This is a genomic window from Haloarcula sp. MBLA0138 (genome assembly GCF_055632455.1).
The window spans coordinates 165,063-220,202 of the sequence record NZ_JBVMVU010000002.1 but is presented as its reverse complement, the minus strand read 5'-3'; the positions used below and the strand labels follow the sequence as shown (position 1 = coordinate 220,202).

Here is a 55,140-nt window from a genome sequence, read left to right as displayed (position 1 = left end):
CACGTGATGACGCGCTCCGAAGCCGTGAAAGCCGAGGAGGAGAGTGTCAGCAACGACGAAGGGATTCCGGTCAGCGAACTGCGCGAGCGGGCGGCGAAGCCGGCCGCGGAGCTGGTGGACGCACAGTCGGTGACCGGCGAGGTCGAGGTCGTCGGCCAGATCGGCGACCCGGCGGCGGAAATCGTCGAGTACGCCGACGAACACGACGCGCGCTACGTCGTCGTCAGCCCGAAAAAGCGGTCACAGACGGGGAAGATGCTGTTCGGTAGCGTCGCGCAGTCGGTGCTTCTGAACGCGGACTGTCCCGTCGTCTCGTTCACCGAGCGCTCGTGAGCCGGTGACGAACCGCCTTGGCCAGCCCCGGGCTCGGCGCGGGAATGGGAACGCAGTCCCGTAGACGACTGCGCGACACGGTTCGGAACGCGTGTTCGACTGTGGATGGCGAGTGGAGAGAGCGGCATATCGGCTTCTGTTTTCGTTATAGAGTGGAGTTTCCGGATTTTCCACCAGAAATTTCCATTTTCGGACCCATATACTCTATTTTGTATCCATATTTTCTATTCCTGTCTGTAAGAGTCGTGCGTTCGGTCTCGCCCGAGAGGGGCGCGTTCGGACGTGACTCGCCCCGGTCGGCCCGGAATCGAGTCGTTCGACGCGTGCCCCGTCAACGGGGACCGACCGGACGTGTCGAGAGAGAAACCGGAACTCTTTCACGCCGATTGGCGCTCGACTACGATATGCGACGCCGCCAGTTCCTCGCGAGCGGAACAGCCCTCCTCTCCGCCGCCCTCGCCGGCTGCGCCCACCCCGCTGTCGTGCTGGACATGCGCGAGGCGACGGCCGAAGTCATCGCCGACGACGCCGCGATGGCCCCCGACCCCGACGAGGCGGAGTACACGGTCGTCACGTCGGCCCGCGAGAACGGGTCGGCGACGCGTTCTACGAGGTGTCGGAGACGCCCACCGGCAGCAGCGAGCGGACGGTCTACGACGTCCGGGTCGATTTCGACCCCGAGGACGCGACGGCGACGGTCGGCGAGATAGCCTACGAGGACCTCCCGGCGGTCGACCGCGAGCGTCTCGAACCGGTGTTCGCCGAGGCTGACCAGACCGGCGAGGGGTCGGACGTCGGCGTCGGGTACGGAACCGCCGAGGCGGTCGATGGGTCCGTGTTCGTCCCCGAGCGACAGTACGACATCGTCGTGCGTGACGGGAACCGGTACCGCGTCACCGTCGAGTCCCGGACGGTGTCCGAAACCGAGTACCGGTACGAGGTCACCGAAGTCGCCACCTCCGCCGCCGCGTTCGCCGAGCGAATCCGGGAGCGGTATCTGTTCGACCTGACAGGCCTCTCCGAGTCCGAGCGGGCGGTCGTCGAGGAGGCTATCGACAGCGGGGGCTACTTCGAGGACACCGAGGCCTTCCAGTCGGTCGTCGACCGCATCCGGGAACACGAGGGACTGCGCGTCGACGACTTCTACGGGACGTGGCTGCTGGAGTACGACGGCACCGCGTATCTCACCTACGTCGAGTGGTGAGCGGGCCAAGCGCCGGCGGGGTCGGCGATGCGAACCGGCGGGCCCACAAACCACATATGGCTGGCGGCGGACGTGCCGGTGTATGCTCGAAGCCGAGTTCGAGGTGTGTACCGACTGTGGCAACCTGCACATGGAAGGCAGTCCCGCCCCGGAGCACTTGGGCGACTGTGCGGTCTGTGGGGGCGCGCTGACCGACGTGGAGTTGGACGACCTCGTCGGACTGTAGCCGGAACCGCGCCCGGCGCAGGAGCGGGGTCGCGGGACCGTGCCGGGCCGCCGCCGGCCGCCCAGTCGTCAGTGCGTCCGCTCGGCCGCCCCGCCGGTGATTCGCTCGACCAAGGCGTCGAGGCTCCCGACCTCGAAGGTCGGCTCGACCGAGAGGTCGGCGTCGGCCACGTGGTCGCGCCGGAGATACGCCGCGTCGACGCCGGCCCGCCGGGCCGCCACCACGTCTTTCTCCGAATCGCCGACGTACAGCGCCGTCTCCGCCCCGAGGTCGGCGAGCGTCGCCGCGATGTAGTGAGGGTCGGGCTTGCGCTTTGCCGCGCCGTCGAGCGTCGGCCGCCGGCCGCGCGCGACCGCGAAGCAGTCGAGGTCGTGGTGGGCGAGGACGTACTCGACGGTGGCGTGTTGGTTGTTACTGACCAGCGCCAGCGGCGCGTCCAGCGCGTCGAGGGCGGCCACGTCGTCGTACAGCGGCTTCCCGCCGTCGCGCATGTGGGCCTGCTGACGCTGGCTGGCCGCGAGTTCGCGGTAGTGCCAGAACGCCTCCGGGTCGGCCCCGTGCTCGCGGACGGTCTCGGTCGGCACCGCGTCCGCGGCGACGATGCGTTCGGCGGCCGCGCGGTCGAGCGGGAGGTCGAACGCCTCGACGGCGTCGAGGACCGCCTCGACGAGGACGGACCTGTCGGTCGGTTCGACGATGACGCCGTCGTTGTCGAACACGACCGCGTCGTACGTCGTCTCAGGCATCGGTGGTGAGTGCTGGCTCTATCGGCGTCGGCTCCGTGCCGACACAGCGGGCCACGTCGCCGACGGACTTGGTCTCGAAGACGAAGTACTCCGCGGGGACGCGGTCGAGGACCGGCTGGTGGTCGGTGAGCGGGTCGTGCTGGTCGGCGCTGCCGTCGTTGTCGTGGAGGTGACAGACCCGGATTCGGTCGCCGAAGCGGGCGGCGAGGTCGCGCCAGTCGTGACCGTTGACCTTCGCGTGGCCCACGTCCAGCGTCACCCCGAAGTACGCCGGTTCCACGTCGACCGCGGCCAGCACGGCCGCGAGGTCGTCGGGCGTCGTGGTGTAGCGCCGCTTGCCGTCGTCGACCGGCTGGTTCTCCAGACAGAGCGGGACGCCCATCAGTTGGGCGTACTCGGCACACTCCGCGAGCGACCGTATCGCGTGCTCGCGGGCCGTCGACGTGACCCACTCGGGGTAGCGCCGCGGGACCGACCCGCCGTGGACGACGACCGCGCCCGCGCCGGCGGTGGCGGCGTCTTCGATGGTCGCTTTCACCTGCTCGACGGCCGCCTCGCGGGAGGCCTCGTTGAAGCTCCCGAGGTTCCAGTCGCGGAAGGGCGCGTGGTACGTGACGGTGACGCCGTAGCGCTCGGCCAGCGCCCGAATCTCCTCGTGGGTCGGCGCGTCGGGATGTGCGTGGAGGTACTCGCGCTTGAGTTCGACGTGGTCCAGCCCGAGGTCGGTGACGTAGTCGAGGAACTCCGGAACGCTCGCGGCGAACCGGATGTCCATCGCGGCACCGAGCCGGTGGTCGCTCATCGGTCGTCCTCCCCGGCAACGGCGGCCTCCGGGGCGGCGTTGCCGGTCGCGGGAGCCGTCGCGGCGTCGGCCCGGTACACCGGGTCGCCGGCGACGACCGCCTGCGTCACCGTCGGCGTCGGGTTGCGGTCCACGACCACGAGGTCCGCGCGGGCACCGGGTTCGAGCCGCCCCCGGTCGTCCAGTCCCGCGGCGTCGGCGGGGGCGGCCGTCACCCGGCCGACGCGCTCGTGGAGGGGTTCGCCGGTGTCGACGAACGCGGCGGCCAGCAGCGACTGGGGGTGGTAGTCGGCGACCAAGGCGTCGACGACGCCGGCCTCGATGGCCGCGGCCGTCGAGAGGTTCCCCCACTGGCTCTCCCCGCGGACAAGGTTCGGCGCGCCCATCGCGGTCGTCATCCCCGCCGCGGTGGCGCGCTCAGCGGTTTCGAGCGTTATCGGGTACTCCGAGATGTCGACGCCGGTCTCGGCCAGTCGGGCGACCTCCGCGGGGTCCTCGTCGTCGTGGGAGGCGGTGACCGCTCCCGCGGCCGTGGCGCGGGCGACGACGCGCTCGACGCGCTCGCGGACGACGGCCATCGACACGTCGCCCCGTTCCTCGATGATGCGGGTCGCCTCCTCGGCGGTGTGGTTGGCCGACTCCTCGTAGTACTCGCGGAACGCCGCCACGTCCCGGAACTGGCCCTTGCCGGGGATGTGGCTCATCACCGAGACGAGGTCGGCGTCGCCGTTCTCGACGACGTCGAGGACCGCCTCGACACACTCGGGCTGGGTGACCTCACAACGGGCGTGGAGCCGGTGGTCCGCGAGCAGGCCGTCGGCGGCGGTCACGGCGTCGGTCAGCTCCGCGGCCAGTTCCGGCGAGCGGTTCTGTGACTCGTCGAGTTCGAAGGAGATGGCGTGGAACTTCGTCGTGACGCCGGCGGCGATATTGGCCCGGTCGGCCGTCGACAGCGCCATCCCCGTCTCCATCCGGGTCCCCGAGCGGGGGTAGAGGTGGCCCTCGATGTCGTCGCCGTGGAGGTCCACCAGCCCCGGGAGGACATAGCGGCCGTCGGCGTCGATGACAGTCCCGGCCTGAGCCACGTCGCCGACCGCGACAACCCGGTCGCCCTCGACGCCGACGCCGCCGTCGACGACGCCCTCGGGCGTGACGACCCGGCCGTTCACGACCGCGAGAGAGTCGGGCTCGGGAGCCCCGCGCCCCGCGGTCATCCGACCATCCCCCCGTCGAAGTCGGCCGCGTCGAGCGTCTGCCGGACGCGGCCGTCGTCGAGTACCACCACGCGGTCGGCGACCGCGTCGATGACCGCGGTGTTGTGGAACACGCCGACGATGGTCGTCTCGCCGTCGACGTACTCCCGGAGCAGGTCGACCGCGGCCCCTCTGGTCTCGGGGTCCAGCGCGCTGGTGGGTTCGTCCAACAGGAGGAGGTCCGGTTCGGGTGCGAGCGCTTGCGCGAGATTGACGCGCTGGCGCTCCCCGCCGGAGAACGTCGCCGGGTACGCGCGCCACAGCGCCTCGGGAAGCCGGAGCCGGTCGAGCAGGGCTCGGGCCCGCTCGCGGGCGCGCTCGGCCCCGACGCCCCGCTCCCGGAGCGGCCGGGCAACCACGTCCTCGGCGGGGACCCGGGGAATCTCGTCGAGGAACTGCGAGGTGTAGCCCAGCGACGCACCGCGCAGGTCCATCAGGGTCCGGTCGTCACACGCCGCGAGGTCGACCGCGCCGTCGGCGGCGTCGTAGACGACCCGGCCCGCGGTAGGGTCGTAGGTCCGGTAGAGACACTTCAGCAGCGACGACTTGCCGCTGCCGGATTCACCGACGACCGCGAGGAATTCCCCCTCGCGAACGTCGAACGATACGTCGTCCAGCCCGACGACCCGCTGGCCGTCGAGCACGTGCATCTCGAAGGTCTTCGACAGCCCTTCGACGGAGAGTGTTGTCATATGACTGAATTGATGAGTGTCTGCGTGTACTCGTGGTGTGGGTCCTCCATCACGCGGTCCGTGAGCCCGGACTCGACGACCCGGCCGTGGCGCATCACCAGCGTCCGGTCGGCGAGCAGGCGGACGACGCCGAGGTCGTGGGAGACGACGACGGTGGCGACGCCGGCCTCGCGCTGGACGCGGCGGAACATGTCCAGCACGCGCGCTTGGACGCTCACGTCCAGCCCGGTCGTTGGCTCGTCGAGCACGACCAGCGCCGGGTCGTTGGCGAGCGCCCGCGCTATCTGGACGCGCCGTTGCATCCCGCCGGAGTAGGTCGCCGTGGGGTCGTCCATCCGGTCGAGCGGGATTTCGGTCGCCGAAAACAGCTCCCGGACCCGGTCGCGCACGTCCTCGAAGGAGCGCCGACCGGCCGAGAGGAGCTTCTCGGCGACGTTGCCGCCGCCAGTAAACTCCACGTTCAGCCCGTCGCGGATGTGCTGGTGGACCATCGCTATCTCGCCGGTCCGCAGGTCGTGGCGCGTCTCGTAGTCGACTTCCAGCAGGTTCCCGTCGTGACCGGCGTACCGAACGTCGCCGGCGGTCCGGGCGTCGGGGTCGCGCTCCAGCGCGAGGCGCTCGGCGAGGCTGGACTTGCCCGACCCGGACTCGCCGACGATGCCAAGCACCTCCCCCTCGTGGACCGAGAGGTCGACCTCGGCGCAGGCGACGACGCTCCCGCAGTGGGGACACCGGTTCGTCCCGGCGGCGTCGCCGGTCGCGTCCAGACAGCGGGGGCAGCCCTCGCCGTAGACGGTCTGTATCCCCTCGGCCGCAAGCAGGGTCACGCGTCCCCACCTCCCGGCGGGTCGGCGGCGTCGGAAGTCGCGTCCGCGTCGGCGGCGGTCGCGTCCGCGGCATCGACGGCCGCTGTCGCCTCCCTGTCGGGCGTCTCGGGCCCCCAGTCGACCCCCTCGCGGTCGAGGTGGTGGTCCTTCGGCAGGGTCGGGTCGGCGCGGCGCTTCTCGCAGAAGCTCGCGTCGTTGCAGGCGTAGCGGGTCTCGAAGCCGTCGCCGTCGCGCTGGGTGGCCTCGTCGCCGTCGGCCCGGTCGGCCGCCCGCTCGCGTTCCTCCGAGACCTCCACGAGGTAGGTGTCGGTCGAGCCGCAGGCGTGACAGGCCGCGTCGGGGAACCGCTCGACGGTGAACTCGCGGTCCGCGAAGGCCAGCGGCTCGACCGCGGTGTGGGGCGGGACCGCGTAGATGCGGGCCTCGCGGCCGGCCGCGAAGACGAAGAGGTTGTCGGCGGCGTCGAGTTTCGGCACGTCCCAGCGCGGGATGGGCGAGGGGTCCATGAGGTAACGCCCGGCGACCATCGTCGGGTACCGCGAGGCGATGTTTATCTCGCCCCACTCGACGACGTTCTCGTAGAGGTGGACCCACATCTTCCCGTAGTTGCGGTGGGCGTGCCGGCGGCGGTTGGCCGCGTCCGACGCGTCGACCTTCCGGAGCGGGTCGGTGACCGGCACCTGTAGGACGAGAATCTGGTCGTCGGTCAGCACTTCCTCGGGTATCCGGTGGCGGGTCTGTATCACGTCGGCCTCGGTGGCGTCGGTCGTCGTCTCGACCTCGGCGGTGTCCTCGGCGAGACGGCGGATGTTGGCGGCGTTGACGCTCTCGTCGGCCCCTTGGTCGATGACCTTGAACGTATCCGTGGGACCCAACAGCGACAGCGACGCCTGAATACCGCCGGTTCCCCATCCGCGGGCCAGCGGCATCGGCCGGGAGGCGTAGGGCACCTGATGGCCGGGGACCGCGACGGCTTTCAGCATCGACCGCCGGACCTCCCGCTTCGTGTGCTCGTCGAGGTAGGCGTAGTTGTACCCCGACAGCCCCGCCGAGTCGACCGCCTTCAGCGCGGCCCCGACGGAGTCGGCGGCCACCTCGGTCCCGCCGTCGGCCGCCGCGTCGTCGCCGCGCTCGTCAGTCATCGTCGGTCACCTCCGGGGTCGGCGCGCCGTCCGGGTCGTCGGCGGGGTCGGCGGTTCCGTCGGGGTCGCCGTCTCCGCTGCCGCCGGCCCCGCTGTCGGCGTCGACCCGGCCCTCGTCGGTCAGGCCGCGCCGCTCCCGGATGGCGCGGATGCGGTCGAGGATGGACTGGAACGTGACGTAGTGGGGGAGCTTCAGGTGCTCGATGAAGCCAAACGAGTCCATCCCGTCGACCACGTCGAGGACGAACTCCGGGTCCTCAGCCGGTTCGTCCGCGCCGTCGAGTTGGATGGAGGCGTCGAGGACGGTCATCGCGATGGCCTTGCGCTCGTTCCGGCCGAAGGTCAGCCCGTAGCCGAAGGCGAACTGCGGGTCGTCGCGCTTCGCATACACCGGGACCGCGGCCTCGCTCTCGGTCACCGACACCTCGGTGACGGTGGCCTCCTCGCCGGTGTAGGGGTGTTCGACGGTCACCGGGAGCCGACCCACGCGGACCTCCGCGAGCGTCGGGTGAACCTGGCCGTAGCCTCGCAGCGCCGAGTAGCCCAAGCCCGTGACCGCGCCCGTCTCGCCGCGGGCCAGTTCCTGTAACACGGCGTCGCGGTCGGCCGGATGCGTGACCGGCTCTCGGGTCGTGTCGGTCGGCGGGCCGGCGTCGGCCTCGCCGGGGTCGTGGACGAGCCCCTCGGCCCGCAACACGTCCATCACGTTCGCCAGCCGCTCGGGCTCCTCGGGGTCGAGCTCCCACTCCTCGGTCGGGTCCGTCGGCGCGTCCGCGCGGTCGTCCTCCGCGGCGAGGTCGAAGTCGAGGAGCCGCTGGGTGTAGTCCTTCGTGGCCCCGAGAATCTGTCCGCCGGGAACGTCCTTGAACGCCGGGGAGACGCGCCGCGTGGCGAACATCTCCGCCGGGTCGGCCGTCACGGTCTCGTCCCAGCGTTCGAGCGTCGAGCGGTAGGCCCGCAGGAGGAAGGCCGCCTCGACGGCGTCGCCTTGGGCCTGCTTGACCGCCAGCGCCGCCAGTCGGGGGGCGTACAGCCCGCTCTCGCTCATCGCTTGGGCGGTCAGCCGCCCCAGTTGCTCGTCGAGTTGGGCGACGCTCACGGGGTCGGTGTCGCCGTCGAGGCGCTGCTTCTCGAAGAGGTCGGCCGCCCGCTCGATGAGTTCCTCGCCGGCGGTGACCGCGACGTAGCCCACGGTCAGACCACCTCCGTCGTGACCGAGCGCGGCAGCGCGACGACCCGGTCGCCGGCGGTAAACACCGCGTCGACGCCCCGCGGGTACGTGGACTGGGCCTCGGCGACGGCGTCGAGTTCGTCGCGCGGGAGGCCGATGCCGACGGTCCGCTGGCCGGGGACGCCCGGCCCGCTGACCCGGACGGTCGTCGCGCCGTCGTCGGGGTCCGTCGACAGCGACGCGACGCGGTAGATGACCGTCGCCCCGTCGCTCGGCTCGACGAGCGTCCCCCTAGAAAGGTCCCGAACGTCCCACGCGGGCGCGCCGTCGGCGTGGACGATGTCGGCGGTCGCCGGGTCAGCCGGCTCGTACCGGCCCGCCGATTCCAGCGCGTCCCGGAGGTCGCCGTCGGCGGTGTGCAGCGTCACCTCGTGGTCAACCAGCGCCGCCGCGACGGCGTGGTCGGCCGGCTCCGTCGGGGTGTGCTGGACCGTCGCCGGGCGGCTCATCGCGTCCAGAAGCGCGCGGAAGGCCGCCCGGGTGTCGTCGACCGGGTCGATGCCCAGCGCCCTCACTGTCGCCCCTCCATCGTCTCGAACTCGACGGCCGTGTGGCGGCTCTCGCTCCACTCGCGGCGGCGCGTCTCCGCCCGGTCCGCGGCGGCGGCGGCGAGTTCGGCCCGGATGCGCTCGCTGTGGTCGTGGCCGCCCGCGACGGCGGCGTCGACGATGGCACCCGACAGCGCCGCGCGCTCGGCCTTGCCCGGGCACATGGCGAAGCCGCGTGCGCCCCCGAGTCGGACCTCGGCCGGCGTCACGACCACCTCGCCGAGGTTGAACGGGCGGCGTTCGACCGGCTCGCGGACGCGCTGCATGAGCAGTTTCGGCTTCGGTTCCTGAAGGACGGTGAGGGCTGCGTCGCCGTCGAGCACGCCGTTTGCCAGTTCGGCGAGGGTGTCCCCGGCCGTGGCGGCGATGCGCTCGAAGCGCTCGGTCCTGTCTGTCGGGTCGTCCATACAGGTCGGTGGTCAGACAAGGCCGGCATAAGCCTGCGCTAGGTACTCTCCGGTGTGTCAGCGGCGGGGCGGGCGCGTACCCGTCCCGCGGTTTCGCGTCCGGACGAGTCCGGACCCGTGGGGACCCACGACGCGCGGTCGGGGACACAGTTTCGGGGTTCGTTCCGGGAGCGGACGGTCCGAACTCTACGGAGCCAATCGTTATTCCACCCTCCCCACAGCACTCGGACGATGACAGAAGCCACCAGCGGTGCCGGTTCGAACGCGGAGGAACAGCCCGACAGTCCGAACGCGATACGGACCTCGCGTCGCTCGGTCATCGCCGGGGGCGCAGGGGCGGTACTGGCCGGGCTCGCGGGCTGTTCGGGAGTGCTCGGTTCCAGCGGGGGGAGCGCCGAGACCATCACGATGTTGCTGACGCCGGGGACGCCGGCCGACGCGCGGCGACGCTATCAGCCGGTCCACAACCTCATCGAGGGAGAGGTCGACGGCGTCGAGGTGGAGATGCAGGTCCCGCAGAACTACGCGGCCATCCGCCCCGCGCTGGAGAGCGAACAGGCCGAAATCGGGATGGACGACGTGACGCTCATCTCCAACCCCGACCTGATGGACGTCTACGGGACGACCGTGACGGGCGGGTCGGCCTTCTACTTCTCGCTGATGCTCACCGACCCCGACTCGGACATCACCGAGCGGGCCGACATCGAGGGCCGGGAGATGGCCTTCGCGGACCGCCTCTCGACCAGCGGCTCCATCTTCGCGCTGTACGCGCTGCTGCAGGCCGACCTCGACATCGGCGAGGCCCCGGAGGGCGACCCCGTCGACTTCTCGGGGACGTGGACCGACCACAATCAGGCGCTCATCCGACTGGGCGACGGCGAGGCCGACGCGGCGGTCACGTGGGGCGGGAACGGCATCCCGCACCTCCCCAGCGGGACCGAGGTGCCCGAGCGGGTCCAAGAGCGCAGTTCCTTCCTCGACACCATGGGGACCGAGCAGCCCCAGTTCCGGCCGTTCTGGTGGTCGTTCCCCATCCCGAAACAGCCGATGTACGCCCGGACGAGCTGGGAGTCCGACCTGAAGTCCGAAATCGGCGAGGTACTCCGGAACTCGACCCAAGAGCAGATACAGAGCTACTACCCCGACGACTACAACGAGGAGGAACTCCCGTTCACGACGCTCCGGGACACGTCGATGGAGGCGTACCAACCGGTCATCGAGCGGCTGAACACCGTCGGCATCGACCTCGCGGAGTGAGCCCAGATGAGTACGCTCACCGTCGAGAACCTGACCAAGGAGTACGGGAACGTCACCGCGTTGCGCGACGTGTCCTTCGAAATCGAGGACGAGTTCGCCGTCCTGCTGGGCGAGTCCGGCGCGGGCAAGTCGACGATGCTGCGGTGTGTGAACGGACTGACCGAGCCCACGCGCGGCACGATACGGCTGGAGGGCGACCTCGTCGGCGGCTCCCAACCGGAGGTGGGGATGATATTCCAACAGCACAACTTGGTCGAGGGCGTCTCGGCGTACCTCAACGCTCTCAACGGGGGCCTCGAACGGTGTTCGACCGTCGAGAGCCTCTTCCAGTGGCAGAGCCGCGACGACAAGCGACAGGCCCTCGACGCCTTGGAGACGGTCGGCCTGCTCGACGAGGCACACCAGCGCGTCGCCCAGATGAGCGGCGGCCAGCAACAGCGGGTCGGCATCGCCCGCGCGCTCGTCCAGAACCCGGCGCTGTTGCTGGCGGACGAACCGGTCGCCAGCCTCGACCCCTCCAGCGCCGAGACCGTCATGGACTACCTCAAGAAGGCCGCGGTAGAACACGACGTGACCGCGCTCGTGAGCCTCCATCAGGTCAACATCGCGGCCCACTTCGGCGAGCGGTTCATCGGGCTGCGCGACGGGGAACTCCTCTTCGACGTGCCGGCCGAAGAGCTCACCGACGACCTCGTCGACGACCTGTACGGCAGCGTCGAGACCGTCGGGCTCGCCGAGGCCGCCGGTGATGGGCCAGAGCCCGCACCGGTCGAGCGACGCGAGGAGCGGGTCGAGGTATGAGTTCGGAGTCGCCGGACGGACGCGGCTTCCGGGAGTACTTCGGGCTCGACGAGGTCGGTAACTCGCCGGTCGACCGGAAGCTCACGGACCTCAAACGCCGGAAGACGAAGCGGCGGGCCCTGACAGTCGCGGGCGTGGTCGGTGCCGGACTCCTCTTTTATGCCAGTCTGCTCGTCGTGAACTTCTCGGTCCTCGAACTCTACGTCCAGTTCCCGCAGTTCACCGAGGCGCTGGCCGACTACTTCCCGCCGACGACGGTGAGCGTCCTCGGCGTCGGCGTCCCCTTCGTCGACCTGAGCCAGTACTGGGCGTTCATCGTCGAGGAGAACCTGATTCTGCGGCTCGAACCCGGCGGCTTCCTCGGAGTCACCGTCGTCTGGGGGGCCACGTTCGTCACGCTGGCCGTCGCCTTCGGCGGCTCGGTGCTCGGCCTCCCCGGCGCACTGTTTTTCGGCGTGATGGCGAGCGAGCGGGTCGTCCCGTACCCCTTCAACTTCCTCTTCCGGGCGACGATGAGCCTCATCCGCGCGATTCCGGGGCTCGTCTGGTTCCTCATCCTCATCCCGCTGGCCGGCGTGACCCCCTTCACCGGCGTACTCGCCATCATGATAGACACCGTCGGCTACCTCGGCCGGCTGTTCACCGACGAACTGGAGGAGATAGCCGACGGCCCCATCGAGGGCGTCCGCAGCACCGGCGCGAACCGGACGCAGGTCATCTCCTTCGGAATGTTGAGTCAGGTGTTCCGCCAGTTCATCGCGTGGATAGCCTTCGACCTCGAACACAACGTCCGCGCCGCCATCAGCCTCGGCATCATCGGTGCCGGCGGGCTCGGGCTGGAGCTGTACATCCAGCGCCAGACGTTCCACTACACCAATATGATGGCGTGTATCATCCTCATCTTCCTGCTGGCGGGCTCGGTCGAACTCGCCAGCCAGCGCGTCCGGTCGTACCTGCGCGACGAGGACGACGTCGAGCGGACCGGCGTCGTCGAGGCGTTCGTGACCGCACCCAAGAAGATACTCGCGTCGACGCTGGGACGGCGGGGCCGGTAGATGTACGTCGAGTCCCACGGCCGGGACCAGCGGGCGGCGCTGGGACCTGAGCCGACGCTGCACGACCCGGTCCGCATCACCGAGAGCGAACTCGGCGCGTGGACGGAGGTCCACAGCCACTCGCGGCTCCACGAGGCCGAACTCGGCGACTACAGCTACCTGATGCAGCGCGTTCAGTTGGATTACGCCACCGTCGGGAAGTTCGCCAGCGTCGCCTCCGACGTTCGGCTCGGCCCGACCAACCACCCGATAGAGCGGCCCACGACCCACCACGCGACCTACCGGGCCGAACGCTACGGGTTCGGGGCGGACGACGAGCGCGTCTTCGAGTGGCGCGCCGACCAGCCGGTCGCGGTCGGGCACGACGTGTGGCTCGGCCACGGCGCGACGGTCCTCCCGGGCGTCACCGTCGGCGACGGCGCGGTCGTCGCCGCCGGTGCCGTCGTCACCGACGACGTGGCACCCTACACCGTCGTCGCCGGCGTCCCCGCGACGCCGATACGCGAGCGGTTCCCCGACGACGTGGCCGCCCGGGTCGCGGCCACGGAGTGGTGGCACTGGGACCACGAGACGCTCCGGGACCGCATCGGGGCGCTGCGCGACTTGGAGACGTTTCTCGATACGTACGCCCCCGACGACGTGCCCGAGGACGCCGTGGGGTCGGCGTCGTCGGAGCCCTGAGCGGCGTCAGGTCGTCACGTGGTCGGGCTGGTACCCCGAGTGGAGCCGGACGGCGACCTCGGCGGAGTGGACCCAGTAGTAGATGGCCCGCTCCAGCGCCCGGGTCACCGACACCAGATAGCCGTACACGTCCGGCTCGTAGGCCGTTATCAGCTCGAACAGTTCGTCGAGGTCGCGGTGGACGGTCGCCTCCCGCTCCAGTAGCTGCTCGTAGGCCGCGGTGTCGGCGTCGAACAGAATCCGTTCGAGAAAGCCGTGTATCGTCTCGCCGGCGACGAAGATGTCCCCGACGCGCTCGGCGATGATGCCCGCCGTGTCGGCGTCGTGGCTCTCGACCACGTCGGCGACGGCACACGCCCGGTCGCCGACGATCTCCAGATTCGTCGCGATGGTCGCAAGGTCCGACGCGACGCGGTTGCCCGGCCAGTCGGTCGTCAGCGTGTGCGATTTGAGTTCGGACAGCACCGCGCCGTAGCGCTCGTTCGCCAGCGACTCCAGCGCCGTCGCCGGCTGGTCGGGCTCCTCGCCGGCGAACGCGCGATGGGCGGCCGCGTACTGGTCGCCCGTCACGTCGTCGAGCCGGCGGAGCAGGTCGAGCACCGTCGCGCCGGGGTCGGACTGGGCCAGCGACCCCGAGCCGCCGGGGTCGGCCACCGAGTCGGTCCCCCCGCCGTCAGCCGGGTCGTCGCGGAACGGCGAGATGGAGCCGGCTTTCGCGTAGACTGCGTCCTCGTCGACGACGTACGCCTTCCGGACGATGTCCTCGCGTTTCAGTTCCTGCAGGAGTTCCGAGAGGTACTGGTCGGAGATGCCGACGGCCTCCGCGAGGGCCGCCTTCGTCGCCGGCGACTGTTCGTCGATGACCTCGATAATCTGTACGAGCGTGGCGCTGCGCCCGTGAGCGGCGTCGTCCCACGAGTGGTGCCACCGCGGTCTGGACATACCTCACAACGCCGGTGTGTCAGGAAAAGCCTGCGGTACCGATTGTCTGTACCAGTCCGTACTCGCCGTTTCACGCGTGTGAGCGGCCGGGAGACAGCTACGTCTACAGGTATCAAATAGAGAACAGTAGAGCTACGTACCGCTCATAGCACGAACCAAGTCCAGTCGGTACATGGGTCCGGCCAAATGGAGACACGGAAGGTCCAGCTCTCCGGTGGAACTACGTACACAGTGTCCCTACCGAAGTCTTGGGCCGAGGAACACGGCATCAAGTCCGGGACCACGTTGCGGATTCACACCAACGACGACGGCTCGCTGTTCGTCGAGGCGGGCGGCGAGCGGGAGGCGACGGAGCGCGACGTGTCCATCGACGTCACCAACGACGGCGACGAGGCGGTGCGACACCACGTCCAAGCCGCACACACTATCGGTGCCGACTCGGTGACCGTCGTCGACCGCTCGGGCCACCACGCCGAGCAGCGCCAAGGCGTCGAGGACGCCCTCCGGGGGTTGACCGGGTTCGAAATCCTCGACACGTCCGACACGCGCCTCCAACTGACGAACCTCATCGAACCCGAGAACGTCGACGTGCGCAAGAGCACGGTCCGACTCCGGCTCGTGATGCTGTCGATGCACCGGGACGCGATAACGGCCATCAGGGACGACGACGCGGAGTTGGCCCGGCAGGTCGGCCGCCGCGACAACGAGGCGGACAAGCTGCTGGCGATAATCACGCGCCACTTCCGGCGGTCGCTGTCGGACCTCCACGAAGTCGAGAAGCTGGGCCGCAGTCGGGACGAACTGTTCGAGTACTACTACATCGCCCGACAGTTCGAGCGGGTCGCCGACCACGCCGAGAAGATGACGGACCTGATGCACGGGTCGGAGGTGGGCGTGCCAGACGAGTACGCCGACGAAATTCTCGACTTGGGGCAGTCCGCCCGACGGATAGTCGACGAGGCCGCCGACGTGATTCTGGAGGGCGCGGGCAGCGAGACAGCGCTGGCCGCGTTCGACAGGCGAGCCGAGTTGGAGGAACGCCTCGACAAGCTGGACCGGGACCTCTACAGCCACGACCACCCCGGCGAGGCGTACGCGATGGGACTCTTACTCGATAGCCTCCGCCGGACGGCGGCCCACGGGACGAACATCGCGGAAGTCGCGCTCCAGCAGTCGATTCGTTCGCCTACCGACAGCTAAGCGGAGATGAGGGCCTATCAGTTCCATCTTCACAGATACGTCTTCAGATATTTCTTTTCTATATCTGTATCTTCATATCTGACTATACACATGTCGAACTTGAGTGGTTTTCCCGAGTTCAAACATATTCTGTGTCTGCCTCAGTAGCCGACGCGTTCGAGCGAGTCGATGCTGCCTATCCACTGGTGGTCGTCACCGTCGCTGATATCGTTTTCCTCCCACGCGACCGGCTCCCAGTGCGGGTCGAGGACGAGGTAACTCCCGGAGTTGAACTCGATGCGGTGGCCGCTCGCGGGGTCCCGGGCGTAGAGGAACTCCCCGCGGGAGATGCCGTGCTGGCCGATGCCGTCGACCGGGACGCCGTTCTCGTTCATGACGTTGTGGGCCTCGAAGAGGTCGTCGGGCGAGGACACCTTGTAGGCGACGTGGTGGAAGGCGGGGTCGTCCGTCTCGCTGGTGGACTGGACGACAGCGGCGTCGATTTTCACGCCGCAGGCGCTGAGAAAAGTCCCCCAGCGGGAGCCGTCGGCCTCGTCGTAGCGCTCTTGCACCCGGAAGCCGAGCACGTCGCGGAGCCACTCGGCGCACTCCAGTCCGTCGGGGTCCCACAGTTGGACGTGGTCGATGCGCCGGGGCGCGATGGGGTTGTTCCCGGACGGGTCGTAGGCGCGGTTCTTCAGCCGCGACCGGCGGTCCTCGGGCGGTTCGGGTTTCGCCATCTCGCCGTACAGTTCGAAGCGGTGGCCGGTGGGAACGTCGAAGCGGATGGCCTCGCCTTGTCCCGGTTCGGTCCCCTCGTCGATTCGGGTGACCTCGACCCCCCTGTCTTCGAGTCGGTCGGCGAAGGCCGCGACGTGGGACGGCGATTCCGTTTGCCAGCCGACGTGGTCGACCCGCGCCTCGTCGGCCGGCGTGAGGCTGAGCGAGTGGTGGTCGAACTCGTCGACGCCGCGCAGGTACACCGTCCCGTCGACGCGCGCTACCGGTTCCAGTCCGACGATGTCCTGAAAGAACGACAGCGACGCGTCGAGGTCCGGCGTCTCCAGCGCCACGTGACCGAGTCGTGCGACTTCGGGTGCCATCGGCTAAGTTCATGCGAAAGGACGACATAAAACTTACCCACCCGTCCGGGGCGGCAGTCGGTTCGGCGCGGTAAACCGTCAGACGAGAGGCGGGCGGTCCACGGACCGGACCGCCGCGGACCGGCGACCTCGCGTCAGGGAGCGTTGAGGCGTCCCTCGGAGCCCCAGTACCGGGCGTCGACGGAGAGCGAGTCGGCCATCGAGAGGGTTTTCGCTTCGAGCGTGGTCGGGGCGACGCCCGAGCGGTCGCTGTGCGCGAGGACGATGTGCTGGACGTGCTTCGAGACGCCGCAGTCGGCCAGCAGGTGGACGCTGTAGTGGGGGTGTGGGAGGAGGTCGTACGTCTCGACGAACCCCTCGGCGGTCAGTTCGAACGGTTTGCTCACGTCGTGTAGGAGTGCGCCGGCGACCAAGTCGTCGCGTCTGAGCGCCAGCTCGGGGTGGGAGTCGGTCAGAGCGTCACAGACCGCTATCGAACACTGGGTCACGTCGCGGACGTGTTCGACCAGTCCGTAGGTCCCGACGACGGCCTCGTGGGGCGGCCACCACGGGACCTCGGCGACCGAATCGAACGGGCTGTCGGCTATCGCGGTCGCCCAGACGTCGACGACGCGGGCGCGAACGTCCGCGTCCGCTATCTCGTCCAGTTCGGGGAACGTCGACTCCAGCCCAGTCATCGGTTGCCGAGACCCCCAGCCGGCGCTGTACTGTCGGTCGTTGCTATCGCAGTGTGGGCTCTCTTTTCGGACACGCTCGACCGTTCGACGCATGGCAACAAATCTCTTTCCGACGACGGGGGTCGTCGCCAGTGGCCGACCCCGGAGCGCGGTGGCGCGTGGCCCAGTCGAGACCGAACAATTATGACTGTTGCCGGACAGTACGTAAACGATGGAACTGACGAACCACGTGTACGTCTTCCAGTTCGACACCGAGTACTTCGGCAGCGACCGCACTTGGCATCCGGTCGGCGTCGAGACCGACGGAGGATTGCTCCTGTTCGACGTGGGCGGCCCCGGAGACGCGGACAAACTGGAGGCGGCGATGGCCGCCGACGGTTTCTCGTACGACGACGTCGAGAAGATCGTGCTCACACACCACGACTACGACCACTTGGGCTGTCTGAAGGAGGTGTACGACCGGACCGACGCAGAGGTCGTCGCGCACGAGCGGGCGGCACCGTACGTCACCGCGGAGATTCGGATGCTGAAACGTCCCGAGGAGCCGTATCCCGGCGTGCCGGTCGACCTCCTGTTGACCGGCGGGGAGCGGTTCCGGACGGCGGCGGGCGACGTGCGCGCCGTGTTCACGCCCGGACACGCGCCCGGCCACGTCGTCTTCCACGTCGAGGACGCCGGCGTGCTCGTCGCGGGCGACCTGCTGCGGTCCGACGGCGAGTTCCTCGGCGGGCCGAAGCGCTCGGTCACGCCGGACCTCGAAACGTCGAGGGACGCTATCGGCTCGCTCGTCGACCTCGACGTCGAGCGAATCGTCTGCTTCCACGGCGGCCCCATCGAGGCGACCGGTGCGGACATCCAACGGGTCTACGACGGACTCCTCGGTGAAGTCGTCGGGAACGACGACTGACCGCTCGACTGGCGATTCGCCGTCGGATGCGCCGCCGGCACCGACGAGCCGCGACCGCCGTTTCTATCCGACCGCGACGCTCCGGAAAGCTGTCGCCGCGAGAGGTGCCACCGCGAGAGCGGACGAGAGAAAACGCCGGAGTCAGTCCCGCCAGCGGAAGAAGTACGTCTCGAGGGGCTTCAACACGCCGTACTCCACCGTGAGGACCACCACGATGAACGGGATGAGGTAGGCGAAGACCATCACGAGTTCCCCTTGGTCGAAGTAGTACCGGAACATCGCGCCGATGCCGGCCGACAGCCCGAACACTTCGGCCAACACGACCATCTTCCAGACCATCCCCAAGATGTACCGGTAGCTCCCGAAGAGATAGGGGAGCAGGTGCGGGACGTAGATGTGTCGCCACACCATCCGCGTGCTGGCGTCGAAGGCGTCGGCCATCGTCAGCAGGTCGACGTCGACGTCTTTCGACCCCTCCCACATGTTGACCATGCCGAACGGCGTCGAGGCGACGACCACGGCGAAGATGACCGACGTTTCGCTGAAGTTGAACCAGACCATCGACAGCAGTATGATGACCACAGTCGGCGTCGTCATCCAGAACGGGAGCCAGTTCGAGATGCTGTCCTCGACGAGGTCGTTCGTCGACATGAGGATGCCGCCCGCCATGGCGACGACGAGACCGATGGTGCTGGAGACGAACGCGCGACGGAGCGTCAACCCGAGGTGGTCGAGGGCGGTCCGCCCTCTGAACCCCTCCGTCGTGGTTATCTCGACGACCTGCGCGAACGTCGCGCCCGGCGAGGGGAGCTGACTCGGGTTTGCGAGAATCTGTGCCGCCACGTACCACGTGAGGACGATAGCAGCGAGCGGGACGAGTATCTGTTTCGCGCGGTCGAGGATTCGACGCGGGAGGTCCTCGGGGACCAGCGCTATCCCGCCCAGCGAAGCGCCGATATCGTCGTCGACTTCCGAACTCACGTCACGTCCCTCCGTCGGTTTCCACCGCGGCTCGCTCCTCCCCGGCATCCGCAGTGAGCGACTCCATGTGCGTGAAGAACTCGTCCATGAGGTCCGACTCCAGTTGGAGGAGTTCGGAGTCGTCCGGGTCGCGCGGACGCGGGATGTCGATGTCGACCTCGTTGAAGATGCGCCCCTGCGTGTCGAGGAACACGATCTCGTCGGAGAGGTAGACCGCCTCGCTGATGTCGTGGGTGACGAAGACGATGGTCTTGCCGGTCTCCTGCCAGAGCTCGATGAGGTCCTGTCGGAGGTTTCGCGCGGTCAGTTCGTCGAGGTCGCTGAAGGGCTCGTCCATGAGGAGCACGTCGGGGTCGACCGCGAGCGCTCTGGCGATGCCGACCCGCTGGCGCATACCTCCGGAAAGGCGCAGCGGGTACGACTTCCGCTCGGCAGCCAAGCCCACCGTCGAGAGGACGTCGTCGATAATTTCGTCGTGCTCCGACTCGGGGACACCCTGTGCGTTCAGCGCGAACTTGAGGTTGTCCTCGACGTTCCGCCAGTTCAGCAGGCGTGGCTCCTGAAAGACGTACGCGATGGGGAGGTTCCTCGGGTCGATGGTGTCGCCGCGCCAGACGATATCGCCGGACTGGAACGTGTGTAGCCCGGCGAGAACGTTGAGGAGAGTCGACTTCCCGCAGCCGGACGGCCCCATGATACTGGTGAACGACCCCTCTTCGATGGTGGCCGTGATATCGTCGAGAACGACGATCTCGTTCCCGCTTTCTTCTTCGAACGTCTTGGTTAGGTTGTTGATTTGGAGTGTCATCGGTTTGTTGTATCAGGCCCGCTGTTCGACCGTCTCTTCGAGCTCCGGCCGCCACGCGAACGAGCGGTCCTCGAGTCGTTTGAAGCCCCGTTCGACGAGATACATCAGGAGCATCACCGGCACCGACCACGCGATTATCATGTCGGCTCTGAGCGTCTGGAAGTAGTAGCTGACGACGTAGCCCACACCCTGTGTCGCGCCGAACACTTCGGCGACGAGCGCGATCTTCCACGAGAGGGCGAAGGCGAGTCGCGCCGACGAGAACAGGAACGGCTGGAGGTGGGGGATGTGGATGTGCTGCCACTGTCGCAGCCGCGTGGCGTCGAACGCGTCGGCCATCTCGACGAGTTCGCTGTCGACCGACTCCGCGCCCTTCCAGATGTTCACCGTCACGTACGGCGTGACCACGAGGGCGATGACGAGCACGTGGACGACGTACTCCGTGATGCCGAACCAGAGGATTCCCATGAACGCCCAGACGACCGCCGGGAACGTCATAATCGCCATCACGGGCGCCGTCAGGTACTCCTCGACCGGACGGTAGAGACCCATAGAGACGCCCAGTACCGTCCCGATGGTCATCGAGATGCCGAACCCGAGCGCGATACGGACGAGGGTCGGGACGACGTTGTCGACGAACGCGAACTGGTCTGCGTTCGTGACGACGGCGACGATGTTGTCGAACAGCACCCCCAAGCCCGGGAAGACGTTCGCGTCGTACGAGAGCGAGACCAGTTGCCAGACACAGAGGAACAGGAAGATAGCCACCACGCTGGGATGGATGACTCTCCCCTCTCGAAGCCGGGCGAGCAGGGTTCGAACCGCTGGTTGCTGTGACATGTATCGAGCGTCCGTCTCAATTGACTCTGCTCTCGAGGTCCTCGGTCGTGAGGAACTGGTCGGTTCCGGGGGCCGCCTCGATACCGCCCTGCTGAGCGACGAGTTCCCAGAGGTCGACGTTGGACTGGACCCACTCGTCGTTCCACTCGGTGGGGAACAGTTGCCCCTCGTTCACCATCTCACGGACGACCTCTATCTCCCCTTCCGAGGAGAGGTCGATACCGCCGACGGCACCGTACTGGTTCATCGCCGAGTCGAACTCGTTGCGGAACAGTTCGACCGCTTCGGCCCAGCCTTCCCAGAAGTCGAGGACCGCCTGCGGGTTGGTTTCGAGGAAGTCGTCGTAGACGCCGAACATCGTGACCGACGGCGGGTAGCCGGACTGCTCTTTCCACTCCGGGATGGGGTCGTAGATGGAGCGCAGCCCGTCGTTGGCGAGCGCCTTTATCGTCGACGACGTGAACAGCAGGGCCGCGTCGACTTCCTCGCCTTGGTCGAGGAAGTTGTACAGCGTCGACGTCGACGAGTCGACGATCTCCGCGGGGTCGTTGAGGAGGTCGAAGTCGTAGAGTTCGGCCCACTGAGCGATGTAGTAGCGGGTCGTCGACGAACCCCGGCCGGGGACGCCAAGCACCTTGCCTTCGAGGTCCTGTGGCTCCTCGATGTCGGAGCCCTCGGGGACGAAACACTGGTTGATGAAGTTCATCGTCTGGCCGAAACACTTCACCGGCGTGTCGCCCGCGAGGTTCGTCGCCATCGGCAGCGACGACAAGGGCGAGGCCCCCGTGGCGAGGTTCTGCGAGAAGGTGCGTGTGAACTTCCCGAACCCGGCGACCTCCATGGAGAGGTCGATGCCGCGGTCGGCCCAGATGTCCTGCTCTCGCCCGTAGAAGAAGACGGGGACGAACATCGACCCTTCGAGGTTCATCGTCTTGATGGTCGTCTGTCCCGACCCGCCGTCATCGGCTGTATCCGTGCCGCCGGACGAATCGGAACCACCGCCGAGACAACCGCCCAGTGTCGCGGCTCCGAGCGTCGCTCCGCCCGCGAGAACGCTCCGCCGACTGATGCTACTGCTGTCTTTCCCGTGGTTGGTGTTGCTGGTCATGCGGACTCGACTCGGCTTTTACGTTCATCATTATTAAAGATACCGCTAACGGTCCCGGACAGTGCAGGTTCCCGAAGGGCGTGGCGCTCGACACTCCACCGCAACGGCGGGAGACGGGAGAAAAACGAGTTCAGGTGCCGTCGACGGAGACAGCCATGAAGTCCTCTTCGACCGGGTCGCCGTCGAGCAGCGCGAGCGCGTTCGACGCGAGGGTATCCACCGCGTGTGTCCGGTACTCCCTCGTCATCGCGGCGATGTGGGGCGTCGTGACGACGTTGCCGAGCGCGTGCAGCGGCGAGTCGGCCGGGAGCGGTTCGTCCTCGAACACGTCGAGTCCAGCGCCCGCGAGTTCGTCCGCGCGGATCGCCTCGACCAGCGCGTCGGTGTCGACGAGGGGCCCGCGTGCGGTGTTGACGAGGATGGCCGAGGGCTTCATCTGCGCGAGCGCGTCGGCGTCTATCAGCCCGCGCGTCTCCGCGGTGAGTTCGGCGTTCACGCAGACGGCGTCGCTCTCGGTCAGGACCCGTTCGAGCGTCGTGAGCGCAGCACCGGTTAGGTCGCCGTCGATGTCCCGGACGTACGGGTCGTAGGCGAGTACCGTCGGTTCGAACCCGGAGAGCAGTTTCGCGACGCGACGACCGATGTCGCCGTAGCCAACGATGCCGACGGTCTTACCGAACAACTGCGTCCCGAACGGCGCTTCGTCGCGCCAGCCGCCGTCCCGGAGGAGGTCCTGAGTCTGGCCGATACGGCGCGTCGTCGCCAGCAGGAGGCCGACGGTGTGTTCCGCGACGGACATGGCGTTCAGTCCGGGCGTGTGCGTGACCGGAATCCCCAGTCGCGCCGCGGCGTCAAGGTCGATGTTGTCGATGCCCGTCCCGATTTTGGCGACCAGTCGGAGGTCGCTGGCTTCGAGGACGCGCTCGGACAGCGTGAGCCGCGACGTGGTGAAGACGACGCCCTTGCCCGCGAGCGCCGCTATCAGTTCGTCTTCGTCGTTCGGACCGCCCACTTCGAGGTCGATGGCGTGGGCGACGTTGTCCCGCAGTCGGTCGACCGGTTGCACGTCCCTGTCGACCAACCCTCGCTCGGCCGTCATCGGTGGACGCCCCCCGTCTGTCGCGCGCTGCTCACGAAATCGCCAGCGGCTGAGCCGCGTTCCCACCGTGCTCGATACCTGTCGGACCGGTTTGTTGAGACCATCTGAACGGCTGTTTGGCCGCATCCGGTTATATATGTTCGTGTCTCCCGGGTAGCGGTACGTAGTTCGGGGGTCTGGGCCGCAGAGAGCTAGAAAGCGCGGGACAGCAGCGCTACGTGCGCTCGTGAATGCGCTCCAGACGGTCCGAGAGCGTCGCCCGCACCGAACTCAGGTCCCCGCCGACGCGGAGTATCTGGTAGCCCCGCTCGACGGCCGCGGCGACCGCGTCGGGTTGGTTTCGAATGCCGCCCAGCGGGACGCCAGCGTCGAGACAGGCGTCCTCGATGGCCGCAATCTGGGACTGCACCTCGGGATGGTCTTTCTCCGTCGGGTGCCCCATCTGCGCCGAGAGGTCGGACGGCCCGACGAAGACGAACCCCAACTCGGGGACTGCGAGGATGTCGTCGAGTTCGTCGACCGCGGTGGTCTTTTCGAGCATCACGCCCAGACAGACCTCCTCGTCCTCGGTGTGGACGTAGTCGGGGGCGGTCCCCCAGTTGCTCGACCGGCCGCTGGCCTTCCCGCGTTCGCCGGGTTTGCCGTCGTAGACGAACCGAGTCGCTTCGACGGCTCTGCGGACCTCGGCCGCCGAGTCGATGCGGGGAATCAAAATGTTCCTGACGCCCGCGTCGAGCACTTTCCTGATGAGCGGCGGGTCGCCGGAGGGCAGGCGCACGAACAGTTCCGTGCCGCCGACCTCCGCGGCTCGCGTCAGGTCCTCGAAGAGGGTGCTGTCGTAGGGGCTCGGTCCGGTGTGTTCGAAGTCGAGCCAGACGAAGTCGATGCCGAGCTGTCCGTATATCTCCACGACCGTCGGAGAGAACGTCGCAGACCGAGCACCGAACGCGACCGCTCCGTTTTCGATGCGCTCTCGTAGTGAATTGTGTTGGTCCATCGGCAGGGTAACTGGTTCGGGGTGGGTGTCGTACGGATGGTGTCGGACGGGAGTCTGGCGCAGGCCGGTGTGGTGGTATCGGAGCGACCCACGACAGCGTTCGCGTCACACTGCAGCGCTCGAAATCCTATTCGTCGTCCGAAACCGCCTGAAACCGGCGACCGTCGGGGTCGCGGAAGTTGCAGATGGTCCGGCCCGTCTTGTCGACGTAGTACGGGTCGACGACCCGTTCGACGCCGTTCTCGCGGAGTTCGTCGGCCGTCTCCTCGACGTCGTCCGCGGCGAACGCGATGTGGTTGATGCCGGGGACCTCTTCGTCCTCGACGGTGTGAATCTCGAAGAGGGGGCCGTCCCCGTCAGCCGGTTCGAGTTCGTAGGACGTGCCGTGGTGGTTTGTCTGTCGTCGCTCCTCGTAGCCGAGCTTCTTGAGGAACGCCGCCATCTCTTCCGCGTCGCTGGCCTCGATCTCGATGTGGTCTATCTTTCCCAGCACGAGTTTTACGAGCAACTACAATTATAAAATACTTTCGCAAATTTGTGGGGCAGACGGGCAACCAAACCGAAACGACCCGAGAAAGCGAAGCGAGAACCGGTCTCTCGGGTGCGAACGGACCCTCGGAGTAGTCGTTTACTCCCAGTAAACGCCGCTGGCCGGCCCCGGGAAGACAGAGCCACCGATAGACCGGCAGAGAGATAACATACGTACGCTCGTTATCTGACAATAGTTGCCAAACATCACACCGGCCGTCCGTCTAATCGGGCGAACGGATAACACATGTACGGTCGTTACGCGAACACGCGGTACAGTCGGCACGCGAGCGGTTCGTGGCCCGCGCCGTCCGTCACGCCGCCCGTGGCAATCGTTTCCTGATAGGAAATGACAGCCGGTGGTCCGGGTTTCGAGCGGGACGAACAGCCCGGAGGTGTCGCGGCGACGGCCTGTGGACCGTCAGCGACGAATCGGGTCGAACAGCGGGGTTACTGCGTCTTCCACCAGCGTCGAGTAGGGAAACGAACCGTCTGGAAGGGCGTTCCGTCGGGAAACGACCCAGCGCTTGCGTTTCCCAGAGAAAAAGTTAAGCCGAGACAGTCCAACCGCTGGATATGGACGAGCGCACGAACACCGAGGACGCGGTCGAAGGGACACCGACGGTCCAAGCCGTGGAGAGTTCACACGCGGTCCTGGACGCGCTGCAGTCCATCGGTCCGGCAACGGTGACCGAAATCGCCGGAGAGGTCGGCCTCTCGAAGGGGGGCGCGTACAAACACCTGAAGACGCTGCAACAGAGCGACTTCGTCGTCCGAGACGGCCAGCAGTACACCCTCGGTCTGCGCTTTCTGGACATCGGCGGGCAGCTCCGATACGACCACCCCGGCTCGCAGGTCATCAAGGAGAAGATGCAGGAACTGGCCGCCGAGACGGGCGAGACCAGCATCTACACCGTCCTCGAGAACGGCCGGACGACGACGTTGTTCCGGGAGACCGGCGGCAAGGGCGTCGCCACGCGGACCCGCATCGGCAAACGGCTCTACCCCCACGAGACCGCCGCCGGGAAGTGCATCCTCTCGCATCGCTCGCGGGCAGAGGTCGAGGCGGTGTTCGACGGCGGGCCACTGCCCGCGGTGACGGACAACACGATAACCGACTTCGACACACTCATGGACAAACTGGGCGAGGTCCGGGACCGCGGCTACGCGTACAACATGGGCGAGAGCGTCGAGGGGCTGGTCGCCGTCGCGGCCCCACTGGTTCCGGACGAGCAGGTGTTGGGCGCGTGTTCCGTCACCGGCCCCTACCACCGTATGAAGGGCGACCCGATAGACGAGGACGTCGTCTCGACGCTCCTGAGCTTCGTCAACGAACTGGAGCTGAACATCGCGCACTCGGATTCAGTATAGCCTCCCCAGATCCGGTATGTATTTTCCCGATATCTGAAACCACAGCCGGATTTCTGTAGTTCAATCTGTAATTCTGCCACCAGCATTCGCATTATACTATTATATTCTTCCTTTTGTCTATATGTATGCCCTATATACATACATGATACTATATTTATTTACACTCGTCGCCGGGATAGTTCGGGAGTTCGTCGAGATCGGTCACAGCGGGCCAACGTCGGTGGGTTCCGGAACCCAGTCCCCGTCGGCGTCGGGGACGAAACGGACCGATGCCCGCCGCCCGGGGATAGCTTTATGACGAATGTTTTTTAGTCTATCCTAAACCGTAAGGCGTTTATTCTTTAGGTTAGCCTAAATCGATGATGGCAGATAAGAACGTAACGCGACGGACGGCGTTGAAGGCTGGTGGGATTGGACTCGTCGGACTCACGAGTCTCGCCGGCTGTTCGAGCAGTTCTGGTGACACCGGCTCGGGAAGCGACGCGCTCAGAATCGCTACTGACTCGGACCCGAGTTCGCCGTTGAACCTCTACGTCAGCAGCGGGAGTTCGTTCGACTGGCTGAAAGACCTCGTCTACGACCGGCTACTGGCCCCGTCGCCGTACGTCGAGGACCCGATGCCGGGGCTGGCGACGGAGACAACCAAAGTCGACGCGACGACGTGGACCGCGACGGCTCGGACGGACGCGACGTGGCACGACGGGGAACCGTTCACCGCCAAGGACGTGGTGTTCACGTACCGCTATTTCCGCGACGCCGAACCGAACCGGTACACGCACCACGTCAGCGACGCGCCCCACATCGAGACCATCGAAGCCGTCGACGACGAGACGGTTCGCTTTGAGTGCGCCTATCCCGCACCGACGCTCGCGGACATCACGTTCGCGGACCTTCCCATACTCCCGAAACACGTCTGGGAGGACGTCGACGACCCCTACACCTACGCGGAGTATCCCGTCGGGACCGGCCCGTTCGAGTTGGTCGACTACGAGCCGGGCGAGCGCCTCCGGTTCGTCGCTAACGACGCGTACTTCGGCGGAGAGCCGCTCGTCGACGAGGTCTTGGTTCCCATCATCAAGGACCACTCCACAATCTTCACCGCGCTGGAGACGGGGGAGATAGACACCGCGAACGTGGCGATTCCACCCGAGGCGATAGACCGGTTCGAGGAAAACGAGTCGACGGAGGTCGTCCGGACCGACTGGCTATCGCTCGTCGAGATTCGCATCAACTACGAACGGTCGCCGTTCGACCAGCACGACTTCCGCGGAGCGGTTTCGGACGCGATAGACCGGACAGCTATCACCGACACCGTCACGCTCGGGATGGCGCGGCCGGGCGTCGAGGGATATCCACACCCCGAGTCGCCGTGGACCGCGCCGGACCTGTCGACGCCGTACCGCCCCGACCGCGCTCGGTCGACGCTCGACGAACTCGGATTCACCGACGACGACGGCGACGGCGTCCGCGAGACGAGCGACGGTGAACCGCTCGCGTTCACGCTGAAGGTGGCGTCGAACCAGCCGAAGTGGATTCGCGCCTCGGAGATGGTCGCGTCACAGCTCGGCGCGGTCGGTATCGACATCGAAGTCCGCACACTCGACCCCGGCTCCATCGGTGACCTGTACGACTCGCGCGACTTCGACATGTACGTCAGCGACATCTCGCCCCACGGAGTCGCCGACCCCGACCAGTTCGTCATGTCCCATCGCTCGGGCTACCTCTGGCGGAAAGACCTCGCGTATCCCGAGTGGGACGCGCTGTACGAGGAGTGGCGACAGACCGAAACCGTCGAGGCACGAAAGGAGGTCCTCTTCGAGATGCAGCGGCTGTTCAACAGCCAGCCGACATCGCTTGTGCTGTGGTACCCCGAGCCGCGGTGGGGGTTCGACCCGTCGGCCCACGACGCGTGGGCCGAGTCGCCGGGCTTCGGTATCCACCACAAATGGTCGCTGCTCCCGACCGACGAGCGCGGCACGGCCGTGATTCGGTCGTTCGACTGAGCCGATGCCCGCTCGTGTTCGCCGCGTCGGGGCCGCTGCGGTCGAGTACGGCCTGACGCTGCTGGCGGCGCTGACGGTCAACTTCGCGCTCCCGTACCTCGCACCGGGGGACCCGCTGCGGTACGTCGTCGGGCAGGCGGCTGCGGACCTCACCGCCACACAGCGACGGGAACTGCTGTCGACCTACGGTCTCGACCAGCCGCTGCACGTCCAGTACGCCGACTACCTGCTCGGTATCGCACAGGGCGACCTCGGCACGTCGGTGATGTTCGGCCGCCCGGTCGCCGCCGTCATCGTCGAACGCCTGCCGTCGACGCTCGTGTTGGTGGGGCTCGCGCTCGTCGTCTCGACGCTCGCGGGGACGCTCCTCGGGGCGTGGAGCGCGTGGCACGAGGGGACGCGGACGGACGCGGCGTTGCTGGTGGGACTAGTTGCGGCGAATTCGACGCCCGCGTTCTGGGTCGGCATGCTGTTCGTTTCGGTGTTCGCCTTCCACCTCGGCTGGTTCCCCTCCTACGGAATCACTTCCGTCGGCGGGACCGACGGGGTCGTGGCGGCGCTCATCGACCGGGCGAGGCACCTCGCGCTTCCGCTGGCGACGCTCTCGCTCGCGCGTGTCGGCGGTATCTTCCTCGTCGCGCGCGGGGCCGTGCTCACGACGACGGGTGCGGACTTCGTCCGCTTCGAGCGAGCGAAGGGGCTCTCCGAGCGTGCCGTCCTGTTCCGGCACGCGTTGCCGAACTCGCTGTTGCCCATCTACACGCGGTTCACACTCCAGTTGGGGACGCTCGTCGGTGGTGCGGTCGTCGTCGAGACGGTGTTCTCCTACCCCGGAATCGGCTCGCTCGTCTACGATGCGGCGCTGGCCCGCGACTACCCGCTCCTACAGGGGGCCTTCCTCGTCCTCACCGTCACGGTCGTCGCCGCGAACGTGCTCGCCGACCTGACCTACCCGCTCGTCGACCCGCGGACCGGAGCCGCTTCCGGGGGGGCTACGGAGTGAGCGCGACCGTCGGGGACCGACTCCGCGGACTCGTCGACCGGCAGGAACTGCTCGGCCGACGGGACTGGCTCGTAGCTGTCGGTGCCGGGGGCGTGGTATGTGTCTCGCTCGTGGCCGTCCTCGCGCCTGCGCTCGCGCCGTACCCCGCCGACGCCGCCGCCGGCGACCCCTTCCAATCCCCGAGTGTCGCGCACCCGCTCGGCACCGACGACGCCGGTCACGACCTCCTCTCGCTGCTGCTGGTCGGGGCGCGCGTCTCGCTGCTCGTGGGCCTGTTGGCCGGTTCGTTGGCCGTCCTCTCGGGGCTACTCGTCGGTGTCACGGCCGGCGTCGCCGGCGGTCGGACCGAGACCGCGCTGATGCGGCTGGTCGACGTGGTGCTGACACTACCGTTCCTCCCGCTGGTCATCGTCGCCGCGGCGGTGCTCGGCCCGAGCCTGTCGACCACGGTCAGCGTCCTCGTCGCGGTGATGTGGGCACAGCCGGCCCGGGAGATTCGCTCGCAGGTCCTCTCGGTCCGCGAACGGACGTACGTCCGGGCCTCGCGGGCGATGGGCGCGCCGCCGACCTACGTCGCGCGCCACTACGTCGTCCCCGCGCTGCTGCCCATCGCCGTCGCGCAGTTCGCCAAGGCCGCGAGCGCCGCGATTCTCCTCGAGGCCTCGCTCAGCTTCCTCGGGCTGGGCGACCCCACCGCCCCTTCGTGGGGGACGATACTGTTCTACGCCCAACAGCGAAGCGCCTTCCTGACCGACGCGTGGTCGTGGTGGGTCCTCCCACCGGGCCTCGCCATCGGCGGAAGCGTTCTCTCGTTTACCTTCCTCGCGCTCGGCGTCGAGCGCCGCGCCTCCGGCGACCGACGTGCGGCGACCGATACCGGCGACGGACCGCCGCTTACGGCTCGCTCGCGCGGTGATGGCGAACCGCCCCTCGACGTCTCGGCGCTCAGCGTCGTCTACGGTGACGGCGAGGGGACTGTCGCCGTCGACGGCGTCGACTTCGCCGTCGGCGACGGCGAGACAGTCGGCGTCGTCGGCGAGTCGGGCAGCGGCAAGAGCAGTCTCGCGCTGGCGCTGCTGGACCTGCTCGACCCCGCGGCGCGGGCCTCGGGGAGCGTCACACTCCGGACCGACCGCGTCGACGGAGACGCGTCCCCGCGCGAGGCCGCCATGGCTGATTTCCGGGGTGACGCCGTCGCGTTCGTCCCCCAAGAAGCGATGAACGCGCTCGACCCGCGGCGGAAACTCGTCGAACAGGTCACCGGGGCCGTCCGCGCCCACAGGGATTGCTCGGCCGAAGACGCGCGCGAGCGTGCCCGAAACGTACTCCTCTCGGTCGGACTGGACGAGGAGAGCCACGACCGCTACCCCCACGAACTGAGCGGTGGGATGCGCCAGCGGACCGCCATCGCAGCGGCGCTGGCGAACGACCCGGACGTGCTGGTGGCCGACGAGCCGACGACCGGACTGGACACCGTGACGACGCGGGAACTGCTCGACCTGCTCGAATCGCTCCAGTCGGAACTCGGGTTCGCGCTCGTCGTCGTCACGCACGACCTCGCATCGGTCACACGCGTCGCCGACCGCGTCGCCGTCGTCCGCGACGGGGACATCGTGGAAATCGGGGCGACGGACCGCCTCCAGACGGCCCCCGACCACCCCTATACGGCCGAGCTACTCGATGCGAGGCCCGTGCTCCCGACGGCGGACGCGGTCGGCGGCGAGTGCGACGCCGCGGTCGAGGACTCGCCGACGGAGTGGCACCTCGACTACGACGGCGTCGAGAAGGCCTACAGCGGGGAAGAGGTCCTCCACGGGGTTACGCTCCGGCTGGCCCGCGGGGAGTCGGTCGCGCTGGTCGGTGCGAGCGGCGCGGGAAAGAGCACGCTCGGCCGGATGGCGGCCGGCCTCGACACGCCGAGTTCGGGCACCGTTCGCGTCGAGGGACGACCGGTCGAGTCGTGGCTGTCCGGCGACCGCGGGGCGCTCGGGCGGACGGTCCACTATCTGTTTCAGGACCCGTACGCCTCGCTCCCGCCGACGCAATCGGTCGAGCGAGTGGTTCGCGAACCGCTCGACGTCCACGATATCGGTGACCCGGAAAGCCGAGACGAACGGGTCCGGGCGGCGCTTCGGGACGTGGGACTCGTCCCCGCAGACGAGTACGCACGACGGCGGCCGTCGGCGCTCTCGGGCGGGGAGCGCCAACGCGTCGCGTTCGCTCGGGCACTCGTCCTCGAACCGGCGGTGCTGGTCGCCGACGAGCCGACATCGATGCTGGACGCACCACTGCGGCGCGACCTGCTCGACCTGCTGTACGGCCTCGTCGCCGACCGAGACATCACGCTGTTGCACATCACCCACGACATCGCCGCCGCCAGCGAGTTCGCCGACCGCATCGCCGTCCTCGCGGACGGGCGCGTCGTCGAGAGCGGCGCGCCGGCGGCCCTGTTTTCCGACCCGACGACGGAGCCGACGCGGACGCTCATCGAGGCGACCAGAGCGCTCCACGCGCCCGAAGACCCGACTGCGGACGAACTGACGGTGGACGAAACGCTCGTTGACGAACGCGGGAGAACCGATGACTGCACACGACACCGAACGACGACACGCGACGACCGCCCCGGAGCGGGGCGAAACCGGCGAACTGACCACCGATGCCGCCGAGTCGGGACGATCGACCGCCCCGGTCGGCTTCGTCGACCCGGACGACTGCTTCACCCGGCGGTACGACCAACGGTCGTTCTTCCGGAGACAGCTCACTCGAATCGACCAGTACGACCTGCCCGAAACGGACCTCTCGGCGTTCGCCGGCGTAGTCGTATCGAGTCAGGCCGACCAAGATTTCCTCTACCGCCACCGCGGCCGAATCCGGGCGTTTCTCGACGCTGGCGGGGTCGTTGCGTTCAGCGGTCACCTCTCGCGGCGGTGGCTCCCCGGGGCGGAGCCGTTCGTCCCGATGGAAGTCACCGACCACGACGATTACGTCGTCGTCGAGGACACCGCGCATCCGGTGTTCGACGGCGTCTCGATGGCGGACCTGACCTACCAGCGCGGCGTCGCGGGCTTCTTCGCCCGCGGCCACAATCCGCCTCCGGAGAGCGCGACGGTGCTGCTCAGGCTCGACGGCGGCGAGCCGGTCGTCTACGTCGACGACGAGACGACCGCGGGGACGATATTCGCCCACAGCGGGAACGACCTCGTCGCGTTCGACAGACGCGAGACGACCGCTGCGCGCGTCCCGCCCCAGCTCCTCGCGTGGATTCGAACAGCGTCGACCGTCGACCGGACGGCGGACCGCCAGCGAGAGGACGGGGGACGGCGATGACGGAACTCGTCGCGCTCTACGGCGGGTCCGCACCCCAGCGGCGGACGCTGTTCGACTCCGAGTACGCCCGGTACGTCGACGAAGTCGTCCACGTCCGGGAGCTCCCCGAGACAGACCTGCGCGAGTTCGACCGCCTGTTCGTCCCGTCGCGCCTGCACCTCGGCGCGCTCCACGACGGCGCTGACACCGTCCGCTCGTTCCTCGAGGACGGTGGCGACGCGGCCGTCTTCGGCGGCCAGCCGGACCCGTGGCTCCCCGAGATGGAGTGGACGCACAGGCCGACGAACTTCTGGTGGTGGCTCGACGACGACGGCGACAGCGGACTCCGGTTCCCGCGCCGCGACCACCCGTTCTTCGAGTCGGTACCGCCGGCGGACTGCACGTGGCACTTCCACGGCTCGTTCGACGCGCCAGCGGGCGCGGAGACGCTGGTGACCGACGACGAGGGCGGGGCGGTTCTCTACCTCGACCGCGAGACGTGGGCCGGCGACCTCGTCGTCACGACGCTCGACCCGACGTACCACTACGGCTCGTACTTCATGCCGGCGACCGACCGCTTCCTCTCGGGGTTCCTCCCGTGGTTCCGTGACGCGTTCTGACCGCGAGACGGCGGGCGGGCGACGGCGGGCGACTGCGCGGACCGCCGTCGGCGTCCTCTGGTGTCTCGCGGTGGTTCTCGTCGCGGGGACGGCGGCCGCCCACGCGGGCCACGGCGACACGACGCCGACCGTGCTGCTCGAACCGGCGGAGGTCCCGCCGTGGTTCCGTCCAGTCGTGGGCGGGACTGGGGCCGCAGTCACGGTTGTCGCGGCGAAGCTGTCCGTCGACCGCAGGATACCCCGGTATCTCGGCGTCGCCGGGGTCGGTGTCGGCGTGGTGCTTTTCCTCGTCGCGCTGGTCGCACAGCCGGGCTGGTTCTGACTGCCGCCCCGCCTCGAAAGTTCCGGAGCGCCGCCCCGGCGTTCAGGATGCGTCGGGTTCGACGACCGTCACGTCCCGCGGGCCGTCGAGGCGGTAGCGGCGGCCGGCCCACTCGAACTCCCGGCGGCAGACGGCCGCGGCGAAGACGACCGGCGTCGTGAACAGGCCCGGGAAGGCGAGGAGGACGGTCCAGCGCCGGATTCCGACGAGCCGGTAGGCGGCGACGGCAAGCAGTGTCAGGGCGACGGCACTCCACGGGACGAACCACGCCGCTGCGGCGACGAGCAGACACAGGCCGACGAGGCCGCCGTACATCCCCTCGTGGAGGTGGGTCAAGCGGTTGAACCGGACCGAGCGGTTCACGACCGCCCGGAAGTCGCCGGCCACCTCGACGGGCGTGACCATCGACCGGACCGGGTGTACGTCGCCCAGATGCGCCGAGAGCAAGGCGTCGTCGCTGAGGACCGTCCGGAGGTCCGCGACCAATTCGTCGACGGCCACGTCCTCGCGGGTGAACGTCACCCCGCCGCCCCACGCGTTCCCGCCCCAGACGCCGACGCCGAGATACAGCGACAGCGTCGAGAACAGCATCGCCCAGACCTCGACGAGCGCCCACCAGCCGCCGCCGTAGAAGAACGGCACCGCCGTCGCCGGCCCGTGGCGCTCGCCCGCGGCGACCAGCCGGTCGAGCCAGTCGGACCCGCGCTCGAAGTCGCCGTCGGTCCAGACGAAGCGGTCGTTTGCGGCCCGCTCCATCCCGCGGGCGACGGCGTTGGCCTTCCCCGAACAGCCCGACGGCTCGCCGGCGACGAGTACGTCGACGCCCGCGGGCGGGTCCCGGCTAGCCACCGGGTCGTCGTCGGCGTCGCAGACGACGAGCAGTTCGTCGCCGGGGCGAAGCTGTGCGCGCAGGTCGTCACAGGCCGGCGTCCACTCGACGGTCGGGAGTATCACGCTGACGGGGTCGCGGTCGGTGGGAGACATCGGTCGAGCCAGTCGTCTCCGGGGTGGCGGAGCCGTCGTAAATAGCCACCGGGTTCGCGGGGGCGGCGGCCGCCGGCGGCGCGTGCCGGACTACCGACCGGTCAGGAACGAGCGGACGGCCGCCGAGACGCGGGCCGGGTCGTTCCCGGGGCCGCCGTGGCCGAGCCCGTCGAACTCGACGAGCCGGCTGTGCGGGAGCGCGTCGTGGACGGCGCGGGCGCTCTCGCGGAGGAACTCCGGTCCGCCGGTGCCGGTGAGCACGAGCGTCGGCGCGTCGACGGCGAGGCGGTCCGGAAGCCGGTAGCGCTCGACGGCGCGGTTCATCCGGACCACCTCCTCCGCGAGGTCGACACACGCCGGCCAGACCGGCCACTCGGCCAGCCACGCGTCGAGGTCGTCGACACCGTCGGGATGGAGGACCTGTTCGACGTAGCGTTTGACCGCCTCGCGGCGCTCGCCCCGGTCGACGAGCGCGGCCATGCGGTCGGCGAGGTCGGCCTCGGCGCGGCGTCCCTCCGGGAGGACCGCGGGTTCGTACGCGACGACCGCCTCGACCGACGAGTCAGTCGCGGCCTCGACGGCGGTGAGCGCGCCGTAGGAGTGACCGAACAGCACCGGGTCGCCGTCGACGGCGTCGACGAGAGCGCGGACGGACCGCGCCTCGCGGGCCAGCACCTCGTCTGCCGTCGTCTCGGTGAGCCCGTCCCGACAGGTGCCAAAGCCCGGTCGCTGGGGGACGACGGCGGCGTAGTCCTCGAAGTGCGGGACGACGGGGTCCCAGTACTCTCGGGGGGCCATCCCGCCGTGGAGGAGTACGAGCGGCGGGCCGTCGCCGCGGCGTTCGTAGGCTATCTCGGTTCCGTCTGCGGACTGTGTCGTCTGCATGCCTCTCCGGGTTCGCGGTGGACCGGGCTAAGCCGTTCTCTCAGTGATTAGGCGATTTAAGTCGGGGCGGGAGACGAAGACGCAGTCACAGACACGAGTGCGGTGTGTTCTGGGCGACCCCGGACGAGCGGCTCGGTCGGCCGTTCCGACAGGCCCATTAGCATCGACGGGGACGACCCGTCATGGGACTCGTCGCCGAGTTCGAGATACGGTGCGAAGCGCTCCCGCTGGTCGGCGTCGCGGCGGCGGTGCCGGCGACGACGGTGACCCTCGAACTCCAGTTCAACCACGGCGACAGGCCGCCGTTCCTCGTCACCGCGACGGGCGGGTCCGGGGACGCTGTCGAGGCTGCGCTGACCGACGCCGTCGACGTTCGGGAGTGGACGCTGGTCGGGCAGGCCGGTGACACGCGCCGCTATCAAGCGCTCCCGGCGCTCAGTCTGGAGGAACAGCTCGGTGACCACATCGACGACCTCGGCTCGCTCGAAGCCCTCGCCACGGTCGACGCGATCATCGAGCGAATCGAGGTTCGCCCCGACGGCTGGCGGCAGACGGGATGGTTCGCGGACCGGGACGCGTTCGGCGAGTTCGCCGCGTTCTGGCGGCACACGGCTGGGTTCCGACTGTTCCGGCTCGCCCGCGACGGCGAGCCCGAGCCGCCGGGCGACGGACTGACCGACCGCCAGCGGGAGGCGCTACGGACGGCCTACGAGCGGGGATACTTCGAGATTCCGCGCCGGACCTCCTTGGAGGCGGTCGCCGACGAACTGGGCGTCTCGGCATCCGCGGTCTCGGAGCGCCTCCGGCGCGCACAGACCCGGCTCATCGAGGAGACGACGGCGACGACGTGGCCGCCGCTTCCGGACTGACACGGCCCGTCGAGACGCCGAACCGGGACCCGAGCGTCTGGGACTCCGTGTCGGACCCGTCCGCGGCAGCTATCAGCGGAACCGGTGGGGTCGAGTCGGGCCGCCACCTGTTGGGCGAGCGAGTAGGCTCCGACGCCGAACGTGTCAGCTAACAGCGGAACCGGTGGGGTGTGTGAGCGGCCCGAACGGCCCGGAGAATTCTTTACACCGGAGAATACGCCGGATGGGTCCGGGGACGGCTAACAGCGGAACCGATGGGGTAGCTGCCGGACCTTTATATATCCCTATATATCTCCTAACTCCTTTACTTTTAATACATCTATAATCCTTTAAATCTCTAACATCATAACTCTATATAACCAATACAACTTCAATTTTAATACACTACTCTCTATACCCCTTAAATTACCTCTAACACCCCCCCCACTCCCTCCCCCACTTCCCTTACCCCCCCCTATAGATACAGGAGATATCTTTTACCACCCACTCACTCCATACACATCATATTACTTTCTCTTCATAAACAATTACCTTTCATTCTAAACCTATTACTTTTTTTATCCTTTTACCTTCGCCCCCTACCTAATCCCCTACGTACATGTTACCTAAATTCTCTACACTTCCTCCGACGACCCCCCCTTGGTCCCGGTTCCCCCAGCGAGGCGCATGGCCCCGCCGGCCTCGCGGGCCACCCCGTGCCCCCTTGCTCTCGGTGCGAGGGCGTCCTCGTACTCGCGGGCGAGGTCGCCGGCTTCCAACAGAAGGTCGAGGGCTTGGCGCGCGTCCCCCGAGTCCTTCGCGCCGTAAGCGGCGCACATCTCGATGACGCCGTCGTCGATGACCTCGTCCTGAAACGCGACGTCCCGCCGCTGGGCGAGGACGAGTTGGAGCTCGCGGGCGTTGTACGCCGAGAACGACACCTCCTTCTCACAGAGGCTGGAGCGGACCTTCGACGACAGTTGGTTGCGGAAGTCGAGGTCGTTCGAGATGCCGATGACGCCGAGCTTCGCCGTCGAGATGTCGCCGTTCGACCGGGCGCGCGGGAGTTTGTACAGCAGCGAGTCGTCCTCGATGTGGTCGACCTCGTCGAGGACGATGAGGACGGTCCCGCCGAGGTCGTCGAGCGCGTCGAAGAGGAACTGGTAGACCGACGCCTGCGGGTAGCCGGTGTTAGATATCTGGTTCGCCGGGTCGCGCAGTTCGTTGACGAGCGCGACTGCGGCCTGGTAACTGGAGTTCAGCCCGTCGCAGTTTATCTCGACCGTGCTGAGGTCGAGCCCGTCGACGCCGGCCGCGTCCCGTTCGAGGGCTTCGAGCAGATACCGGGTCGCGGCGGTCTTCCCGACCCCGCTTTTCCCGTACAGGAAGATGTTGGAGGGCGTCTCGTTGTTGATGACCGGCTGGAGCGCCGAGTGGTACCGCTGGAGTTCCTCGTCCCGCCCGACGAGTTCGTCGGGCGTCCACTCCTCGAGGAGCGCCTCACGCCGCTCGAAGATGGTCGACGTGGGCGAGAACGTGATGTCGGTCATTCACGTGACGCTGCGGACCGTGGGGACTTAACCTTTGGTTCCGCTGCTTCCGTTGCTTCCGCTGTTCATGGTTATTTATATAATACTCACCCCACCTCTTCCGCTGTTAGGCGGTAACGTGACCGTACTCGTTCCGCATCACCGGCGGACGCGTCGGGAGAGGTATCCGAACCGGTCGATTCAGCGCTGAGAACCCCACCAGTTCCGCTGTTTCGAGACAGTGTGTGGTCACGGCCGCTGAGCGGACGACCGGTAACTAGACACCCACCCCACTGGTTCCGCTGTTAGTCAGGGAAGCGGTGGTAAGCAGGTGTTACCGGCGTGGGGATGAGAGTACCCCCACCCCACCACTTCCGCTGTTAGATGGGATGGATACGGGTGGGTGGACGTCTTCTCTGTCCAATACCTTTCTAGTTCTAGTGAATAAGTTCAAGTGTATCGGGAAGAAACAGCAACCGCACGCTGTTCCTCACTAGACAGCAAAACACCCCCTCCCATGGGGGTGGTGCCGCCTGTCTTCCCGCTAACAGCGGAACCAGTGGGGTGGGTGGGTCCCCTCTTCTGTCTCTCGTCTGCCGTCGCCCCCTGTCGTCCCTCTCCTCCTTCTTCTTACTCCTTCCTCACTCCCCCTCTCCGTTGGTCCGTCGGTCCGTCGCTCCGTTCGCTCCCTCCCATCTCCGCGTCCTTCCCCGTCGACGCTCTCCATCCCATCGTTTGTCCTCCACGCCGTGCGCTCTTTCCGTCCTGCCCTCTCGGTACTGCTTTCCCCGCTGCTCCCGCTCCGACGCCGCAGTCACGCCGCTTTAACCAACACTCGACGGAGACGAGCCGCGCTGTTGGTTAATCTCGGACCGCCGACGATGGCTCCTTCTCACGCTCGGCGAAGTGACCGGGGGCGGGTCACTATCAGCGTCACGCCCACCAATCCGTGGCCGGTCGCACGCTTCGGTCACATCGCCGGTACCGGCCGTTCTGTTCGGACACTTCGCTTCAGTCTCGTCGGGTATCTGTTACAGACTTCTGTAGTAGATGTCTGTTACTCTACGCTCCCATCAGGTGACGACGACTGCACCGCCGACGGAACCGTCGCGCTCCCTCCCGCTATTTAACCAACAGCGACGCGGGCGCGCCCCACTGTTGGTTGATTCGTAGTATCGACGGCACACTTCGTCAGGACTCACGAATCCGCGATTTCGTCCTTGGAGGGTCGATATACGTATCTTCTCTGACGTGGTATCAAGACTCATGAAACAGCTGACGAAGTTCGACTGTCCAATCTGTGGCCTGCCCTACGAGACGCAGAACGGCCTCCGGTCGCACCTGCACGTCTCCCACCGGAAGAGCCGTATCATCGACGCCTACCTCGACGCGGTCGGCGAGTGACCGACGCGTCAGTCGCGCCGGAGACGTCTCCGCGGGCGTCGCCGGGTGCGGATTAACCAACAAAGCTACGTATCCGCCGCCAGTGTTGGTTAACATGTCCGACGACGAACTCACCCCACCGGCGAGCCTTCCGGCGGACCTCGGCGACCGAGTCGACGGGCTCTCGGCGGCGGCGCTCCGTGACCTCGCGGACTACGCGACGGCGCTGGCCGACCGCCGCGAGCGGCCCGCGCCGGACGGCGAGCGCGACAGGGACGACCGAACTGCCGCCGACGAGGGTCCCGACCGACCCGCCGGGGTCCCGTCGAAGGCCACGCTCACGGTCAAGACGATCAACGACAACCGCTACCGGTACTGGCAGTGGCGCGACGGGGAGCGGATACGCTCGCAGTACATCGGCCCGGCCGGCGCGGACGAGTAGCTGCGAGTACGCGACGGAGTCCCGGTGTCTTTCGAGACGTGTTCGGAGTACGCCACTCGTTGTGTGTCCTGCGTATCTCGCTCGGGGTCCCGAAATCGAACAAAAGTACATCTGTGATTCGCCCCGTTCGAGGAGCCCACTTCGCTGTCACAGAACGGCTGGCTGTTCGCCACGTCGATGGTCTCGGTAAGCCGACGTTACCGCGCACCGCTAGTCGTACAGCAGCCGTTGCAGCTCGTATCGGTACGTCCTGCCCCCTTTCTCCACGCGGATGACGTGTTCCGAACCGTCCGCTTCGAGGAGGCTATCGAAGTGCCGTCCGAGGTTGCCGGGGTTCAGCGAGTCCGGCGGGTCGGACAGCCCGAAAAAGAGGCGGGCCGACCGGTGTTTCACGCTGTCGACCTGTACCGCCGCGGCGGCGACGACCGCACCGTCCTGCAGAATATCAACCGCACCGGTGAGCCGCCACGCGTGGTCCTGGTACCGGAGGCGCTTCCCACGGATGTCTTCCCACTGGCTCTCGACCATGGCCGCGTCTACGCGCGACCCGGGTATCGGTGTTTCGGCCACACACCGGGTGGCCTGTGGCAGGGTTCGGGCGGCGACTGACGGTCGACTGAAAAAGACGTTCGGTGCCGATACCTACGGTTCATTGGTCGTCGGTCCCTCGAATAAAACGGTTGGAGGCCCAGTGTCATCACCCCCCACGGTCCCCAACCGTTCGAGCGCCGTCCCGGTGGCGCGTGACGTTCGTCCAGCGGTTCGGGCCCCGGGCGACGCTCGGTTCCTGTCCATTCCCCTTTCACGCCGTGTCGTCACACCGCCCGTCGCCGCGCTGCTCACTCTGTCCGACAGCGACACGGATACCCACTGCTTACCCGCGGTTTCGCCGTGTCTTCCGACAGCCCGAGCCGACGACGGTGAACCGACCACGGCGGTAACGGACACATAGTCTTTGCCGGCGTCGCCGTAGCGCCGTCGAGGATGAGTACAGATTCCCCTCTCTCGGAGTTGGAACGGTTCTTCGAGCGAATGAACCGCCAGTTCGGCGACTCCTCGCGGTCGTGGGGGTCGAGCGGGCCGTTCGACTGGTGGTCGCCGGCGGAGTCGATGGACATCGACCTCGTCGACCGCGCCGACGCGCTGGTCGTGGCCGTCGACCTACCGGGATACGAACGCGACGACATCACCGTCCGGGTGACCGACCACACCCTCCGAATCGAGGCCGACCGCGAGGAGACGCTCGCCGAGGACGAGTCGGAAGCGGAGAGTCGCTACCTCCACCACGAGCGCCACCACGAGTCGGCCCACCGGGCGATACAGCTCCCGACCGAGGTCGAAACCGACGGGGTCGAAGCGACCATGAAACACGGCGTATTGACGGTCACGCTCCCGAAACGAGAAGTAGAGGAGGCGCGCCGAATCGACATCGAGTAGCGGCGTTCCCCGCCGCGCTCGCCGGCCGCCGACCGACGGCACCGGAACAAACTGCACTACGAAGCTATGTTCACCGACCGGACAGACGCCGGCCGACGCCTCGCCGAGGCGGTCGCCGCCCGCGACATCGACGTGGATATCGTTCTCGCCATCCCCCGGGGCGGCCTGCCGGTCGGCCGGGCCGTCGCCGACCAACTGCGCGTTCCCCTCGATGTCGTTGTCGCCCGCAAACTGGGAACGCCGTGGAACCCGGAACTGGCCTTCGGAGCCGTCGCCAGCGACGGCACCGTCTGGCTGAACGACGCCGTCGCCGACCGGCTCGACTTGGACCCGTCGTTCATCGACGACGCGATAGCCCGGGAGCGCCGGGCCGCGCTGGCGAAGGTCCAGCGGTACCGCGCCGACCGGCCGGCGCTGCGCATCCGTGACAAGTCAGTCCTCGTCGTCGACGACGGCGTCGCCACCGGTGCGACCGCGATGGCGTGTCTCAGACACCTCCGGGACGCCGGGGCCGGCCGCGTCACCGTCGCGGTCCCGGTCGCGTCGCCGGACGCCGTCGACCGCCTCCTGACCGAAGCCGACGACGTCGTCTGCGTCGAGACGCCCGACCACTTCGGCGCGGTCGGTCAGTTCTATCGCTCGTTCGAGCAGGTCTCGAACGGCCACGCCGCGGCGTATCTCCGGGACGACGACTGACGGCGCACCGCTGCTGTCGGCGCGGCACGGCCCCGCTCGACGTGGGACTTACGTTCTAGCACACCGTATACGCGGACGAACTACGGGACCGACGCGCCGGCCGCCCCGACCAGTTCGGCGACCGCACTCACTGTGCTCTCGAAGGCCGCCGCCGGCGTCGCCCCGGTCGCCCGGAACTTCACGTCGGCGGGGTGGCCGAGTATCTCGTAGGGCATCTCAGTCGGCCGCGCTCGACTCCTTCAGGGCGCTCATCTCGTCGGGCAGCAGGCGGTAGAACTCGAACTGCACGTCCCGCGAGGGCCGACCGAACACGTCGAACAGCGGGATGTGGACCCGACGCAGGCCCTGCAGCGTCTCGCTCGCCACGTCTTCCTCGGTGGTCCGCTGGAGTCGGCCCGCGGCGACGACGCTCCACCGCCCCGCGTCGCTCTCCCCGTGGACTACCACCGTCACCGGGTTCTCGAGTCGGGCCGCCTTCCCACTGTCGGCGTCGACGGCCAGCCTGAAGTAAAAGGCCGTCTCGGCGGCGTCGTAGCCGTACGAGACGGGCACCGTGTGGGGCGGCTCGTCGCTCGGGCCGGCGAAGGCGACGACGCCGACGCCGCCGTCCCCGAGAGCCTCGTCGCGCGCCGCGTCGGCCATCCGGGTCGGGTCGCGCTCGCTCACGTGACGAACACCGGCCGGCCCGCGTTCCGGATGACTCGGTCGGCGACGCTCCCGAGGTAGTCCGTCTCGGTGTGGGACTGCCCCTGATAGCCCAGCACGATGAGGTCGGCGTCGACGCTGTCGGCGTACTCGATGAGTTCCTCGGGTGGCCGGCCGTGACAGCACCGCGTGGTGACGTCGATACCCAGCTCCGACGCCCGCTCCTCGACCTCGGCGAGTTGCTCGCGCCCCCAGTCCTCGATGTCGTCCGTGACGAGTTCGCTGGAGCTCAGTGCCGGCTCGGCGTACCGGCTCGTGTCGACGACGAAGACGGCGTGGAGGTCCGCGCCGCTTTGCTCGGCCTGTTCGAGCGCGTGGACGACCGCTCTGTTGGCCGACGGACTGCCGTCGATACCGACGAGGATTGCCTCGTACATGTCCGTGAGCACTGGCGACGACGGCAAAAAACAGTTACTCGTTTCGCGGGGTAAGCCGCTGGTACCGGGTCGCTCGTCGGCGCTCGGTCATGCGACGCCACGCAGGAGGCGGCCGACGACGTACGCGACCAGGGCGGCGAACATTCCCACGACGAACATCTCGGTCCCGTTGACGTACCAGCGCCGCGCCGTCACCAGACTCCGGCTCGCGCCGACGAGGAAGAACGCCAACCCGGTGAACGCGATAGACAGCGGGAACGGCGGGGACATGGCGAGGACGAACGGTACCAGCGGCGCCCACCCGGCGACGACGAACGCCCCGAACGTCACGACGGCCGTCCGCCGGGGCGACTTCCCGTCGCCCGGTCCCGTCGCGGCCGAGCGACTCCGGGCCGAGCGGCGGTAGTCCAGTTCCGACCGCCGACTGAGGTAGTTGCTCATCCCCATCGAGACGCCGTCGGCGAAGAGGTTCGCCGCGCCCAACACGAGTACGATAGACGGGCTCAGCGCCGCGCCGGCGACCCCGGAGACGACCGCGAACGTCGTCACGATGCCGTCGTTCGCGCCGTATATCACCTCCGCGAGGTACCGCCCCGAGGACTCGATATCGTCGCCGAGTAGCCGCTCCATCACGGCGCGCTCACCGCCCGCGCGGACCGCTCGCGCCGCTGCCCGCTACCGGCCACGCCCGTCACCCTCGCGTGGCCCCCTCGTCGGTGGCGTCGTCGAGCGTCGTCTGCCGACTCCCGGCGGTACGGGGTTCGCGGCCCCGGTACGCGCTGCGCGTGACGCCGGTCAGGGCACCCAATCCGAGCAGGAGGACGACGAACTCGACCACGCCGCTGAGGACGGGGATAAGCTTCAGCACCGCGACAGCCACGACGCCGACCACGAGGCTGAGGAAGCGCCCGCCGCGGTCCCCCAGCGAGAGCAGCCACGCCCCGACCGCGAACCGGCCGTAGACAGCCGCCACCCAGAGCGCGAGACCGAAGACGAGCGCGCCGACGACGCTCAGCGGGATACCGACGACCGTGACGACGAGGAGCGCGAGCACCAGCGGCACGGCGACGAGCGTCAGCAACCCGACGCCGGCGGTCCGCAGCGGACGGCTCCCGACGCGCTCGGCGACGCCGTCGGCGGCCCGCGGGAAGAGCAAGAGGAGAACCGCCCCCAGAGCGAGGTTGACGAGGACGCCGTAGGCCCCGACGACCCACCCGGGAACGGTCGGGACGCCGCTCGGGCCGGCCTGCAGGCCCGGGCTCTCCCGCACGGTCCCCCCGACCGCCGCGCCTCGGTCGCGGAACTCCCCGTCGCCGACCGCGTACGCCACGTCGCCGTCGACGGTCGCGTCCTCGGTGAGCGTGACCGTCCCGCCGGCGGCCTCGACGTTCCCCCGGACCGTCCCCGCGAGGACGACGGTCCCGGCGCTGGCTTCGAGGTTCCCGCCGACGGTCGCGGGCGACTCGACGACGACGTTCCCCGCCGCCGCGCCCACGTCGCCGCCCACGGTCCCCGAGAGCCGGACGTTCCCGCCGAAGGCCGACACGTCGCCGGTGACGTTGCCCGGGACGTAGATGTTGCCGCCGAACGCGTCGAGGTCGCCGGCGACCGTCCCGCGGACGATGACCGTCCCGCCGTAGGCGGTCAGTCCGTCGACGGTCTCCCCCTCGTCGACGACGACGGTCCCGCCCGACCGCGTCTCGGCGGCCGCCACGCTCGGGGCGACGGCCAGTGCGACGACAGCGAGTACCACGATGGCGATGCTCCCTGTCCGGCCGGACACACCTGACGCCATGGCCGAGCGGTCGCAGCGGCGAACAATAAGTACGCAGACGCTATTCTCGCCGCCGCGGGGCCGCGAACCGCGTCGGCACCCGCACGCCCCGGCCCCACGCCGTCACGGGCGCGCGAAGTCGTCGACCTCGAAGGCGACCTCCACTTCGGCCTGATACTCGACCCCGGACTCCGCCAGTTCGACGACTTGGTCCGCTATCGACGCCCACATGACGTTGTCGAGGGTCCGCTCGGCCCGGTCGAGGGCGTCGCCGACGGCGTCCTCGAAGCTCTCCTCGCTGCGCCCGATGAGCCGCACTTTCTTGAACACCATCCCGGCTCCGATTCGCGGCTCGCGCGGCATTGTTATACCGGCGCTGTCGGCGACAACGCGGTGTTACCCGCGCCCCCGGCGCACTCGCCGCGCCGCGCGTGGCTCTCACGCCACTCCGGTTTCGCCCCGCCGACTCGCCACCACAGAGGTCGTTGCGAGGCCGCGTCGCCGGACGGCGGTGGCCGCCGCCACCGCGATAAGCCGAGCTTAGTTCGCGTTGCCCCGAGATTACCCCACGCCGTGTTGAGTATAACTAAACAACAGACCGACGACTCTTCCGGAGCGAGACGATCCACAGCTATGACCGACGACACAGACTCACTCCCGGAGCGCATCGCCGCCTCGATACGGGCGGGTTCCGACGACGACGAGACGACCACCCGGCGGTCGTTCCTGAACCACACCGCGCTCGCCGGCGGCGCGCTGCTGGCCGTCGGTGGCGGCACGGGCTTTGCCATCGCCCAGCAGGAGGACGACGGTCCCGACGACCTCACCGCGACGTTCGACGACGTAGACGGTACGGACGTCGAGGTCCTCAACTACGCGCTGACGCTGGAGCGGCTCGAAAGCGCGCTCTACACGGAGATGGTAGACACCTTCGGCGAGACGGACTTCGTGGAAGCGGGGTCGCTCCAGTCCTACAGCGAGGAGTACCGCGTCGCGCTGTACGAGACCGTCCAGACCTTCGCGGAACAGGAGGCCGCCCACGTGGACCTCCTCGCGGAGGCGGTCGAACTGCTCGGGGGGACCCCGGCCGCCGCGGAGTCGTACGACTTCGGCATCGAGAGCGTCGACGACGCGCTCTCGGTCGGCCAGACCATCGAGAACACCGCCGTCGCGGCCTACGCTGGGGCCGCGCCCTACGTCGAGAGCCCGGACCTGCTGGCCGCGGCGCTGTCCATCCACAGTGTCGAGGCCCGCCACGCCGCCGTCTTCAACGAAGTCACTGGGACGGCCCCCGCCCCCGAGGCGTTCGACCCGGCCAGTTCCCAACAGGACGTTCTCGACACTCTCGCCGGGTTCATCGAGGGCGAGGACGCCGGGACGCCCGAGGAAGAGGATACTGAGACCGAGACGGAGACGGAGACTGAGACCGAAACCGAGACCGAGACGGAGAGCCCCACGGAGACGGACACGGATACCCCGACCGAGACGGATACCGAGACCGACACAGAGACGGACACTGCCACCCCGACCGACACTGCGACCGAGACACCGACCGAGTCTCCGACAGACACCGGGACGCCGACCGGCACGGAGACGGGGACGCCGACGGACACCGACACCGGGACGCCGACCGGCACGGAGACGGGGACGCCGACGGACACCGACACCGGGACGCCGACCGGCACGGAGCCGTTCTGACCGGTCGGCTTCGCCCAACGCCGTCGGTTCGCTCTCTCGCCGCTCCGCCTTCGCCCTGCTCTGATTTCGCGCCGCCCGCGGGACGGCGTTCGACGCCGAATAACTATCACCGACGCGAGCGCGACGAGCGAACGTGTCACCGCGTACCGTCCGGGACGACCGAACCGCGCTCGCCGGCTCGCTCCGTCGCACTCGATGACCGCTGTCCTCGGTGTCGCCGCAGCGTTCGCCCTCTCGCTCGCGCTCCTGCTCGTCGCCGCGGACCGGTTCACGGCCGCGGCCGAGCGGGTCGGTCTCGCGGCGGGCGTCTCCCCGTTCATCGTCGGCGGGACCGTCGTCGCCGGCGGCACTTCGCTGCCGGAACTCGCCTCGGGGGCGTTCGCGGTGCTGGTCGACGCCCCCGAAATCGTCGTCGGTAGCGTCGTCGGGTCGAACGTCGCCAACATCTTCTTCGTCCTCGGCGTCGCGGCCGTCGCCGGCGGCCGCCTCCGCATCGAGCGCGAACTGGTGCGGGTCGACCTCCCGCTGTTGATGGCCTCGGCCGCCTTCCTGACCATCGCCGTCTGGGACGGGCGGTTCGTCTGGTACGAGGGTCTGCTGGCGCTGGTCGGTGCCGCCGTCTACACCCACGCCACGCTGACCGAGGAGCGGCGACTGGAGACGGTTGTCGAGGACCTCGTCGCCGAATACGCCGACACGACGGCGCTCGACGACCCGACCCCGCCTTTCGACGCCGCCGAGGCCGACGCGGCCGCCGCGGCAACGACGGTCGGGCCACGGACGTACGCGACGCTGGCGGTGACCCTCGCGGTGCTCGTCGTCAGCGCCAACGGTCTCGTGCGGGCCGTCCTCACGCTCGCGGCGGCGTTCGACGTGGGCGCGGCGGTCGTCGCGATAACGGCCGTCGCCGTCGGCACGTCGCTGCCAGAGATAGCCGTCAGCGTCGCCGCCGTCAGGCGCGGCGAGGTCGACATCGCGGTGGGCAACACGCTCGGCTCGAACGTCTTCAACACGTTCGCGGTCACGGGTGCGACGAGCCAACTGGGGCCCCTCGTCGTCCCGGCGAGCGTGCTGTCCTACTCGCTTCCGGTGATGCTGCTGGCGACGCTGCTGTACTACTTCGTCACGCAGGACCGCGAGATGACCCGCTGGGAGGGCGTCACGGGGCTCCTGCTGTACGCGGTGTTCCTCCTCGGACTGGTCCCGTGACCGTCCCGCGCTCGCCGACCGCACGGCTCGCCGCCTGCCGCGACTCCGATGCTGTCACGCGGTACCACGTCCCTACCCCGAGTGCCTGCGACCGGCGTTGAACCGTCGCCGGACTGTGCCGCCGGCCCACGTCGGAGTCGCGTCGGTCCGACAGATTACGCCGCGAGTAACAATACCTCTCCGTGTCATACGTCGACGTATGCCACCCGTAGCGTACGCGCCCGTACTTCAGGTCGGGGTTCCGGACTACTTGGAGGAGACAGTCGCCGGGATAGTGGCGTTCCTGCCGCGACTCGTCGGCGCGCTCGTCATCCTGCTCGTCGGCTGGGCAGTGGGCCGCCTCCTCGGCGGCCTCGTCCGCCGCGTCGTCGACCGGACCGAAATCGACCGCCTCGTCGTGCAAACGCCCATCGGCGGCGCGCTTGGCGGGACGGAGGTCGCCGTCTCCCGCAGCCTCGGCCGGGTCGCCGCGTACTTCGTCTACGCGCTGGCCGTCCTCGCCGCCGCGGACGCGCTGGCCGTCGACCTGCTCTCGCAGTGGATAGCCAGCGCCGTCTCGTACCTGCCGGCCTTCGTCGCCGGCGCGCTCATCATCGTCGTCGGGTTCGTCCTCGCGGACTTCCTCGGCGACGTGGTGGCCCGAACCGAGACGGTCACGGATACCAGCTACACCGACGTGTTCGCCGACGGCCTCCGCGTGGTGCTGTACTTCATCGCCGTCGTCGTCGGACTCGGGACGATGGGCGTCGACGTGGATATCCTGTTCACGTTCGCACAGGCCGCGGCGTGGGGTATCGCCGCCGGCGTCGCCCTCGCCATCGGCATCGCCTTCGGCCTCGGCGGCCGGGACTACGTCGCCGCGAACATCGGCGATTGGCTCCCGGGCCGGCCCCCCGACACCACGACGCCGATGGGACAACCCGACGGCGGCGAGGAATCCGTCGACTGATTGGGCGCGCCGGAACCTATCTACCCCCGCTCTGACTCGAAAAACCGAAGAAAAACTCAGCTGAGGCCCCATTCCCACGCACAAACGCCTGTCCGGTTCGAAAAACACTCACACTCTCCCCTTACATCTCGTATACCGCTCCGAATCGGGGAATTGTCCCGTTGAATATCCTCCGTGGCGGTCGTCTCTCACTACCCGGGTTCCACGCGGTAGCCGGTCCGCTGGCCGCCCGTCCGCGTCCACAAAATCTATGCCCGCCGTCGTTCTCCTCCGAACACGATGGTCCCTCCAACGCGACGCCGCTTCCTCCAGACAGCGACGGCACTGGCCGGCGGACTCGCCGGCTGCGGCCGGTTGACCACGGGGTCCGGCGGCTCCTCGCGGTCGACCGATACGGTCGCCGCCCGGACCGGAGCCGACACCGAGACGGACCCGGCGGTGTTTCTCCGCCGGGCCGCCACCGCCCGGCCGCCGATTCGCCCGCCCGACCCGGACCGCGACACGCCCGAGACGCTGCGCGACAGGCGGTTCGGCCACTCAACGCACGCCGTCGTCGGCACGCCGTCGACCGCAGACGCCCTCACCGCCGGCGAGGGCGTCGACGCCGACGCGCTCGCGTCGTTCGTCTCCGGCACCGACTTCGACAGCGAGACGCTGTACTTGGAGACGGTCAGGGTTCAGGAGTGTTTCCGGCTCCGGCTGTGTTACGTCGAGTGGGAACCCGGACAGGTGGGGACCGACTACGCGCAGGTGCTCCGCCCGTACGACGAGCGCTGCGCCGTCGACGACCACGTCTTCGAGTCGCGGCTCATCCGCATCCCAGCCGCACTCGACCCCGACGCCGTCAACGGCTTCAGTTCGAGCATCGGCGGGGAGTGCCGGCCGCCCCGCGGGGGTGAGCGCTGATGGACGACCCCGCGACGACGCGCCGGGGCTTTCTCGCGGCCGGCGGCGCGGCGCTGCTGGGCGGGTGCTCCGGGCTCGACTCCCTCTCGGGCGACTCCGAGCCGACCGTTTCGGCCTACGACCTTCCCGACGTGGGCGAGGCGCGCTCGGCCGCGGAACCGGAGCCGATACTCGTCGAGTCGCTCCCGGTCGATATCGAGCGGCGGGCGCTCGTCGACGCCCGCGACCGGGTGACGGACCTGTTGGGTCGGCTCCCGCTGCCGCTGGGGCCGGCGGACGTTCCCAACGGGTACGTCAGACAGCGCCTCGTCACGGCCGCCGACGACGCGACGACGCAACTGGACGCGGCCCGCACCGCCGGCACCCGGCTGGCGGCGCTCGAATCCCTCCGGCAAGCCCGCGGCGAGGCGCGGTACGCCGCGGCGGGGTGGGCTGTCGTCGACGAGGGGGCGACGACCGCCCCGCTCCGGGCGGCCCACGCCGAGGCCGTCGCCGACGCCCGGACATTCCGCGCGGCCCACGAGTACCGCGGCACCGACCCGGTCCGGGCGGCGCTCGTCCACGCCCGCATCGAGCGCAACCTCGCCCGCGCGCTCGACGCCGACGCCCTGTCGCCCCGCGGCGGCCCCGGTTCGCTGCTAGCCGTCGCCGAGTGGGGCGACCACGCCGAGACGGCGCGGGCGCTCGTCGACGACAGCCGCTACCTGTACGACCGGCTCACCGCCTCGCTCCCCGACGACGCCGGGACCGTCGCCGACCCGCTCTCGGACGCGGTCGCGGCGCTGCGCGGGACGCTCCGGGACCGCCGCGCGGCCCTGCCGCCCGAGCCGACCGACCGCGAGCCGGAGATAGCGTGGCGACTGCGTGAGCGACTCCGCGACGACGCCGTGTCCAGCGCCGAGCGACCCGCCGACGCCGACCGGACCGCCAGCGCCCTGCTCGACGCGCTCGACGGACTGACGGCGTTTCTCGCGCTCGACCGCCTCCGGGATTTACTCGACGACGGCGCGACCTTCAGCCCGGAGTCGGGCGAGGATGTCCGCGCGGCCCGGGACCGCGCCCTCGGCTCGATACGGCGGGCGCTCGACCGGAGTCAGCGGCCGGCGCTGGCCCGCCGCCCGCTCTCGGCGGCCGCGTGGTCGGTGGCCTACGCCGACGAGTCGCTCGGCCGGTTCAGCGGCGACGTGCGCGCCGCCCGCCTCGACGACGTGATGCGCCGCTATACCGCCGCGACGCTGCGCGCCCGGAGCGTCCCGACGGCGTGCCAGCGGGTCGTCGACACGTTCGACGGGGCGCGCTGACGCGGGCGCGGGCCGGGGGCACACGCCGGGCCGACAGTTACGGTGTGACTACTTACCACCCGTGGCGCGGACCCCCGTGTACGTCCCGCGGCCGCCATCAGCCGCGCCCGCCGAGACCGAATGGACTGGCACACCCACACCACCGACGCGGTCTGTGAGGAACTGGGAACGACAGGGGCGGGACTCCCGGCCGACCGGGCCGCGACGCGGCGCGCCACCGTCGGCCCCAACGAGATTACGGGGGCCAGCGGGCGCGGCCCGGTTCGCATCCTGCTCGCGCAGTTCGCCAGCGCGCTCGTCTGGGTGTTGGTCGCCGCGGCGGCGCTGTCGGCCGCGGTCGGCCACGCCATCGACGCGGCCCTCATCGCCGTCATCCTGCTGTTGAACGGCCTGTTCGGCTTCGCACAGGAGTACCGCGCCGAGCGGAGTCTCGACGCGCTCCGCGAGATGGCGACGCCGACGGCCGCGGTCCGGCGCGACGGGGCGGTCCGGTCCGTGGCGGCGACGGCGCTCGTCCCCGGCGACGTGGTAGAGGTGGAACAGGGCGACGTGGTGCCGGCGGACTCCCGGCTGCTCGAAACGGAGGGGTTGGAAGTCGACGAGGCACCGCTCACCGGCGAGAGCCTCCCCGTCGAGAAGACCACCGACCCGCTGGACGCGGCGACCCCGCTCGCCGAGCGCGAGAACATGGTTTACAAGGGAACGAGCGTCGCCCGCGGCCGCGGTGTCGCCGTCGTCGTCGAGACGGGAATGGGGACAGAGGTCGGCGAGATAGCGACGGCGCTGGTCGAGGCCGAGGACCCGAAGACGCCGCTCCAGCGCGACCTCGACCGGCTGGGCCGCCGCCTCGGGGCCGCAGTCGTAGCGCTGTCGGCGGTCGTCGTCCCGCTGTTGCTCGTCCGGGGGCGCGACCTCGTACAGGCCGGACTGACGGCCGTCTCGCTGGCGGTCGCGGCCGTCCCCGAGGGCCTGCCAGCGGTCGTCACGCTGACGCTGGCGCTGGGCGTCCGTCGGATGGCCGACGAGCACGCGCTCGTCCGGACGCTCCCGGCGGTCGAGGCCCTCGGGGCGGTCGACGTGGTCTGTACGGACAAGACGGGGACGCTGACGGAGGGCGAGATGCGCGTCCGGGCCGCGTGGGTCGACGACGAGCGCCGCTCGCTCGCCGACGCCGAGGCGCGGTCGGTCGGAGACGACGCGGGGCTCGACCGCCTGCTCGAAATCGGGGCGGTCTGCAACGACGCGACGGCGACGACGGGCGACCCGACCGAGCGCGCGCTGGTCGCGGCCGCCGAAGACCACGGCTACGACACCGACCGCCTCCGGGCCGAGCGCCCGCGCCGGGAGACGGTCCCGTTCTCGGCCGAGCGAAAGCGGATGGCGACGGTTCACGACGACGCGGTCTTCGTCAAGGGCGCGCCCGCCGTCGTCTTGGAGCGGTCGACACGGCTCCTCGGTCCCGACGGCCCCGTCGAGTTAGACGCCGAGGCCCGGTCCCGAGTCGAGTCCCGCATCGACGACCTCGCGGCCGACGCGCTCCGCGTCCTCGGGTTCGCCTACCGGGACCGGCCGGCCGACGCGGCGACCGACGACGTGGAGTCCGAGTTGGTGTTCGTCGGGCTGCTCGGGCTGTTGGACCCGCCCCGCGCGGAGGTGCCGGCGGCCGTCGCCGACACGAAGCGGGCCGGCATCGACGTGAAGCTGATAACCGGTGACAACCCGACGACCGCCCGGGCCGTCGCCGCGCAGGTCGGCATCGAGTCGTCGGTCCTCACCGGGCAAGAGGTCGCCGCGCTCTCCGACGCCGACCTGCGCGACCGGGTCGAGTCCGTCGACGTGTTCGCCCGCGCCGAGCCGAGCCACAAGGTCCGCATCCTCGACGCCCTACAGGACAACGGCCACGCCGTGGCGATGACCGGCGACGGCGTCAACGACGCGCCGGCGCTGAAAAACGCCGACGTGGGCATCGCCATGGGCGTCCGCGGGACCGACGTGGCGAAGCAGGCCAGCGACATCGTCCTGCTCGACGATAACTACGCCTCCATCCGCACCGCTATCGAGCGGGGTCGGGCCGTCTTCGACAACGTCTGGAAGTTCGTCGCCTACCTGCTCAGCGCCAACGTCGCCGAGGTGGCCGTCGTCTTCGTCGCCTCGCTCTTTGGCTACCTCCTCCTCCCGGCGGTCCAGTTGCTCTGGGTGAACCTGCTCACCGACGGCCTCCCGGCGCTGGCGCTCGGGACGGACCCGGCCGGCGACGTGATGGACCGTCGGCCCCGGGACCGCGCCGACGGCATCGTCGACCGCGAGATGCTGACGCTCGTCGCCGGGTCGGGGGTGACGGCGACGGTGCTGTTGCTCGGGCTGACCGTCTACACGCTCGACGGCGCGCCCGCGGTCACCCCCTACGCGATGACGATGGTGTTCACGACGCTGGTCGCGCTGGAGCTGTTGAAGCTGTACGTCATCCGGTGGGCCCGCGAGACGCCGGCGCTGTCGAACCGCTGGCTCGGCGGCGCGGTGTGTGCCTCGGTTGCGCTCCAGTTGACGGTGCTGTACACGCCGCTGCGGGCGTACTTCGGAACCGTCCCGCTGGATGTCGCCGACTGGGCCCTCGTCGGTGCGGTACTCGCGCTCGCCGCGCCGCCCCTCGCCGGCGTCGGCTGGCTCGTCAGACGCCGCGTCGACGACCGGGCGGCGTGACGCCGTCCGCTACGCGGGCAGGAGGTAGTTGACCAGCGCGACGACGAGCCCGGCCAGCCCCATCCGCGCCGCCGCGACGTACCACCGCTGGCCGGAGATAGACCCCATGTACGCCCCGAAAGCTGCGAGGACGCCGACGCCCAGCGCGACACCGGCCAGCGCCGCCGACGCCATCGAGAGGAGTCGTCCCTCCACCAGAAAGGGTGTGAGCGGGACGACGACGCCGACGAGCGGTCCGAGCCCGCTGGCGGCGGCGTGGACGACGCGCGCGCCGCGCCGGTCGCGCCCGACCTGCGTGTCGCCGAGGTCGGTCAGCATCGCCCGCTCGATGCGCCTGACCTCGGCCCGCGTCTCGGCGCGCTCGATCTCCCAGACGCTCCAGACGGCGGAGGTCCCGAGTCCGACGGCCGCCCCCAGCCCGATTTTCACCACCGCCGCCCCGTCGGGCACCCCCGACAGCACCGCGCCGACGACGACGCCGATGCTGGTCAGCGCCCCGTCGAACCCGTTCGAGACGAAGTAGCGCCGCGCGATAGCCCGCACGTCCGCGCGCCGCCACAGCCGCCACAGCCGCTCTCGCTCGGGCGACACGGGCTAGCTGTCCCAGCGCTCCCGGACGACGTGTGTCCCGCGCGCCACTTGGTCGACCGAGTGGACGTTCCCACCGAGGTCCTCGACCGCGTCCTCGACGGCCGGATAGTCGAGCGCGTCCCCCTCTACCGTCAGTTCGACGGTCTGGACCGTACGGTCGTGCTCGACGAGCGAGACGGTGACCCCGTCGACGCTGTCGACGGCCCCGACGGCCTCGCTGAACGCCAGCAGCGACGGCTCGTGAGGTTTCAACACGTCGAGGACGAGCCGACGGAGCGCGGTCCCCATCGTCCGAATCGTCGACGGCGTGTGACTTAATACCACGAGACGGTCGGCGCGCTCGCCGCGGCGAGCGGCGGCGTAGGCAGCGTATACTCAACACCTCACCCGCCGTAGGTGCGCGTAGCCCGGCCGCTTCCCTACCCGGTTGTGCCTCTGACAAACACCGGCGGCCGGGCGGTCCCGTTATCGGCCGCGCTGTTCTAACTCGCCGAACTGCTCCCGGAGCATCGTCTTGCCCACGGCCGTCCTGAGCTTCGCCACCAGTTCCGCCTCGGTGTCGTACGTCAGGACGCGGCCGTCCCACCGGGACCGGGCCGACCGGACCATCGCGGACGTGACCGCGGACTCCTTGGCGAAGACGAGCCGGTCGCGGTACTCCCCGCGGAGTTCGCCCTCCGGCCCGCTCAGGGCTTCGAGGATGCTCCCGGCCTCCTCCCCGACGCCGAAGTTGTGGCCGAGATACGGGAGGACGAACGCGGTCAGGTTCGCGCACTTCGCGTACTCGATGCTCTGTGTCGCGGCGTCGACCTCGTCGGTGTCGATACCCGCGTCCAGCGCGAGGAAGGCGTTGACGCCCGGCGACACCCGGAGCGACCCCTGCACCCGGCGCAGGAACGCTTGCGCCTCGTCTATCGCCTCGCGGTTCCGGAACAGCTTCCGGAGCGGTCCGGGCAGGTCCGCCACGTCGATACCCGCCCGCTCCTCCTCGCTCAGGACGTACTCGAGGTTGAACGACTTGTACGGCCCCATCAGGTACAGCAGGAACTCGTCGCGGGGAACGTCGCCCAGTTCTGCGACGAGGCGCGCCCGAGAGATGTCGGTCGCCATACCCCGCGTTCACCCCGATATATAATAAAAGACGGCTCTTTTGACGACCATCAACTCGACAACGACTAAGTCCGAGCGGAACGAGCGTCCGCGTATGGAGACGACCGGGGCCGGGGGACCGACCGACCCGAACGACGACGAGTGGGAGCTACCCACAAACAGCGTGCTGGAACTGGACGACTACCTCGAGATGCAGAAGGCCGTCGCCGACCGGACTCGCTTCCGGATACTGGCCTACCTCGCCGACCACGACTCGGTCACGCCGACGGCCCTGCGCGAGGCAGTCGCCGCGGAGATAGACGACAGCACGTTCCACTACCACCTCGCGAAACTGGTCGACGTTGGGTTGGTCAACAAGCGGGCGGCGAGTGACCCCGACAGCGGCGTGCACCGGTACTACCGCGCCAGCGTCTTCGGCGAGGTCCTCCTGGACCACGGCATCCGGGAACTCCTCTCCCGCGAGTGGGAGATGGCGGAGGCCTACGACAGCAGTCGGACGGCGTAGCGCAGTCGGACGGCGTCGCCCTCCGGTGGCCGGCTACACCTCGGTCCCGTCGACCGTGACGTGGCGGTCGCTCGTTATCCGGACGCTGTGGGCAGCAAAGTCGAAGCGAAGC

General features: G+C 68.7%; 57 protein-coding genes and 2 pseudogenes (2 of these 59 running past the window's edge). 26 read left to right on the top strand and 33 right to left on the bottom strand.

Going from position 1 to position 55,140, the window contains the following annotated elements; all coding sequences use genetic code 11:
* From ACV7JO_RS16620 to ACV7JO_RS16610, 3 genes and pseudogenes are all read left to right on the top strand, one after another.
* Positions 1–333, top strand: the 3' portion of a protein-coding gene (locus ACV7JO_RS16620; RefSeq protein WP_470356214.1) for a universal stress protein. It extends 102 nt beyond the left edge of the window; only the last 333 of its 435 coding nucleotides appear in the window; its start codon lies off the left edge, out of view; its stop codon occupies positions 331–333.
* Between the two features lie 404 nt (positions 334–737).
* Positions 738–1,537, top strand: a pseudogene (locus ACV7JO_RS16615) (hypothetical protein).
* An 82-nt stretch (positions 1,538–1,619) separates the two neighbouring features.
* On the top strand, positions 1,620–1,763 hold the full coding sequence (locus ACV7JO_RS16610; RefSeq protein WP_470356213.1) for a hypothetical protein: 144 nt from the start codon (positions 1,620–1,622) through the stop codon (positions 1,761–1,763).
* A 68-nt stretch (positions 1,764–1,831) separates the two neighbouring features.
* On the opposite strand, the gene ACV7JO_RS16605 is transcribed toward ACV7JO_RS16610, so the two are convergent.
* From ACV7JO_RS16605 to phnG, 9 genes are read right to left on the bottom strand one after another with little or no spacing between them, the layout of a single operon-like run.
* Complete coding sequence (locus tag ACV7JO_RS16605) at positions 1,832–2,509, bottom strand: HAD family hydrolase (RefSeq protein ID WP_470356212.1); 678 nt, start codon at positions 2,507–2,509, stop codon at positions 1,832–1,834.
* A complete protein-coding gene (locus ACV7JO_RS16600) occupies positions 2,502–3,311 on the bottom strand; it encodes a sugar phosphate isomerase/epimerase family protein (protein ID WP_470356211.1) in 810 nt (269 codons plus the stop codon). Before ACV7JO_RS16600 ends, ACV7JO_RS16605 begins: the two co-directional genes overlap by 8 nt.
* A complete protein-coding gene (locus ACV7JO_RS16595; RefSeq protein ID WP_470356210.1) occupies positions 3,308–4,525 on the bottom strand; it encodes an alpha-D-ribose 1-methylphosphonate 5-triphosphate diphosphatase in 1,218 nt (405 codons plus the stop codon). Before ACV7JO_RS16595 ends, ACV7JO_RS16600 begins: the two co-directional genes overlap by 4 nt.
* Positions 4,522–5,256 carry a phosphonate C-P lyase system protein PhnL gene (locus ACV7JO_RS16590; RefSeq protein WP_470356209.1) on the bottom strand — a complete coding sequence of 245 codons (735 nt, stop codon included), beginning with the start codon at positions 5,254–5,256 and terminating at the stop codon, positions 4,522–4,524. The genes ACV7JO_RS16595 and ACV7JO_RS16590 overlap by 4 nt, the downstream gene beginning before the upstream one ends.
* Positions 5,253–6,083, bottom strand: a complete 831-nt coding sequence (locus ACV7JO_RS16585; protein WP_470356208.1) for an ATP-binding cassette domain-containing protein — start codon at positions 6,081–6,083, stop codon at positions 5,253–5,255. The genes ACV7JO_RS16590 and ACV7JO_RS16585 overlap by 4 nt, the downstream gene beginning before the upstream one ends.
* The gene (locus ACV7JO_RS16580; RefSeq protein ID WP_470356207.1) at positions 6,080–7,225 is read right to left on the bottom strand and encodes an alpha-D-ribose 1-methylphosphonate 5-phosphate C-P-lyase PhnJ; all 1,146 of its coding nucleotides are present in this window, start codon (positions 7,223–7,225) and stop codon (positions 6,080–6,082) included. The genes ACV7JO_RS16585 and ACV7JO_RS16580 overlap by 4 nt, the downstream gene beginning before the upstream one ends.
* On the bottom strand, positions 7,218–8,417 hold the full coding sequence (locus ACV7JO_RS16575) for a carbon-phosphorus lyase complex subunit PhnI (protein WP_470356206.1): 1,200 nt from the start codon (positions 8,415–8,417) through the stop codon (positions 7,218–7,220). Before ACV7JO_RS16575 ends, ACV7JO_RS16580 begins: the two co-directional genes overlap by 8 nt.
* A 2-nt stretch (positions 8,418–8,419) precedes the next feature.
* Positions 8,420–8,971, bottom strand: a complete 552-nt coding sequence (gene phnH / locus ACV7JO_RS16570; RefSeq protein WP_470356205.1) for a phosphonate C-P lyase system protein PhnH — start codon at positions 8,969–8,971, stop codon at positions 8,420–8,422.
* On the bottom strand, positions 8,968–9,411 hold the full coding sequence (gene phnG / locus ACV7JO_RS16565; protein ID WP_470356204.1) for a phosphonate C-P lyase system protein PhnG: 444 nt from the start codon (positions 9,409–9,411) through the stop codon (positions 8,968–8,970). The genes phnH and phnG overlap by 4 nt, the downstream gene beginning before the upstream one ends.
* A 231-nt stretch (positions 9,412–9,642) precedes the next feature.
* On the opposite strand from phnG, the gene ACV7JO_RS16560 reads away from it, so the two are divergent.
* Genes ACV7JO_RS16560 through ACV7JO_RS16545 form a run of 4 tightly spaced genes read left to right on the top strand, consistent with a single transcriptional unit; the run spans position 9,643 to position 13,205 of the window.
* Positions 9,643–10,668, top strand: coding sequence for a PhnD/SsuA/transferrin family substrate-binding protein (locus tag ACV7JO_RS16560; protein WP_470356203.1), 1,026 nt, complete (start codon positions 9,643–9,645; stop codon positions 10,666–10,668).
* Positions 10,669–10,674: 6 nt separating this feature from the next.
* Positions 10,675–11,469: a phosphonate ABC transporter ATP-binding protein gene (locus ACV7JO_RS16555; RefSeq protein WP_470356202.1), complete on the top strand. Its 795-nt coding sequence runs from the start codon at positions 10,675–10,677 to the stop codon at positions 11,467–11,469.
* Positions 11,466–12,524, top strand: coding sequence for a phosphonate ABC transporter, permease protein PhnE (gene phnE / locus ACV7JO_RS16550; RefSeq protein ID WP_470356201.1), 1,059 nt, complete (start codon positions 11,466–11,468; stop codon positions 12,522–12,524). The genes ACV7JO_RS16555 and phnE overlap by 4 nt, the downstream gene beginning before the upstream one ends.
* Positions 12,525–13,205: a DapH/DapD/GlmU-related protein gene (locus ACV7JO_RS16545; RefSeq protein WP_470356200.1), complete on the top strand. Its 681-nt coding sequence runs from the start codon at positions 12,525–12,527 to the stop codon at positions 13,203–13,205.
* Between the two features lie 6 nt (positions 13,206–13,211).
* On the opposite strand, the gene ACV7JO_RS16540 is transcribed toward ACV7JO_RS16545, so the two are convergent.
* Positions 13,212–14,147 (bottom strand): winged helix-turn-helix domain-containing protein, encoded by a 936-nt coding sequence (locus ACV7JO_RS16540; protein ID WP_470356199.1) that lies wholly within the window; start codon positions 14,145–14,147, stop codon positions 13,212–13,214.
* Between the two features lie 186 nt (positions 14,148–14,333).
* On the opposite strand from ACV7JO_RS16540, the gene ACV7JO_RS16535 reads away from it, so the two are divergent.
* Entirely contained in the window at positions 14,334–15,347 is a 1,014-nt protein-coding gene (locus ACV7JO_RS16535; protein WP_470356198.1) for an AbrB/MazE/SpoVT family DNA-binding domain-containing protein, read from the top strand.
* A gap of 140 nt (positions 15,348–15,487) precedes the next feature.
* Here ACV7JO_RS16535 and ACV7JO_RS16530 read toward each other — a convergent pair whose 3' ends face one another.
* Positions 15,488–16,429, bottom strand: coding sequence for a VOC family protein (locus tag ACV7JO_RS16530; protein WP_470356197.1), 942 nt, complete (start codon positions 16,427–16,429; stop codon positions 15,488–15,490).
* A 134-nt stretch (positions 16,430–16,563) separates the two neighbouring features.
* Complete coding sequence (locus ACV7JO_RS16525) at positions 16,564–17,106, bottom strand: HD domain-containing protein (RefSeq protein WP_470356196.1); 543 nt, start codon at positions 17,104–17,106, stop codon at positions 16,564–16,566.
* A gap of 211 nt (positions 17,107–17,317) precedes the next feature.
* On the opposite strand from ACV7JO_RS16525, the gene ACV7JO_RS16520 reads away from it, so the two are divergent.
* Positions 17,318–18,013 (top strand): MBL fold metallo-hydrolase, encoded by a 696-nt coding sequence (locus tag ACV7JO_RS16520; protein WP_470356195.1) that lies wholly within the window; start codon positions 17,318–17,320, stop codon positions 18,011–18,013.
* A gap of 141 nt (positions 18,014–18,154) precedes the next feature.
* Here the strand turns inward: ACV7JO_RS16520 and ACV7JO_RS16515 are convergent, their stop codons facing one another.
* The 7 genes from ACV7JO_RS16515 to ACV7JO_RS16485 all read right to left on the bottom strand — a co-directional run bounded on the left by ACV7JO_RS16515 (position 18,155) and on the right by ACV7JO_RS16485 (position 24,339).
* Entirely contained in the window at positions 18,155–18,994 is an 840-nt protein-coding gene (locus ACV7JO_RS16515; protein WP_470356194.1) for an ABC transporter permease, read from the bottom strand.
* A 1-nt stretch (position 18,995) separates the two neighbouring features.
* Positions 18,996–19,802 carry an ABC transporter ATP-binding protein gene (locus ACV7JO_RS16510; RefSeq protein WP_470356193.1) on the bottom strand — a complete coding sequence of 269 codons (807 nt, stop codon included), beginning with the start codon at positions 19,800–19,802 and terminating at the stop codon, positions 18,996–18,998.
* Between the two features lie 12 nt (positions 19,803–19,814).
* Positions 19,815–20,642, bottom strand: a complete 828-nt coding sequence (locus tag ACV7JO_RS16505) for an ABC transporter permease (RefSeq protein WP_470356192.1) — start codon at positions 20,640–20,642, stop codon at positions 19,815–19,817.
* 16 nt (positions 20,643–20,658) lie between these two features.
* Positions 20,659–21,750: an ABC transporter substrate-binding protein gene (locus ACV7JO_RS16500; RefSeq protein ID WP_470356191.1), complete on the bottom strand. Its 1,092-nt coding sequence runs from the start codon at positions 21,748–21,750 to the stop codon at positions 20,659–20,661.
* Between the two features lie 130 nt (positions 21,751–21,880).
* Positions 21,881–22,849: an NAD(P)-dependent oxidoreductase gene (locus ACV7JO_RS16495; protein ID WP_470356190.1), complete on the bottom strand. Its 969-nt coding sequence runs from the start codon at positions 22,847–22,849 to the stop codon at positions 21,881–21,883.
* A gap of 214 nt (positions 22,850–23,063) precedes the next feature.
* Entirely contained in the window at positions 23,064–23,846 is a 783-nt protein-coding gene (locus ACV7JO_RS16490; RefSeq protein WP_470356189.1) for an HpcH/HpaI aldolase family protein, read from the bottom strand.
* Positions 23,847–23,973: 127 nt separating this feature from the next.
* Complete coding sequence (locus ACV7JO_RS16485; RefSeq protein WP_470356188.1) at positions 23,974–24,339, bottom strand: VOC family protein; 366 nt, start codon at positions 24,337–24,339, stop codon at positions 23,974–23,976.
* Positions 24,340–24,950: 611 nt separating this feature from the next.
* Here ACV7JO_RS16485 and ACV7JO_RS16480 point away from each other — a divergent pair.
* From ACV7JO_RS16480 to ACV7JO_RS16460, 5 genes are all read left to right on the top strand, one after another.
* On the top strand, positions 24,951–25,745 hold the full coding sequence (locus tag ACV7JO_RS16480) for an IclR family transcriptional regulator (protein ID WP_470356187.1): 795 nt from the start codon (positions 24,951–24,953) through the stop codon (positions 25,743–25,745).
* Positions 25,746–26,107: 362 nt separating this feature from the next.
* Positions 26,108–27,748, top strand: a complete 1,641-nt coding sequence (locus tag ACV7JO_RS16475; protein ID WP_470356186.1) for an ABC transporter substrate-binding protein — start codon at positions 26,108–26,110, stop codon at positions 27,746–27,748.
* A gap of 4 nt (positions 27,749–27,752) precedes the next feature.
* Positions 27,753–28,751 carry an ABC transporter permease gene (locus tag ACV7JO_RS16470; protein WP_470356185.1) on the top strand — a complete coding sequence of 333 codons (999 nt, stop codon included), beginning with the start codon at positions 27,753–27,755 and terminating at the stop codon, positions 28,749–28,751.
* On the top strand, positions 28,748–32,677 hold the full coding sequence (locus tag ACV7JO_RS16465) for an ABC transporter ATP-binding protein/permease (protein WP_470356184.1): 3,930 nt from the start codon (positions 28,748–28,750) through the stop codon (positions 32,675–32,677). The genes ACV7JO_RS16470 and ACV7JO_RS16465 overlap by 4 nt, the downstream gene beginning before the upstream one ends.
* Complete coding sequence (locus tag ACV7JO_RS16460; protein WP_470356183.1) at positions 32,664–32,999, top strand: hypothetical protein; 336 nt, start codon at positions 32,664–32,666, stop codon at positions 32,997–32,999. Before ACV7JO_RS16465 ends, ACV7JO_RS16460 begins: the two co-directional genes overlap by 14 nt.
* A 42-nt stretch (positions 33,000–33,041) precedes the next feature.
* Here the strand turns inward: ACV7JO_RS16460 and ACV7JO_RS16455 are convergent, their stop codons facing one another.
* Both ACV7JO_RS16455 and ACV7JO_RS16450 read right to left on the bottom strand, forming a co-directional pair.
* A complete protein-coding gene (locus ACV7JO_RS16455) occupies positions 33,042–33,983 on the bottom strand; it encodes a glycosyltransferase family 2 protein (protein ID WP_470356182.1) in 942 nt (313 codons plus the stop codon).
* A 90-nt stretch (positions 33,984–34,073) separates the two neighbouring features.
* Positions 34,074–34,868, bottom strand: coding sequence for an alpha/beta fold hydrolase (locus ACV7JO_RS16450; protein ID WP_470356181.1), 795 nt, complete (start codon positions 34,866–34,868; stop codon positions 34,074–34,076).
* Positions 34,869–35,050: 182 nt separating this feature from the next.
* Between ACV7JO_RS16450 and ACV7JO_RS16445 the strand changes: the two genes are divergently transcribed.
* The gene (locus ACV7JO_RS16445; RefSeq protein ID WP_470356180.1) at positions 35,051–35,737 is read left to right on the top strand and encodes a helix-turn-helix domain-containing protein; all 687 of its coding nucleotides are present in this window, start codon (positions 35,051–35,053) and stop codon (positions 35,735–35,737) included.
* 716 nt (positions 35,738–36,453) lie between these two features.
* Here the strand turns inward: ACV7JO_RS16445 and ACV7JO_RS16440 are convergent.
* A pseudogene (locus tag ACV7JO_RS16440) lies at positions 36,454–37,266 on the bottom strand (AAA family ATPase); the annotation flags it as partial.
* 1,245 nt (positions 37,267–38,511) lie between these two features.
* On the opposite strand from ACV7JO_RS16440, the gene ACV7JO_RS16435 reads away from it, so the two are divergent.
* Together ACV7JO_RS16435 and ACV7JO_RS16430 are read left to right on the top strand one after the other, a co-directional pair.
* Entirely contained in the window at positions 38,512–38,649 is a 138-nt protein-coding gene (locus ACV7JO_RS16435) for a hypothetical protein (protein WP_470356179.1), read from the top strand.
* Positions 38,650–38,743: 94 nt separating this feature from the next.
* Complete coding sequence (locus ACV7JO_RS16430; protein ID WP_470356178.1) at positions 38,744–39,070, top strand: DUF6788 family protein; 327 nt, start codon at positions 38,744–38,746, stop codon at positions 39,068–39,070.
* Between the two features lie 210 nt (positions 39,071–39,280).
* Here ACV7JO_RS16430 and ACV7JO_RS16425 read toward each other — a convergent pair whose 3' ends face one another.
* Positions 39,281–39,598, bottom strand: coding sequence for a hypothetical protein (locus ACV7JO_RS16425; RefSeq protein WP_470356177.1), 318 nt, complete (start codon positions 39,596–39,598; stop codon positions 39,281–39,283).
* 456 nt (positions 39,599–40,054) lie between these two features.
* On the opposite strand from ACV7JO_RS16425, the gene ACV7JO_RS16420 reads away from it, so the two are divergent.
* Together ACV7JO_RS16420 and ACV7JO_RS16415 are read left to right on the top strand one after the other, a co-directional pair.
* A complete protein-coding gene (locus ACV7JO_RS16420) occupies positions 40,055–40,507 on the top strand; it encodes an Hsp20/alpha crystallin family protein (protein WP_470356176.1) in 453 nt (150 codons plus the stop codon).
* A 66-nt stretch (positions 40,508–40,573) separates the two neighbouring features.
* Complete coding sequence (locus ACV7JO_RS16415) at positions 40,574–41,203, top strand: phosphoribosyltransferase (protein WP_470356175.1); 630 nt, start codon at positions 40,574–40,576, stop codon at positions 41,201–41,203.
* Positions 41,204–41,283: 80 nt separating this feature from the next.
* Here ACV7JO_RS16415 and ACV7JO_RS16410 read toward each other — a convergent pair whose 3' ends face one another.
* The 6 genes from ACV7JO_RS16410 to ACV7JO_RS16385 form a co-directional block, all read right to left on the bottom strand.
* Complete coding sequence (locus tag ACV7JO_RS16410) at positions 41,284–41,418, bottom strand: archease (protein ID WP_470356174.1); 135 nt, start codon at positions 41,416–41,418, stop codon at positions 41,284–41,286.
* Position 41,419: 1 nt separating this feature from the next.
* Positions 41,420–41,869: a pyridoxamine 5'-phosphate oxidase family protein gene (locus ACV7JO_RS16405; protein WP_470356173.1), complete on the bottom strand. Its 450-nt coding sequence runs from the start codon at positions 41,867–41,869 to the stop codon at positions 41,420–41,422.
* A complete protein-coding gene (locus ACV7JO_RS16400; protein ID WP_470356172.1) occupies positions 41,866–42,285 on the bottom strand; it encodes a universal stress protein in 420 nt (139 codons plus the stop codon). Before ACV7JO_RS16400 ends, ACV7JO_RS16405 begins: the two co-directional genes overlap by 4 nt.
* Positions 42,286–42,372: 87 nt before the next feature.
* Entirely contained in the window at positions 42,373–42,915 is a 543-nt protein-coding gene (locus ACV7JO_RS16395; RefSeq protein ID WP_470356171.1) for a VIT1/CCC1 transporter family protein, read from the bottom strand.
* Between the two features lie 61 nt (positions 42,916–42,976).
* Positions 42,977–44,068: a bactofilin family protein gene (locus tag ACV7JO_RS16390; RefSeq protein WP_470356170.1), complete on the bottom strand. Its 1,092-nt coding sequence runs from the start codon at positions 44,066–44,068 to the stop codon at positions 42,977–42,979.
* Positions 44,069–44,182: 114 nt separating this feature from the next.
* Positions 44,183–44,392 carry a dodecin gene (locus ACV7JO_RS16385; protein ID WP_470356239.1) on the bottom strand — a complete coding sequence of 70 codons (210 nt, stop codon included), beginning with the start codon at positions 44,390–44,392 and terminating at the stop codon, positions 44,183–44,185.
* Between the two features lie 300 nt (positions 44,393–44,692).
* Between ACV7JO_RS16385 and ACV7JO_RS16380 the strand changes: the two genes are divergently transcribed.
* The 6 genes from ACV7JO_RS16380 to ACV7JO_RS16355 all read left to right on the top strand — a co-directional run bounded on the left by ACV7JO_RS16380 (position 44,693) and on the right by ACV7JO_RS16355 (position 52,822).
* On the top strand, positions 44,693–45,757 hold the full coding sequence (locus tag ACV7JO_RS16380; protein WP_470356169.1) for a ferritin-like domain-containing protein: 1,065 nt from the start codon (positions 44,693–44,695) through the stop codon (positions 45,755–45,757).
* A gap of 195 nt (positions 45,758–45,952) precedes the next feature.
* Entirely contained in the window at positions 45,953–46,966 is a 1,014-nt protein-coding gene (locus tag ACV7JO_RS16375) for a calcium/sodium antiporter (protein WP_470356168.1), read from the top strand.
* A gap of 199 nt (positions 46,967–47,165) precedes the next feature.
* Complete coding sequence (locus ACV7JO_RS16370) at positions 47,166–47,915, top strand: mechanosensitive ion channel family protein (protein ID WP_470356167.1); 750 nt, start codon at positions 47,166–47,168, stop codon at positions 47,913–47,915.
* Positions 47,916–48,194: 279 nt separating this feature from the next.
* Entirely contained in the window at positions 48,195–48,821 is a 627-nt protein-coding gene (locus tag ACV7JO_RS16365) for a twin-arginine translocation signal domain-containing protein (RefSeq protein WP_470356166.1), read from the top strand.
* Positions 48,821–50,122, top strand: a complete 1,302-nt coding sequence (locus tag ACV7JO_RS16360) for a hypothetical protein (protein WP_470356165.1) — start codon at positions 48,821–48,823, stop codon at positions 50,120–50,122. Before ACV7JO_RS16365 ends, ACV7JO_RS16360 begins: the two co-directional genes overlap by 1 nt.
* 120 nt (positions 50,123–50,242) lie before the next feature.
* The gene (locus ACV7JO_RS16355) at positions 50,243–52,822 is read left to right on the top strand and encodes a cation-translocating P-type ATPase (RefSeq protein WP_470356164.1); all 2,580 of its coding nucleotides are present in this window, start codon (positions 50,243–50,245) and stop codon (positions 52,820–52,822) included.
* A 9-nt stretch (positions 52,823–52,831) separates the two neighbouring features.
* On the opposite strand, the gene ACV7JO_RS16350 is transcribed toward ACV7JO_RS16355, so the two are convergent.
* The 3 genes from ACV7JO_RS16350 to ACV7JO_RS16340 all read right to left on the bottom strand — a co-directional run bounded on the left by ACV7JO_RS16350 (position 52,832) and on the right by ACV7JO_RS16340 (position 54,523).
* Complete coding sequence (locus tag ACV7JO_RS16350; protein WP_470356163.1) at positions 52,832–53,413, bottom strand: VIT1/CCC1 transporter family protein; 582 nt, start codon at positions 53,411–53,413, stop codon at positions 52,832–52,834.
* 3 nt (positions 53,414–53,416) lie between these two features.
* On the bottom strand, positions 53,417–53,701 hold the full coding sequence (locus tag ACV7JO_RS16345) for a DUF211 domain-containing protein (RefSeq protein ID WP_470356162.1): 285 nt from the start codon (positions 53,699–53,701) through the stop codon (positions 53,417–53,419).
* A gap of 177 nt (positions 53,702–53,878) precedes the next feature.
* Positions 53,879–54,523 (bottom strand): DUF7509 family protein, encoded by a 645-nt coding sequence (locus ACV7JO_RS16340; protein WP_470356161.1) that lies wholly within the window; start codon positions 54,521–54,523, stop codon positions 53,879–53,881.
* Between the two features lie 94 nt (positions 54,524–54,617).
* On the opposite strand from ACV7JO_RS16340, the gene ACV7JO_RS16335 reads away from it, so the two are divergent.
* Entirely contained in the window at positions 54,618–55,028 is a 411-nt protein-coding gene (locus ACV7JO_RS16335) for a winged helix-turn-helix domain-containing protein (protein WP_470356160.1), read from the top strand.
* Positions 55,029–55,061: 33 nt separating this feature from the next.
* On the opposite strand, the gene ACV7JO_RS16330 is transcribed toward ACV7JO_RS16335, so the two are convergent.
* On the bottom strand, positions 55,062–55,140 hold the 3' end of the coding sequence (locus tag ACV7JO_RS16330) for a HalOD1 output domain-containing protein (protein ID WP_470356159.1). 362 nt of this gene lie beyond the right edge of the window; 79 of the gene's 441 nt are visible here — the last part of the coding sequence; its start codon lies off the right edge, out of view; it ends in the stop codon at positions 55,062–55,064.

Coding starts and splice junctions, on each gene's coding strand:
- ACV7JO_RS16610 (WP_470356213.1), top strand. CDS start 1,620: ATGCTCGAAGCCGAGTTCGAGGTGTGTACCGACTGTGGCAACCTGCAC.
- ACV7JO_RS16605 (WP_470356212.1), bottom strand. CDS start 2,509: ATGCCTGAGACGACGTACGACGCGGTCGTGTTCGACAACGACGGCGTC.
- ACV7JO_RS16600 (WP_470356211.1), bottom strand. CDS start 3,311: ATGAGCGACCACCGGCTCGGTGCCGCGATGGACATCCGGTTCGCCGCG.
- ACV7JO_RS16595 (WP_470356210.1), bottom strand. CDS start 4,525: ATGACCGCGGGGCGCGGGGCTCCCGAGCCCGACTCTCTCGCGGTCGTG.
- ACV7JO_RS16590 (WP_470356209.1), bottom strand. CDS start 5,256: ATGACAACACTCTCCGTCGAAGGGCTGTCGAAGACCTTCGAGATGCAC.
- ACV7JO_RS16580 (WP_470356207.1), bottom strand. CDS start 7,225: ATGACTGACGAGCGCGGCGACGACGCGGCGGCCGACGGCGGGACCGAG.
- phnG (WP_470356204.1), bottom strand. CDS start 9,411: ATGGACGACCCGACAGACAGGACCGAGCGCTTCGAGCGCATCGCCGCC.
- ACV7JO_RS16560 (WP_470356203.1), top strand. CDS start 9,643: ATGACAGAAGCCACCAGCGGTGCCGGTTCGAACGCGGAGGAACAGCCC.
- ACV7JO_RS16555 (WP_470356202.1), top strand. CDS start 10,675: ATGAGTACGCTCACCGTCGAGAACCTGACCAAGGAGTACGGGAACGTC.
- phnE (WP_470356201.1), top strand. CDS start 11,466: ATGAGTTCGGAGTCGCCGGACGGACGCGGCTTCCGGGAGTACTTCGGG.
- ACV7JO_RS16545 (WP_470356200.1), top strand. CDS start 12,525: ATGTACGTCGAGTCCCACGGCCGGGACCAGCGGGCGGCGCTGGGACCT.
- ACV7JO_RS16540 (WP_470356199.1), bottom strand. CDS start 14,147: ATGTCCAGACCGCGGTGGCACCACTCGTGGGACGACGCCGCTCACGGG.
- ACV7JO_RS16535 (WP_470356198.1), top strand. CDS start 14,334: ATGGAGACACGGAAGGTCCAGCTCTCCGGTGGAACTACGTACACAGTG.
- ACV7JO_RS16530 (WP_470356197.1), bottom strand. CDS start 16,429: ATGGCACCCGAAGTCGCACGACTCGGTCACGTGGCGCTGGAGACGCCG.
- ACV7JO_RS16525 (WP_470356196.1), bottom strand. CDS start 17,106: ATGACTGGGCTGGAGTCGACGTTCCCCGAACTGGACGAGATAGCGGAC.
- ACV7JO_RS16520 (WP_470356195.1), top strand. CDS start 17,318: ATGGAACTGACGAACCACGTGTACGTCTTCCAGTTCGACACCGAGTAC.
- ACV7JO_RS16510 (WP_470356193.1), bottom strand. CDS start 19,802: ATGACACTCCAAATCAACAACCTAACCAAGACGTTCGAAGAAGAAAGC.
- ACV7JO_RS16505 (WP_470356192.1), bottom strand. CDS start 20,642: ATGTCACAGCAACCAGCGGTTCGAACCCTGCTCGCCCGGCTTCGAGAG.
- ACV7JO_RS16500 (WP_470356191.1), bottom strand. CDS start 21,750: ATGACCAGCAACACCAACCACGGGAAAGACAGCAGTAGCATCAGTCGG.
- ACV7JO_RS16495 (WP_470356190.1), bottom strand. CDS start 22,849: ATGACGGCCGAGCGAGGGTTGGTCGACAGGGACGTGCAACCGGTCGAC.
- ACV7JO_RS16490 (WP_470356189.1), bottom strand. CDS start 23,846: ATGGACCAACACAATTCACTACGAGAGCGCATCGAAAACGGAGCGGTC.
- ACV7JO_RS16480 (WP_470356187.1), top strand. CDS start 24,951: ATGGACGAGCGCACGAACACCGAGGACGCGGTCGAAGGGACACCGACG.
- ACV7JO_RS16475 (WP_470356186.1), top strand. CDS start 26,108: ATGGCAGATAAGAACGTAACGCGACGGACGGCGTTGAAGGCTGGTGGG.
- ACV7JO_RS16470 (WP_470356185.1), top strand. CDS start 27,753: ATGCCCGCTCGTGTTCGCCGCGTCGGGGCCGCTGCGGTCGAGTACGGC.
- ACV7JO_RS16455 (WP_470356182.1), bottom strand. CDS start 33,983: ATGTCTCCCACCGACCGCGACCCCGTCAGCGTGATACTCCCGACCGTC.
- ACV7JO_RS16450 (WP_470356181.1), bottom strand. CDS start 34,868: ATGCAGACGACACAGTCCGCAGACGGAACCGAGATAGCCTACGAACGC.
- ACV7JO_RS16445 (WP_470356180.1), top strand. CDS start 35,051: ATGGGACTCGTCGCCGAGTTCGAGATACGGTGCGAAGCGCTCCCGCTG.
- ACV7JO_RS16435 (WP_470356179.1), top strand. CDS start 38,512: ATGAAACAGCTGACGAAGTTCGACTGTCCAATCTGTGGCCTGCCCTAC.
- ACV7JO_RS16430 (WP_470356178.1), top strand. CDS start 38,744: ATGTCCGACGACGAACTCACCCCACCGGCGAGCCTTCCGGCGGACCTC.
- ACV7JO_RS16425 (WP_470356177.1), bottom strand. CDS start 39,598: ATGGTCGAGAGCCAGTGGGAAGACATCCGTGGGAAGCGCCTCCGGTAC.
- ACV7JO_RS16420 (WP_470356176.1), top strand. CDS start 40,055: ATGAGTACAGATTCCCCTCTCTCGGAGTTGGAACGGTTCTTCGAGCGA.
- ACV7JO_RS16415 (WP_470356175.1), top strand. CDS start 40,574: ATGTTCACCGACCGGACAGACGCCGGCCGACGCCTCGCCGAGGCGGTC.
- ACV7JO_RS16410 (WP_470356174.1), bottom strand. CDS start 41,418: ATGCCCTACGAGATACTCGGCCACCCCGCCGACGTGAAGTTCCGGGCG.
- ACV7JO_RS16400 (WP_470356172.1), bottom strand. CDS start 42,285: ATGTACGAGGCAATCCTCGTCGGTATCGACGGCAGTCCGTCGGCCAAC.
- ACV7JO_RS16395 (WP_470356171.1), bottom strand. CDS start 42,915: ATGGAGCGGCTACTCGGCGACGATATCGAGTCCTCGGGGCGGTACCTC.
- ACV7JO_RS16385 (WP_470356239.1), bottom strand. CDS start 44,392: ATGGTGTTCAAGAAAGTGCGGCTCATCGGGCGCAGCGAGGAGAGCTTC.
- ACV7JO_RS16380 (WP_470356169.1), top strand. CDS start 44,693: ATGACCGACGACACAGACTCACTCCCGGAGCGCATCGCCGCCTCGATA.
- ACV7JO_RS16375 (WP_470356168.1), top strand. CDS start 45,953: ATGACCGCTGTCCTCGGTGTCGCCGCAGCGTTCGCCCTCTCGCTCGCG.
- ACV7JO_RS16370 (WP_470356167.1), top strand. CDS start 47,166: ATGCCACCCGTAGCGTACGCGCCCGTACTTCAGGTCGGGGTTCCGGAC.
- ACV7JO_RS16365 (WP_470356166.1), top strand. CDS start 48,195: ATGGTCCCTCCAACGCGACGCCGCTTCCTCCAGACAGCGACGGCACTG.
- ACV7JO_RS16360 (WP_470356165.1), top strand. CDS start 48,821: ATGGACGACCCCGCGACGACGCGCCGGGGCTTTCTCGCGGCCGGCGGC.
- ACV7JO_RS16355 (WP_470356164.1), top strand. CDS start 50,243: ATGGACTGGCACACCCACACCACCGACGCGGTCTGTGAGGAACTGGGA.
- ACV7JO_RS16345 (WP_470356162.1), bottom strand. CDS start 53,701: ATGGGGACCGCGCTCCGTCGGCTCGTCCTCGACGTGTTGAAACCTCAC.
- ACV7JO_RS16340 (WP_470356161.1), bottom strand. CDS start 54,523: ATGGCGACCGACATCTCTCGGGCGCGCCTCGTCGCAGAACTGGGCGAC.
- ACV7JO_RS16335 (WP_470356160.1), top strand. CDS start 54,618: ATGGAGACGACCGGGGCCGGGGGACCGACCGACCCGAACGACGACGAG.